Raw genomic sequence first — 53,335 nt, forward strand, 5'->3', positions numbered from 1 at the left:
CTTTATTTCGAATTAGTAAGCAAAAGCCGCCACCACCTCCGCCACCGCCTCCGGTGCGGTTCGTCAAAGATAGTAATGGAGGCAAAAGTAGAAGTAAGTAGTTCTAACAATCGGCTGCACGGCGACCGGTTTTCCGCCGCTTCGAGGCTCCAAGCCGGCGCGTGAGCCGGGCGTTAAGTGCCCACTATGAACCAGTTTGAATATAGAGTTAGCAAAGGCGGCGAATGTGCTTGGCAGATCAGTGATAGAAGAAACCATTGATGTGGTTCGTCCCGCGTATCCAAGGATCGCGAATAAGCTGAAGGCGATCATTGACAAGGCCCGATTGAAAAGCCTGAGAAGCACGAAGGTGGAGAAGAGACTGATTTGTTTCGCGTAGCACTTCAGGAAAGGGAAGTCGAGGCTATAGTAGAGGTGTTTGGTGATCTTGAGGTGGCCAATGTATCGAGCGAAGGTAAAACTATGTCATTGGCAGCCCATTACGCCGATTTGCTCGATCTATGGAGTGAGGTCACTTTATTGGGGGGAAGTCCATTCCGGCCCTCCACCGGACCGTCGCGGTGCTCCGGCAAGGCGGCTGCTTAATATTGGCGTTATGACTTCCTATCATGTAGGACAATGAAAAGGAGAAATGAATAGTGGCTAACCTGCCTTATGTGACTGCCCCAGGAAACGTGACAAAAGCACTAAATGGAATTGCTAAGGCCGCAACACCTGATCGAATTAGCCAGGACTTCGTCAAGGAGATCTTGAAGATTCCTAGTGGTTCCGGGAATCAAATGGCGGCATATCTGAAGAAAGTAGGTATGGCTGGCGCCGACGGGACACCAACGGCAATCTACCGAAAATTCAGAAACCCAGCCACACGCGGTGAAGCGGCTGCAGCAATGCTTAAGCACGGTTACGCAGAGCTCTATCGACGAAACGAGTATGTTCATGAGTTGAGCGAAGCAAAACTCAAAGGATTGATTATTGAAGTGACGGGTCAAGAACATGACTCCTCAACTGTCACTTATACAGCGAGCTGCATAAAAAACATAAAATCCTTTGCTGACTTCTCAGCTTCAGAGACGAGTGAAGAAGCTGTACAGATGAACGACTTAGAATCGCAGAATGGTCAGCCAGCGGCAAGCTACCAAGTTCAGCTGCCTCCCTCCAATAACCAAGGCATTGGTTTGAACCTTGGTTATACGATAAATCTAAACCTTCCTGCGACCTCAGATATTGCTGTTTTCAATGCAATTTTCAAGAGTCTCAAAGAGAATCTGCTGAGTGATAGTAATGAATAAGAAGGCCGTCAATCATATCAGGGCGTTCGGAATGACTGGTTGTCTGATTTCAGATGAGATACGGAGTATCGAGAACGAATATAATATCGAACTCGGACACCACGCCCGTGAGTCAACTGTCGACGAAGCTCGTTTTTACCCTCAATTTGAGCAGGCAGTTCGTGCTGAAGCAGCAAATATGTCGCAGCACTATGAGCTGTTTTACTGTCTAGAAACATCTATCAGAAAATTACTTGTCGATGTTCTATTTGACGCGGAAGGCTCAAACTGGTGGAGCTCTGAGAGAATTGCACAAAGAATTAGAGACGATGTCAAAAGTCGCGCTCAGAAAGAAGTAGATAGTGGGATTAGCCGGCGATCAGACAACGAAATTGACTATACAACGTTCGGCGAGCTGTCCGTAATTATCACTGGGAACTGGGATATATTTGGAACAATATTTAACAGCCGCAGAGCTGTCGAGCGGGTAATGGGAAGTCTGAATTTGCTGCGTGGTCCTATAGCTCATTGTTGCCCCGTCACGGAAGATGAAGTGGACCGTCTCCATCTGACCGTTAAAGATTGGTTTCGAACGATGTCTTAAAATTTATATAAAATGGGTTAATTGGAGCGCTTGCAAACTCGCGCCTATTACAGGGTCGTTAATGCCCTCGGCGCTGTCAATGATATCTTTGAGTTTAGATTTTGATTGATTTATAAAGGGCTGGCAAGCGTATCTATGAAGAAAGCAAATTATTCGGCCTCATTGATATATGGACGTCGGTAATTATTGTTAAAAATATTAGGGTAATATTGGAATTTTCTGAATGGAAGACGGTCGAATAGAAAGAAGTGTTGGGGCTGATTTTAATATCTACTTTTGCGGGAATGCTATAAAGTTTCCAGATGTTAAGTGTCCGGCGATAATTTTTTCGCCAGTGAATGATAGCTGGAATGATTTTAGATATAGGTGTAGCTACCGATATATTATTTATTTTGGAGACGGACGAAGGGAAATAGAAGGCCGCGTATTTCTCGGGTTCACGTCAGGTAATGAAAATGTCGATGATAGTGGTCAGGTATCAAATCAAGTCGAATTGCTCGAGGCGAGCGAATTACCTGATTTTTTTACACTACAGGGAGGAATGAAGAATTATAGATACTTTGTAAATGAACATGGAGCTGAAGAGGCAAACAGTCTTCTCCTAGCTTTAAACGATTTGGTTGCCTGTCGGCGCTTTCCAAAACGAACTAAACTCGTCGATGCTGCAGTAAAAACGGAAGTATTTAGTTTAGCTTTCATGAGAGACTCTGATCGTTTTTTCGCGTTCCATAATGCAGATACACTTCTTGATGGTTTGGAGGGAGAAAGCTTTTCTAGAATTTCTACTGAGCTTAAGCTTTCATATGATCTTGCAGGGTTCCCAGAAAATCACAATCTAAATTTGAGGTTTGATACTAAGAGTATCCTGCCGAAAAGAATCAGTGTGCTAATTGGACGAAATGGTCTAGGTAAAAGCCAAGCTCTCCACACAATAGCGAAGTCTTTGGTTAAAGGAGATCAGCGTTTTTCTGATCCTAACTACGGTAGGCCCATGGTGAGCCGCTTGCTTGCCATTGCTACGCCGGGGGAAACAGTCAATACTTTCCCGCCTGAGCGCAAGAACAAAAGAATTAAGTATCGACGATTAATGCTCAATAGGAGTGCGAGTGCAAAGGCCTCAAGGGGGTTCTGTGATCTCTGCGTTCAGCTTGCTCGGTCTGAGGAACTTATTGGCAATAACGACCGCTGGAAATTGTTTGAAGATAGTATACAATTTTTTTCTAATGTTAGGAATGTCGTCATACCTTTGAGAAAGGATATTTCAGTTGCGGCTGATCATGTTTTAAGAGTCAACGGTAAACTTTACGTGCCGCTTTTGAAGCTAAACCGTGGAGGAGAGCAGGCTAAATTAGAAGTACAAGGTGCTGTCGTAAGCAATGCTAACCCATCGATTTACATAGAAGGTGACATTTTTCCTCTCAGCAGTGGACAATTGTCATTTATTCAGTTTGTTGTTCAAGCATGTTTGTTCGTTGAAAATGGAACCCTCGTTCTACTAGATGAACCGGAAACACACCTTCACCCAAATTTTATATCAGAGTTTGTCCGAATCCTTGATCGATTACTAAAATCCACTGGCTCTGTTGCTGTTATTGCCACACACTCTGCGTATTTCGTTCGAGAGGTCCCTAGAACCCAAGTTCTGGTATTTAAAGGCGACGGCGATGGTCGCGTAAGTATCCAAAACCCTAGGCTTAAAACATTTGGTGCAGATGTTGGAACCATCTCTTATTTTGTTTTTGAGGATGAAATTACTAATGGGTTAGTTGAAGATATACTAGATCGATTTCCACAAAATCCTGAAGCTAGGAATTCATTGTTAAGAGAGCTAGAATCGGAGCTGTCCGCTGATGTCTTGATGTACTTGCGAAGGAAGCTGAACGTGGAGGAAGATAATGAAGAGAATTGATCCTCCTGCTGTTGATGATATTAAAGAGCTACAGCTTCTAGCTAATAATGAAGGTCTGGGGAGCTATCCAAGCTTGATGGATGAATATGTTCAGTTTCGTAGTCAATACAATTTATATAATAAAAGCGGAGGAAACCCTTGGAATATAGTTCCATTGCCGATTAGTGGCGATCTTAAGAAGGCATTAAGAACTCACTATGGCTCTCCTCCGAAAGGTCGCTTGCAATTTATAAAACAGTATCGTCGAAGTTTATCACCGACCCTTTGCCCAATGTGTGGGGGTTTCGGTAATGGTACTTTAGATCACTATCTTCCCAAAGATGACTACCCAGAGTACTCATTTTTTTCAAAAAATCTTGTTCCAGCTTGTAATTGTAATTCGTTAAGGGGGACTGCTGTTAAAGGCACAGCATCTCCTGCAAGAGTAATTCATCCATATTATGATGATTTTCTGACAGACCGATTGTATCAATCTGTGTTTGAAGGAGAGTTTTATGCACCTAGAATTTCTATAGAAGTTATAGATAAAAAGCATCCTAATATTGATATTTTAAAGTTCCATCTTGAAGAAGTAATTCAAAACGAAGCAACTCAAGGTTGGTTTGAAAAATATTGGAGTGATTTAAGTCAGCGTCCTCATGATAAGCTGGGTTTGCTTCTCCCGTTGTCCGTGCAAGATTTCAAAGGTGCTGATTTGAAAGTTGTTCTTGAGAAATACAGAAATTATATGGATAAGGACCATGATACGCCAAATAATTGGCTTTCTATATTCTATACTGGATTAATGAAAGACCATAATCGTTTAGATCAGTTGGCGGCGGTTATAAACCGCAATAGAGGATGAGCTTGTGACAGACTTGAAAATATCGAATTTCATGGCAACCTTGCCATGAGTAAGGAGCATAATGCGGATTGCTTTCAGCCGCCGCTTTGAGAACTAGTACAGATCTATTATTTAGGTTGTTTGATTTGCAGAAGGCAATCCCTTTGCCCACCAAGCTTCATCGCCCGATGCTGACAAAAGCCGCCCAAACTCGACCATCTGGGTGGCCTGAATGTCCTGCAGATAAATCCAGACATCTTCAGCTGTGACGTCCACTATTTGGGCGATTTGTTCAAGCGTCTGGCTCATCAGGGCCTGTTTGATCTAAGTGCTTCTGCCCTCCCGCACTAGGCCGTGCACATACACCTGAGGTGCGGTATTCGCTCTGCCACCCACAAAGTGATCGCCCTCGGTGGCCGCCGAAAACACAACCTGGGCAAAGAAAGAACCGGGGAGCGGCGGTTTGAGCGCTGTGGGCCGCTGTGATGGCCTCCGCGATCTGTGATTTCTGCTGCGGCGTCAGAGACAGATTCGCAACCGTGACGGTGTATGTGGGCACGGGAAACTCCTGCCATGGGTTGTACGTTTGCACTGGATATCGCCACTATGGGAGTGGGACGGGCTTGTTTTACTATAGCAACGCTTATCTGCCTGGCCACGTGCACGGGCCAGGCAGGTCGACTGAGAGACGGAACGAGGCGTAAACATACAAATCGGGGTAATCGCAGACACCCACAGCAAAATGCGCCCCGAAGCCCTGGAGGCTCTGGAAGTACTGGAGGCCATCGCTCCTCTGATTGCCATTCGTGGCAATATCGATACAGCAGGCCGTGCAGCGACGCTTCCTGATGTTCAGGATCTGGAATTTCTCGGGCACGCCTTTTACATACTTCACGATGTCAAAACCCTAGAATTCGATCCGCAAGGTCGTTACCGCGTGGTGATCGCCGGCCATTCCCATAAACCCCGTAATGAATGGGTTGGCGATGTGCTGTATTTCAATCCCGGCGGTGCCGGGCCTCGGCGTTTCAAGCTGCCGATCACGGTAGGGCGGTTGGAGGTTAGTGAACACGGCGTGGTTGGTGAGATTATCGAACTGCCGGTTTAATCCGATACCGTAACCGGGACAGACTTATTAATTCTTCTGGCTAGCAGCAATCAGATAGTTCGGTGGTCAGAGGTACCCTTCCGGATCCATCCTTTGATGCAAAACCCGAAGAATGATAACGGACTGATTGTGCGTATCTTCTTCCATCCTAAGATAAAAATTATGGGGTGAGGGTTTGCCCTTCCTTGCAAGCGGATAGATAGCGACCCCGGTCCGAATGTCTGACCTGTGTTTCAGGAGTGGTGCTAGGTTTCCGGCTTCTTCAAGTTCCCTGATCGCCCTCTCGATTTGCTCGGTATATCGTTTCAACTGCAGTGTGCCGAATTCTTCAAGGGTGGTCTCGAGAATATCGTCGAGATCCGCTAGAGCAGCGTCCGTGAGAATAACCTTCCATGGTTTCATCGTAATCAGGTATCCCGTTTTTTCCTGATGGCTCGCTCTGCACGTTCAGAAAGGTACGTAGCGAACTCGTCACCCGTGAAGGTTCTGGTTCTGCCAGTCTCCAGGTCTTCCTGGCCCGCATCGATGGCGCCTTTGAGGTCATTCATTTTCGTGACGTATCGGGACTCGGCTTCTTCGACCATTCTCAGGCCGGCTCTAAGTACCTCACTCGCATTTTGATAACGGCCCGAGGCAACCAGGTGATCGACTACCTGGGATTGATGGTCCGTGAGCACTATGTTTCTCGTCGCCATGAGAGTCATCCTGTCAGCGTTGCATTGGCATAATATGCCAATGCATGGGTTTGCTGTCTAGGGATGGGATAACGGTGGTACCGGTGGGAAACCCCAGCCAAGGGTTGTACGGTGGCACTGGATCTCGCCACTATGGGCGCGAAGCGGGCTTGTTTCACTAAAGCAGCGCTTATCTACCCGGCCACGCGCACGGTCCGCTGACGCGCGTTTCGCGTTGGTTGCGCGGTAGGCTTCAGAGGCAACAGGAGGATGACAGTGCCGATCATGGATCTGGACAGCTGGACGCTGTCACAGAGCATCGTGGTTTTCAGCGTCTGTGCGCTGGTCATTGCGATTGCGGGCACACGCATCACACGGGTGGTCGACCAGCTCGCCGACCGGACCGGGCTGGGTGAGGCAACCGCTGGAGCCGTGCTTCTGGGAGCAGCGACGTCCCTCAGTGGTTCGGTGCTCTCGGTAACAGCAGCCTATCGTGGGCACCCGGAGTTGGCTGTCAGTAATGCTCTCGGGGGCATCGCGGTACAGACCTTTTTCCTGGCTATTGCCGATATGGTCTACCGTCGTGCAAATCTGGAACACGCGGCGGCCTCGGTGCCGAACATGATGCAGAACGGGCTGCTGATCGGGCTCCTGGCACTTCTGCTTCTGGCGCCGACCTTGCCATCATTGAGCCGTCTCTGGACCGAATTCCTGGTGCTCTACGGGCTTGGTGTGGTGCTGATGTTTGCTGGCTGAATAGAGGCGTCATCCATTAGCAATGAGCTATCTGAGACTCACGAACAAAAAGCATGTGAGCCAGACAATGATCGAAACGGGCCTGGAATTTCAGGGCGATGGTACAGCCTCTGGCGGGTTATGCCTGAGATCCGAAGGGTTAACGGGAGCCACGCAGTGCTTTATCGTGTAGTTAGATGAATGCGAGGCAAACAGGGGGGATAGCGATGACGGCACCAGGCGATCAGCTTCGCGTGTTCTACGATGGCGCCTGCCCGAGCTGTGTAAAGGATCGCAGGCTCTATGAACGACTCGCGGGCAGGACCGGCGAATCGGTGGAGTGGGTGGATATCACCGGCCGTGATGAGGAGTTGAAGGAACGCGGTATAGACCCGCAAGCCGCGCTTCAGGAGCTCCATGTGGAAGATGGCCAGGGCAACATCCACCGGGAACTGGATGCCTATATCCTGTTGATGTCGCGAGTCTGGCTACTGAAACCGCTTGCCTGGCTGATTGGTTTGCCGGTAATTCGGCCAGCGCTGGCAAAGCTGTATCACAAATGGGTGAGCGAGCGGCTGGAGCGAACCGGGCGCATGCCGTTGTAACCACCGGGCCCTTACTGCAACTGGTATTTGACCGGCTGCAGCGGTTCGGGTGCCGGGTCGCCCAGGGCTTCGGCAACACTGATTTCATGAATGCGGCAGATGGCATCCAGCGGCAGGTCGTTGGTGTGTCGGCCAAAGGGAAACTCAAGCTGTTCAGACAGGCGATCCAGCCCGAAAAACGTGTAGGCCACGATGGCGGTGAACACCGGCGTAAACCAGCCTGCGACGCCTACCAGACCGAACGGGAGCAGGTAGCAGAACACATACGCCGTGCGGTGAGCCAGCAGGGTGTAGGCAAAGGGCAACGGGGTGAGGGCAATGCGTTCCGAGGCCGCCTGAATGCCCGCGAGGCCATGAAGGTGCTGGTCTAAGGCCGCGGTTGCTACAGAATCCAAATCGCCCGCCTTGTGGGCTTCGGCGAGTACGTCTCCGGCCCGGTGCAGGATGAAGGCGGCGGGGTTGCGTGTGCTCAGGGCCTGGTCAATGAGTTCGGGTGCCAGTGACCCGGGCAGATCAGACCGTACATCTTCTCCCCGCAACTGGCCGCGCAGCAGGTGAGCGTGAGCGAGGCATCGGGTCAGAAGCTCCCGGCGTCGCTCCGGGCTCAGGTAAATGGTGCCAGTCCGCGCCAGGCTGCGAAATTCGTACACCATATGCCCCCAGTGTTTTCTGGCTTCCCACCAGCGGTCGTAGGTGGCGGTGTTGCGCACGCTTAAAAAGATGGACAGGGCGATGCCCATGATCGTGAACGGCAGAAGTGTGTAGCCGACCATGCCGTCGAGGTAGTGGTGGCGCGAAACCCAGGTAACCGCGGCTGCAAACATTCCCGTAAGCAGAATGTGCGGCAGAATGTGGGGGACAACAGACCCTTTCCAGGCCAGCATCAGCCGGAGTGGCCCGGGGCGTTCGCGAACAATCACGGTTAACACTCCTGGGGTTGATGGTGGCCTTGCCTGAGGGTTGGCCGCTGTGATTCCTATGCCTTTTTACGGAGAACCCACTCGTTACATAAGGGGGTAAGCTTTTTTAAACGAGGGGGGCAGCACTCTGGCCGTTGCCTGGCATTACCCTGTGGTTTCAGGGGCAACCAGATCAGGCGGCGGATTTGTGGCAGCAGTCACTGTCGCAGGGTGATAGCAGGTAAGTGCTCGAAACTTCGAGAAACTGTTCGATAATCTGTGTCATCAAGATTCCCTCTGATGGTTTATTTGAAATGCAACCTAATAGATTGGGGCGCATTCCTATAAATAAACTTCGGAAAACCGAAACACATTGAGACCGCCTGGCGCCGGGGCTGTAAATTCCGACTGTTTTATCGACAGTCCCATGGCGGTTGAGCCTCTGACACCGACTTACTTTGATAGTAGCGGAAAGCGGTTGATGCGTGTTCGTGAGATGCGATTTTTCGTGCCGCTTGATTTCTCTTCTCCTGCCCTGATTATTTCTACCATCAGCCAATCAGAGGCCTGTTCATCATGACTGACATTCGACACCTGGTATGTCCCCATTGCCACAAAGTGAATCGCGTACCGGCCGACAAGTTGTCTTCCGGCGGCAACTGTGGCGCCTGCAAACAACCGCTTTGGCCGGATCAGGTTCTGGAGCTAACGGAGCAGAGCTTTGCTACCCATACCGGGCGCAGCGATCTGCCCGTGTTAGTGGATTTCTGGGCCAGCTGGTGTGGCCCGTGCAAAATGATGGCGCCCCAGTTCGAGCAGGCCGCGAAGGCCTGGCGCGGGAAAGTGCGTTTTGCCAAGCTGAATACGGAACAAGCCCCCGGGCCGGCCGGTCAGTTTGCGATTCGCAGCATACCGACCCTGATTCTGTTCCAGAACGGCCGGGAGGTGGCGCGCCAGAGTGGCGCCATGAATCAGGCCCAGATCAGTCAGTGGCTGCAATCGCAGGGTATTCGCTAGGAAAAACCGGGACAAAGGTGTCGTAGTATGAAGTTTCTGATCATCGGTGTTTTCGCTGCCATCGTGGCTGTCCTGATCTGGCGTAGTAAACAGAACACCGCCCCTGAAGAGCAGGCCTGTGCCATCGACATTGGCAAGCTGCTAAAAACCAATCCGGATGCCCAACCGCAGGCCATTGCCGATGTGTTCCAAAAGTACGGCATTGATCAATCTCGGTGTAAGGCTGTGGGCGCGATGGTGATGCCGCAGTTGCGAAAGCATGGCTTGAAGCCGGAAGATGCCCGGATTGTGATGGGGCAGGTGAGGGCGGCTTACCCTCTGGTTCCCTAGGCTTGATCTACTCATTTGTTGATCGGAGAACGCTATGGCTGGTGGTTGGTCACGGGATGGCGCAGTTCAGGATCAGATAGACGCGAGTGTTGACGACGAAGTGCAGCGGGCACGGAGCCAGCTTGGTGGTGGTGAGAGTGCGCGCTATTGTGAGGAGTGTGACCGGGCGATTCCTGAAGCTCGCCGCAAGGCCATTCCGGGTGTGCGGCTTTGCATTGCCTGCCAGTCCGCGCTTGAGAAGCAGCAATCGACTTCACGCGGTTTTAATCGGCGGGGCAGCAAGGATAGCCAGCTAAGGTGAGTACAATGACGGCCTCGGGCTGGCGCTCTTGGTTTGGGATTGGTTTCACTATTCGTAATTCTCACCTTGGCGTTTTCGCGAGTGTCGATAATCGAGGAGAAAATTTCACGCCCCGGCACCTCTGCACTGGAACACAGAAAAATCTGGGGTAACGATCCCTTGGGCCGATTAATGAGAAGTGGCTATGTGTTTTCGTTTCTCGTGCTTCGGTCTTCCCCCTCAAGCCGGCTCAATCGATCAGCGGCGAAAATTGGTGATATATCAACGCAATTGCCTGTTCGACTGATTTTATGGGCGGTGCTGCCTCCGGTGTTTTTGTACGTTTGCTTTACGGTATTGTTAATAGTGGGCCTGATTTTGTGAGTAGTGTTTGGCGGCGTTGTTGACGGTATTGGGGAATGGTCGGGGAGCGCATGGGCGAAATCTTGAGAGAGGCTATTCATGATTGAGGAGCAGTTGACCGATTTAGCGTTGATCGTAGGTGTTGGCTCTAATCTTTCCGTTTCTCTTTTCAGGTTGGTATCTGGGGGCTTTCGGCTAGCGAGTGCCCTCAATAGTCGATTGAATCCGGAGGGAGCCTACTCATCTCGGTTGGCGGGTTGTGGCGGACGTGACCGCTGTCGAGTTTCCCCGTGTTCTTTGACTAGGGCATCACTGTAACTGGCATCATTCCTGATCCGCCGCTGTGTGTTGGGCAAACCATTCCAGAATATCGGTGCGCTGCTTTTCACTGTGGGGATGCGCGAGTAACCCTTCGATGAGAAAGATCGCCATGGTCGCCAATGTGCCGGCCCGCTGATCGCCGATCCCGTTGGCTTTCAGTGAACGGACCACCAGGGTTTCTACAAAGCTGTGAAACTGCTCATGCCAGTCATGAATTACGGGTGACTGGTTCAGCCTGCTGTGCACTGTGGTCATAAGGGCACGGCTTTGCTCAAACTGCTGTAAAGCCCAGCCCATCTGCTCCTTGAGGGGCTTGCCTGTAACCGATGGGATCTGTTTCAGGGTGTCTGATAACAGCCGGTTGAGCACCCCGACCAGAAGTTCATCCTTGCTTGCGTAGTACCAGTAGAGGGTATTGGGCGCCACTCCCAGTGCGCGGCTTATACGGTTCATGGACGTGGCTTCGAAGCCGTCTTCCATGAACAGCCGTGCCGCTGTCTCTTCCAGTTCTTTCTTTTTTACGTCCAGGTCGATGTTGCGTTTGTTCTTGGCCAATGCGCCAGCTCCTGAGGTCTCTCGAGACATTCTTGAGCGGTATTCAAGATTGGTAGGATTGCATCTTGAACGCCATACAAGATGAGTCTACCCGGAGAGGACGATGATGGAAACACTGAGATACAGCCCCAAAGATCTTACGTGCGAGAGTGAGCGAACCGGCTTTTATTCCAGGGGTGTCTGGTGCGCAGCCACACTCCACTGGCCTGTGGGTGCCAGCCGCAAATCCACGCCAGCTATCCTGATGCTTCATGGCTGGGGTGGTATTCAGGACGCACTGACGGTTTCATTCTACGAAGAGTTCACCCGGGCCGGATATCTGGTCATGACCTTCGACTATCGGGGGTGGGGGGATAGCGCGGGGCTGCCGCGGCAGACCATTTCTGCCCGCCAGCGCATGTGGGACGCCGATGCGGCCCTGGCGTTTCTGAAGTCCCAACCGGGCGTTGATCTTGCTCGAATCGTGGTTTGGGGCTCGTCATTCGGCGGTGGCCACGCCGTAGAGCTGGCCGCTGATCACCCTGAGCTGGCGGGGGTCATCGCTCAGGTTCCTATGCTGGATGGCATGGCGGCGGTACGAGCAGTGCCACTGTTGCGTTTGATGCAGTTCGCTCTCTGCAGTCTGGTCGATATGATCAAACCAGGCCGACCTTTCTACATACCGGTTTTGAGTGAACCCGGAGCCTTTTCTTCAATGGACCGGGATGATGCGAGCAAGGCAATGAAAATTGCCGAAGACAGTATCGGGCGCAAGTACGATAATCGTGTTGCTGCCCGTTCGTTGATGACCATGGGCCCCTACCGCCCGTTCAAGCTACTGAAAAATTTGAGAGTACCGACCTTGTTGCTGGGAGCGACCGAAGATACGGTTGCCCCCTTTGTCGAGTCGTCTGTCCGCAGGGCGAATAACCCCCACATCAGGGTGGCAACGGTGAAAGCCAATCATTTTGAACCCTACTTTGAGCCCGTGTTTAGCGAAGTCATCCGCTGTGAGCTGGATTTCCTGGAGAGTTTGAAGGTAACCTGATTCAAGCTTAACCAGCTCTGTGCCGCAATAGATCGCACGGAAGCTTCTGCTCAGCGCTCATATTTCTCATCCGGGAGTCGCTTTATGGGGCTGTCGTTCAGCCTTGTACTTATTGGCTCTACCGTAAGGTGCTACGCCATGGAGTTTTTGATCATCGGACTGTTCGCCGCCATCGTCGCTTTCCTGATCTGGCGCAGCAAGCAAAACACCGACCCAAAAGAGCAAGCCTGTGCCATCGAAATCGGCAACCTTCTCAAAGCCAATCCGGATGCCCGAGCGCAGGCCGTTGCCGATGTTTTCATAAAGCACGGCATTGATCATCCCCGCATAGCCCATTTTTGAACCAGTTTCCGCGAACCCTTGCTGCTCAAGGCTTAGAGGTGGTTAACCCGAGGTTCCCAACAAAGTTATCCACAGCTTTTGTGTGTAACGTAGTTGGCAATCCCGGTTTACTTGGCAGGATGAGGGGCTGCCCCGGCAGTGCCAGAGCGACAGTCATCCTGGGAAACTTTCGTTCTGCTCAAATGGGCTTTTGTGATGTGCGGGCCAGTGATCATGGATGATCTTTTGACATCAAAGTCATGGCAGAGTTATCCAGGTAACTCACGCCAGGCTCCCCCGTGACTTCGCGCAAAAGCGCGGCAGCGATGGTGTCGGCTCTGACCGGGCGATAGCGCTTCGGGATAACGGGTGCCAGCAGGCGGCTGGCCATCAACCCCAGTTTTTCGGCGGGCCGGCTTTCTTCTCGTTCAGCGTCGATCAGCGACGGCCTTGCCAGTACCACGCGCTCAAAGCCCATCCGGGCCACGGCTGATTCCACCTCGCCCTTAGTTTGGAGATAAAAACTCCGGCTTTTCTCGTTCGCTCCGAGCGACGAATTCAGCACAAACACCCTGGCCCCCGCTGCCCTGGCCTGTTCGGCACAGGCGATCACCAGGTCGTGATCAACACGGTAGAAGGCTTGTTTTGAGCCGGCTTGTTTGAGCGTGGTGCCTAGGCAGCAGATAACGGCATCGACTGCCCACCAGTCGGCTGGCGGCAGCGGCAAATCGAACGGAGTGACCGGGTTATGGACTTGCCCCGGGGTCGCCAGCGGCCGGCGAGTGGGCGCCACGATGGTTTCAAACCAGCTATCTTTACTTGCCTGGTTCAGCACCTGGCTGCCGACGGCGCCGGTTGCGCCAAGGATCATCAGCTTCATCGGGAACTCCTTTCAGTGGGCATTACCGGGTCAACCGGGGAAATGGTATCCTCTCCCCCGAATTTATAGTTCGCAAATCAAGCCAAAGTGCCGGCACCCGGTAGGTTACCTTTAATCCGGAATCTGAGTGTTACCCATGAGAATCATTATTCGTTATTTTTTCCGCGCCCTGCGTCTTGTCCTGACGCCGTTCATGCTGCTCAGCGAAAAGCTCAGCACACCCAAGGGTGTAACTCGCAGTGCTGAACAGCAAGCCAGCGTTGACGAGGCCAGCAAAAGCCTTGCCCTTTACCAGTTCAAAGCTTGCCCATTCTGCATCAAGGTGCGTAAGGAAATCGCCCGGCTGGGGCTGAACATTGAAACCCGCGATGCCCAGCACGACCCGCAGCATCGTGCCGCGCTGGAGGCTGGCGGTGGTCAGGTCAAAGTGCCTTGCCTGAAGATTTGTCAGGAGGATGGCAGTGAGCAGTGGCTTTACGAATCTGATGACATCAAGGCCTGGCTGCAGGAGCGATTCGAGCCGGGCGTTGAAAGCCGGGCCTGAGTTCAGGTCATTTAATGAGTGCCTTTAATCATTGCAGAGAACGCTATGCCAATCGAAAAGAATCAAGTGGTCCTGTTTCACTACATCGTGAGAGATGAGCAGGGCAATGAAGTTGAAAATTCCCGTGGCGGAGAGCCGAACGCCTACCTGCATGGCCACGGCGGTATTATCCGGGGGCTGGAAGAGGCTCTGGAAGGGCGCGAGGCAGGTGATACCTTCAGTGTAACGGTGTCACCGGACCAGGCCTATGGCGCTCGCAGGCCAGACGCCATTCAGCGCGTACCGGTCAAGCATCTGATAGGTGCAAAGCACTGGAAACCGGGCATGGTCGCCCAGGTGCAAACAGAGCATGGCCGGCGCCATGTGGTCGTCGCCAAGGTCGGGCTCAAGTTCGCGGATGTGGATACCAACCACCCGATGGCCGGCAAAACCCTCACCTTTGATATCGAGATTATCGAGGTACGTGCAGCGGATGCTGACGAGATTGCCCATGGCCACGTTCATGGCCCGGGCGGGCATCATCATTAACTAAGGCTGATGGTCACGGAAACGCCGGGTCGGGTTTTACTCGGCTGCGGCGGCTTCGTTCAATAGTTCCGGCTTTTTCAGTGCCCGGCTGAACAGTTCTTTTTCTTCCGCAACGGCCAGTGCGCATTGTTCGGCCAGTTCCTCTGACAGCCCGCTGACCTTGCGTTGCAGGAAGGCGGCGACCTCTTCGGAAAGTTCGAGGATTTTGTCCCGGGCATCGGCTTCAGCTTTGGACGAAAACAGCATTTTGTCCGGGTTTTTCAGTGCCATGTCCAGTCCGTCCCTCTCGGAATAATAAAGTGCTTTTACGCCCATGGTATGCCATCGCCTCCGGGGTAATGATGGTTGGTAAGACCGTTGATAAGTGGGCAGCTTAACATAAATTCTGTATATTCATACAGTATTCTGGGCGGCGATGCCCGTGCGCGGGTGACGGCCATCGTTTTTGTTACTATGTTCGCCTTGCCCATCTCCAAACGATCTGATGCTCGACCATGACCTTGCCTTTCAAACTCCGCCCCTACCAACAGGAAGCCGTCGACGCCACGCTTGACCACTTCCGCAGATCGGATGAGTCTGCGGTCATTGTGTTGCCCACCGGCGCCGGGAAGAGTCTGGTCATTGCCGAGCTGGCCCGGCTTGCCCGGCGAAAGATTCTGGTGCTGACCCACGTAAAGGAACTGGTGGAGCAGAATCACGCCAAGTATGAGAGCTATGGTTTAACGGGCGGCATTTTCTCGGCCGGGCTGAAGCGCAAGGAAAACCGGCATCAGGTGACTTTTGCCAGTGTGCAGTCGGTCGCGGCGAACCTGGAGCAGTTCCGGGATGAATATTCGCTGGTCATTATCGATGAGTGCCATCGGGTCAGCGGTGAGGAAACCAGCCAGTATCAACGTATCATCGAGCTGCTGCGGCAGCAGAACGATTCCCTGAAAGTCCTCGGGCTTACCGCCACGCCTTATCGCCTGGCCATGGGCTGGATTTATCGCTATCACTACCGGGGCTTTGTGCGCGGCTCCGGTGAAGATCAGGACAAGCCCTTCCAGCATTGCATTTACGAGCTGCCGTTAAGCTACATGATTAATAGGGGCTATCTGACAAAGCCCGAGCTGGTTAACGCGGCGGTGGCGCAATACGATTTCTCCGCCCTCACGCAGGACCGCTTTGGCGAGTATGCCGAGAAGGACGTCAACCAGCTGCTGAGCAAGCACAAGCGGGTGACCCGCGCCATCATCGAACAGGTGGTGGACATGGCCGCTGAGCGCAAGGGCGTGATGATCTTTGCGGCGACGGTGGAGCATGCGCGGGAGATTACCGGCTATCTGCCGGAGCGTGAAACCGCCCTGGTGACCGGTGGCACCGATCTGAAAGATCGGGATTTGCTGATTCAGCAATTCAAACAGCGGCAGTTGAAGTACCTGGTAAACGTGTCTGTGCTCACGACCGGCTTTGATGCGCCCCATGTGGATTTGATCGCCATTCTTCGGCCAACCCAGTCGGTCAGCCTGTACCAGCAGATGGTGGGTCGCGGTCTTCGCCTGGACGAAGGCAAGCAGGATTGCCTGGTAATTGATTACGCCGGTAATCATGTAAACCTGCATCATCCGGAAGTGGGCGAGCCAAAACCCAATCCCGACAGTGAGCCAGTGCAGGTGTTCTGCCCCGGCTGTGGCTTTGCCAACATCTTCTGGGGCAAAACCGACCGTGATGGCCGGGTGATCGAGCATTACGGCCGCCGTTGTCAGGGGCTGCTGGAGCCTGCGGACGGGGATGGAGCGTGCGCCCAGCAGTGCGATTACCGTTTCCGCTTCAAGGAGTGCCCCCACTGCGGCGGAGAGAATGATATAGCCGCCCGTAACTGTGGGCACTGCCAGCAGGCCATTATCGACCCGGATGATCAGCTACGGGATGCCCTGAGACTCAAGGATGCCATGGTGATTCGTTGCGCCGGGATTTCATTAAGTGCTGAAGGTTCCAGGCTGCGGCTGACTTACCATGGCGAAGATGGGGAAGAGTTGAAGGAGTCGTTCGACTTCACAAAGCCGGCCCAGCGTACCGTGTTCAACAAACTTTTTGGCAGAAGGGTTGCCAATGGCCAGGCTCCGAAAACGTTCGGCAGTATGGATGAAGTGTTTGAGAGTCAGGTCTTGTTACCATCGCCTGATTTCGTGATTGCCCGCAAGCACAAGCACTACTGGCAGGTACAGGAGCGGGTGTTTGATTATCAGGGGCAGTATCGGAAAGCGAATGAGGCGTGAGGCGGTTATACTGGCCTGCGTTTAAATCTCTCAGAGATCCAAGTCGACCTTTTCAGGCTGTGTCCATGATGAAATCAATCGCCCTGTCGGTGCTGTTAGTTGTCCTTCTGGGGTTTGTCGGTGTTCAGTATTACATCACTTCCGTACCTGGCCTTGAGGCTCCGGTCACCGTTGGTGAGGTTCGGCAAGTGGAGTCGGAAAAGTCGCTGGTCGTTATTCTTGTGGACAGCGAGGGGCAGCGGTTTACCGTAGGCCTTCGGGGCGATACTGCCAAGCCGGAAGAAGCCGCACTTTTCTATATCCGGAATCCGGATGTTGTTCCCTATGTGTTCTGGCCGAGTTTCCGAAGTAATGATGAAAAGCGGGTTCTGGAACTTCTGGAAGATGTAATTGAATCTGGCGCGCCAGAGGATCCCGCTATTCGCAGCATTTACGGGGTCTTGAAGGAACGTAACTGACACTCAAGATAGTCGCCTGAACACCAGCAATTGGTTGTTTGCCGGCATGGCATGGTTCTCCGCCAGAGTGAGACCCACCGATTCCGCAAGGGCCCTCAGATCTTCCAGGTCCCGGATGCCCATGTGGGGCGCGCGGGCTTTCAGGTATTGATCAAACTGTCGGTTGCTTTCACTGGTATACCGGCCCTGATTGTTAAAAGGCCCATACAGGCAAAAGGCGCCGCCCTCGGGCAGGCGCTCGCCAATACCGCGAAACATCTGTCCGACTTCAGTCCACGCCATGATGTGGGCGGTGTTTGCGGAAAACGCCCAGGTGAAGGTTTCGACGGGCCAGGGAGCCGCACCTACGTCCAGTTCAATCACCGGCAGGATGTTGGGCAGCGCGGCTTGCTCAAGGCGGGCGCGACAACTGTCCACAGCGTCCGGATGATCGGTCGGTTGCCACTGCAGGTGAGGCATCGTCGTCGCGAAATGCACCGCGTGCTGTCCGGTGCCTGTGCCCACCTCCAGTACTTTCCCCGCCGTATTAAAGATCTCTCGGAGTTTCTCGAGGATGGGGGCTTTGTTGTTCTCACAAGCCTGGGAGTAGGGCAGGTTAGTGGTCATCGAATCCAGTTTTTCTGCGCAGGGTCTGAAAACTTTATAACACGTTGGTGTATAAGTCAGTATCTCAGCAATTATTTCCTGTTTCAGTTATACTGCGCTTGCGAACCCGGCGAATATGCCAAGACTTAACGTGGATAATATAATGAGCAAGAAAGCCGTAAAATCGACTTTGACTTCCGCCGAGATTGAGGCGCAGACAGCGGCCTTTTTGAAGTCTGGCGGGCGTGTTGAACATGTGGGAAAAGGTAAGAGTGGGCAGCTGACCACTGCTGGCCCTAAGCAGATTAACCTGAAGAGCAATTGATGATCCGGCAATAACCCGAGCAAGCCGTAACGTTACTGTTTTCCGGGTAGGATCAATAAAAAAGGCAGCCGAGGCTGCCTTTTTTCATTACGTATATTATCTGTTAATTACAGACCAATAACGTTCTCTGCCTGCGGGCCTTTCTGGCCGTCGGTCACTGTGAATTCAACTTCCTGGCCTTCGGCCAGAGTCTTGAATCCGCCACCCTGAATAGAGCTGTAGTGAACGAATACGTCTGCACCGCCTTCACGAGTAATAAAGCCAAAACCTTTTGCTTCGTTGAAGAACTTAACGTTGCCTTTAATAGTAGACATAATAATTATCCTGATTTTAATCAATAAGTTGCTGCCGATAGATCGTTGTGACCCTTGGTCAGCGGTATGCGGGAAATAAAAAACTGGCAGGATCAAAAACAGGACAAGAGGTTTTGCAACACAAAAGGTCTGATTCGTGAAATGCTTTGCTAAATCTTTCCAACAAGAGAGACAGTACGCTAATTAATGGGCATTAGATAGGAAATTTTTTAAAAACGAGTAAGTAGTTATATCCGGGGGTGTTCAGAGCACCCCCGGCAGAACTCAGCTTACGGCGCTGGTGCCCATAAGCTTTGCAGCTGTCCCAGCAACGACGAGCCCACTCCCTGGTTACCCAGGAATCCCATCACAATCGGCACAAACTGCTGGATCATGCCTGCGTCCATGCCAAGGGCCGAGAATGCGGTCTGAACACCGTCCATAGAAGTCACGTTGGACAGCAGGCTTTCACCCAGCCCGCCACCGCCGCCCAGCAGGCTGGACAGGCCGGAAGCTTCGCTGGTCAGACTGCTCATGGCGTCTGTACCCAGCTGATTCTGTGCAAGCTGCAACAGGGCTCCGGTGCCGCCAACGGCCTGGGTCTTGGTTACACCAAGGTCATTCTGGAGCTGGCCCACCAATTGCTGGGCTTCGCCAGTGACTTCCGTTGTGGACGAAAGTGCTTGTGTGCCGGTGGCGAGAGCATCGTTCAGGCTGAAGGCACTAGCGGCTGGGGCCAGCAGGTAGATGCTTGAAACAAGAAGAAACTGTTTGAGAATTGCGCTCATAAGGGTGTCCTGATGGTGGGTGGGCAATAGCATGATGCTAACCAATATGGGGGCGACTACAACTTAATAAAAGTTCGGGAAACCGAGACAGCCCCGTTTTTGTCGGCCTGCTGATTTCTGCTTCTGCCTATATCACCAATGCAGCAAGCATGCTAAAACGTCGTCGGCCAGCCGTCGCCAGCACTCCTGGTGGCACCGGGCACTTTTCCATTTCTCAGGATGTCAGCATGTCAGACAAATTTTTCTACAAGGGCCGGCAGGACGCACGTCAGCATCACACTACATATGGCGGCTTCAAAACCAAGGCCAGTCAGAAAAGTGGCAGCAAGAAGTACCCGTTAACACTGGTTGTCACCAGTGAGGCGCGGAAGCAAGAAGTTGAAGCCCTGGTGGCCGAGGCTGGTCTTTTTGCGAATATCACGGTGGATGCCCGTGACGGCGCAGTTGAGTCCATCGCTGAGCTGACCGTACTCTTGAACAAGGTTGAAACCATTACCACAACGAAAGCACCGTCCAGGAATGATCCCTGCAGTTGTGGCAGTGGCAAAAAATTCAAAAAGTGCTGTGGCTGATAGCGGCCACTAATCAAAGCAGCCGGGAAGCGTTCGATACGCCGCTTGTCGCCGGTTCTTTGATATTATGTGCGCCTTCCACAACTGACAGAACAGGAGCTCACCATGGCGGAATCATCTCTAAAAGAACAGCTTGGCAACGCTGTAAAAGATGCCATGCGCAACAAGGAGAAGGACCGGCTTGTTACACTGCGCATGGCCCAGGCGGCGGTGAAGCAGATCGAGATTGACGAGCGCCGTGAGCTTGGCGACGACGACGTTCTGAAAGTGCTGGATAAAATGCTCAAGCAGCGCCGTGATGCGGCCAGCCAGTATGAGGAAGCGGGTCGTGGTGAGCTGGCGGACAAAGAACGGGCAGAAATGGCCATTATTGAAGAGTTCATGCCCGCTGCTCTCAGCGAAGAAGAGCTTGAAAGTTTGATTCGTGCGGCCATCAGCTCCACTGGTGCCAAGGGCATGCAGGACATGGGCAATGTAATGAACGAGTTGCGCCCCCAGGTAACCGGTCGGGTGGATATGGGACAGCTGAGCAAGATGGTGCGGGCTGCGCTGGCCGGTTAAGGCTTGGTTATTGCCGAATTTGTGTTTAGCATTGCAGCTTCACGGGTACTGCAACGGTACCCGTGAGGTCAGAAAATTATGGACACTCTCCGTCACGGATTGAAGGAGCAAAGGAATGAGTAAGAATGTGGTTTTGTTGGGCGACCTGGGCACAGACCATGAAGGGTTTCCGCCCACCCCGGTGATTGCCGGTTCCCCCGATGTTCTGGTTGATGGTAAGCCTGTCGCCCGTGTGGGCGATCCCCTGGCACCGCACTCCAAGCCCAAGCATCCGCCTCATCCCCGCGCCGTAGCGGCGGGTTCTGCTACTGTGCTGATTAATGGTATCCCGGCGGCCGTCACCGGCAGCGCCGTGTCTTGCGGTGGTGTAACCATCGGCAGCGGCAGCGTGGTGATCGGGAGTTAACTCCCGGGTAAGCAGGGCTGCCTCGGCAGAATTCATGATAGGCTTCGGTTTTAGCACCGCCGTTTCAGGCGGTGGCGTTATTTTATGGAGCCTTCATGAGCGATAACCCCTTGGCGCAGATTCTCGAGATGGACGGCGAGGAGCGATACGATTACTTCCTGGATGCCGTTGTTGAAGAGCGGGAAATCTGGATTCTGGTCAATGCTGATAACCAGTTTCTGAAAATTGTTTCCGACGAAGAGGGCGTGGCTTACCTGCCGGTCTGGCCTGGTTCAGAATTTGCTGCTGACTACGCCAAAGACTCCGGCGATCTCTCTCCCAAAGCGGTTTCCTTGCCGGATTTCTTCCGGAAGTGGGTAACCGGCCTGAGTCGCGATGGCCTGGACGTGGGCGTCTTCCCCGGTGGGCAGGGCGAGCTGTGGATTACCTCCCCGGATGAGCTCAAGCGGGACCTGCAAGAACTCATGGCGTTCTGATCACCTCCCTGAATCTCCGGAGATCACTATGGATGATGCCTGGCTCACAGCCTTGCCGAAAGCAGAGCTGCACCTGCACCTTGAGGGTGCCCTTGAACCGGAACTGATGTTTGCACTTGCCCGGCGCAACAATATTGAACTGCCGTGGGCCGATGTAGAGGCACTGCGGCAGGCTTATTCTTTCAACAACCTTCAGGAATTCCTGGACCTGTATTATCAGGGTGCGAACGTTCTGCGCACGGAGCAGGATTTCTATGACCTTACCTGGGCCTATCTGCAGAAATGCCATGCCCAGGGCGTGGTGCACGTTGAGCCTTTCTTTGATCCGCAAACCCATACCGAACGTGGTATTCCCTTCGAAGCCGCCATCACAGGCATCAGCACCGCACTGCGTGACGGCCGTGCACAGCTGGGAATAGCCGGTGGGCTGATTCTGAGCTTTCTTCGCCATCTGTCGGAAGAGGAAGCCTTTCAGACCTTGCAGCAGGCCATGCCTTTTCGGGATCAGTTCTTTGCCGTAGGGCTGGACAGCTCCGAGAAGGGGCATCCGCCCAGCAAGTTCGAGCGGGTGTTTGCCAAGGCCCGGGCCGAGGGCTTTCTGGCGGTTGCCCATGCCGGCGAGGAAGGGCCGCCGGAGTATATCTGGCAGGCTCTGGACCTGCTCAAGGTCAACCGGATTGACCACGGCGTTCGTGCGGCCGAAGATCCCGACTTGCTCGACAGGCTGGCGGACGAGCAGGTTCCGTTAACGGTTTGCCCGCTGTCTAACATAAAGTTGTGCGTGTTTCCGGATATGGCGCAGCACAACATTCTTGAGCTGCTGGAATGCGGTTTGAATGTGACCGTGAACTCGGATGACCCGGCGTATTTCGGTGGCTATGTGCTGGAGAACTTCACCGCGCTGCGGGACAGCCTGGGTATGACAGAAGACCAGGCCCGGCGGCTCGCCCTCAACAGCATGAATGCCCGGCTGGTTTAACAGCGACAGGTTAAGGAAACTAAAATGATTGTATGTGGCGTTGAACTGACCGGCAGCGATGCGGTGGTGTGTTTGCTGAATCTCGACCGCGGGCAATTCAGCCTGCCGGAGTGTAAGGTTCGCAAGCTGTCGCTGCGCAAAAACCATACTCGCGAAGACCTGAAACAGTTTCAGGTTGAATTCGCGGGCCTGATGGCTGAACACGAGGTTGGTTGTGTGGCAATCAAGGAACGGATGCCCAAGGGCAAGTTCGCCGGCGGGGCCATCAGCTTCAAGCTGGAGGCGACCATTCAACTGATGGCCGGAAACGAGCCGGAAGTCCGGTTGCTGCCGTCTTCCCTGATTAAATCCACACTGGCTTCGAACCCGTTACCCATTCCGTTTGCTGAAACCGGCTTGAAGGCCTTTCAGGAAACCGCCTTTGTCGCCGCCTATGTCGGGCATATGACCAAGTAGCCGGCAATCATTCGGAAAGTAGTCTCTGGAGGTGGCATGGCAAAACTACCCACCCAAGCCCGGCAAAGGGCAACGCTAAAGAGGCTCGAGACATTCAGCCGCTTTATGGATAGCAGCATTATGGGTAGCGACTTTCCATTTTGTGAGTATGGCGGCTACACTTCCGGCTTTCCGTGGGCATAAGGACTCCACCGATGGTATCGTTCCGTGCTGCTTTGTATTTCCTGGTTCTATGGATGGTGAGCATTGTCGTGCATGCAATGCCAACGTTGGACATTGCCCAGGCCGAGGTACGTTTGACGGATTTCACCGTAGAGTACTTTACGGATGACTCCCGGTCGCTGGACTTTTCGTCGGTGCGCCAACAACCCTTCCAGCCAACAACCAGTACAACCACATTAGGAACAAAGGCGACGGTAACCTGGTACCGGGTTGCGGTATTCAACGCCGCAGAGCAGGAGCGTGAGCTCTTCCTGCACCTCCCCAAGGCGTATCATGTGCGTGCTATTGATATCTATGAAGAGCGCTCGCATACACTGACTGACCGCGCCTCGATAGACCTCAACAATGCCTCCGATGCTCCCCTGATGTATCAGGGTACCGTTGTTTACCCTTTTCGAGTGCCGTCAGGAGAAACCACGGTGCTCTATGTTCGTAGTCATGTCTATTCACACCAGTGGTTTTCTCTGGAGATATTCGATGACGAGCATTCCCGTCGGGCTCTGGTAGGCGGTCATCTGGATATTGCCCTGTTGGTCGGAATGATGATTGCTCTGGTGTTTTATAACGGCCTTTTGTACTTCGCTACCAGCAAGAAAGAGAACATTCTCTATTCGCTGTACCTTATCTCGGGGTTGGTGTGGATCGCCTTATCGTACGGCTTGATTGCCAAATCCTTCTCCGCATACGGCGATTCAGTCTTCATATTGAATCTGTCGCTGATCACCATGCCGGTTTTTCTGCTGCTATTTATGATGGCCATATTCGAGACCCGGCAGCACTACCCTACGGAGCACCGTTTCCTGCAGGTTATGTTGGCGTTGCTGGCTGTTACCTTTGCCTATGGGATTTTTGATATTTCGGCAGCGTTGAAGCCCGCCAGCAGTCTGGCAGCATTGATGATGGTGGTAACTTTCTCGGTCAGTATTTCACTGTTTCGCAAAGGCCATCCGTTGGTGAAATTCTTTCTCGTTGGCCACACGTTCTTCGTGGTTTTCAACGGCTTTGCGGTGCTTTACTACAAGGGGTTGATTGAACCGGGTTATATCAGCAGTCATGGCGTTGGTATAGGCATTGTGCTGGAGGCGCTCACGCTGGCGTTTATTATTTCGTACCGGATAAAGATTTTGGAGGATGTTCGATCCAGGCAAGATGAACTGAAGAAGCAGGCAGCTACTGACCCGTTGACGCGACTCTATAATCGCCGCTACTTCCTGGCCGAAGCGGGGTATCTGCTAGAGAAAGCAAAGTCGACTGGGGAGCCGTTGTCGGTGATTGCTGTCGATGTCGACTTCTTCAAAGCCGTTAACGATACTCATGGTCACAGTATAGGGGATCAGGTGCTGACGAAGATTTCGGCTATTTTTAAGAAGCACAGTCGGTCCCGTGATCTGGTGGCGCGTTTTGGTGGTGAGGAATTTGTGCTTCTTCTACCTGATGCCGACCTCGCGGAAGCTCGACGTTGCGCTGAGAGGATACGTGAAGCGGTTGCGGGCGAGACCGTCGTCGTTGAAGGTGGTGAGGTGATTCAGGTCACCGTAAGTTTGGGAATTGCAGAAGTGAATGCGCTGGTGGAATCGGTCGAATGCGCCGTAGATCGAGCAGATAAAGCACTTTACAAGGCTAAGGAGCAAGGTAGAAATCGGGTCTGTTGCTATCAGTCCGATGCCCTGACAATAACAACATAAAAAATAGGAAAGTGACTATGGACCGGTACGATTTCATTATTGAAGGCGGCCGCTATTTCGACGGCACTGGAGCGCCTTCTGCCATTCGTAACCTGGCAATCAAAGGGGGCCATATCGCCAAGGTTACTGCTGCCCCTATTCCTCATGCCGAAGCCGAGCGCGTAATTGATGCCACCGGCAAGTGGGTAACCCCCGGTTTTCTGGACACCCATACCCATTACGATGCCGAATTGCTGGTCAGCCCGAGCCTGTCGGAATCTGTTCGCCATGGCGTGACCACCGTGCTGGTGGGCAGCTGCTCATTGAGCATGATCTGCAGTGATTACGAGGACGCATCGGACATCTTCACCCGCGTAGAAACCGTTCCCCGGGAGCGGATACTACCCATTCTGAAGGCCCATAAAACCTGGTCTACCCCTAAACAATGGGTGGAGCACATCAAGCAGGTGCCTCTGGGCCCGAATGTGGTCAGCTTTCTGGGCCATAGCGATTTGAGGGTGGGGGTGATGGGGTTGAGCCGGGCGACGGACCTTGCGGTCCAGCCCAGCGAGGAAGAAATGCAAGCCATGGAGCGGTTGCTTCAAGAAGCGCTGGATGAAGGCTTCCTCGGGCTTTCAACCATGTGCCTGAAATGGGACAAGGTGGACGGCGACCGGGAATGGTCGAAAAGCCTGCCCAGTACCTACGCCAAGTGGAAAGAGGTGGCACGGCTGAACAAGCTGGTGCGGCAGTACAATCGGGTGCATCAGGGAGCGCCGAACGCCGCCACCCCCTTGCAGATTCTGCAGTATGTGCGTGAATGCCTGGGTTGGCTGCGCCGGCCCCTGAAAACCACCCTGATCAGCCAGATGGACCTCAAGGGCAGCGCATACCTCACCAATCTCACCCGGCTGACTTCGTTCTTTGCCAACGCCTTACGTGGTGATTTCCGCTGGCAGGTGCTGCCTACGCCATTCACTGTGTATGCAGACGGTATTGATGTGGTGTTCTTTGAAGAGTTTGGCGCCGGCGAGATGGCTTTGGACCTGAAAGACGCGGTTGAGCGCAATCAGCTTTTGAAGGATGAAGCGTACCGGCGTAAGTTCCGTAAGTTCTACGGCGAAAAGCTGAGCCCCCGGGTGTGGCAGCGGGATTTTGGTGACGCCATGATCATCGATTGCCCTGATCAGTCCCTGATCGGCAAAAACTTCGAGGAAGTCGCCAGAGCCCGCGGTGTTCATGTGGTGGATCTGTTCCTCGACCTGGTGGTGGAGTTCGGCAAGAAAATCCGCTGGTACACCACCGTGGGAAATCATCGGAAGCATGTGCTCAAGCGCATCGTCAAAGACCCGCGGTCATTGATTACTTTCAGCGATGCCGGTGCCCACATCCGCAATATGGCGTTCTACAACCTGCCGCTACGCATGCTCAAGCTGGTGCACGAGTCCATTGAAGAAGGCGACCCGGTGATGACCCTGGAGCAGGCCGTGCATCGGCTGACCGGTGATCAGGCTGACTGGTTTGGTATCGACGCGGGCAAAATCCGGGAGGGAGACAGGGCCGATGTGGTGGTGCTCGACCCTTCAGGGTTTGACCAGAACCTGGAACAGGTGCACTGGGGCGAGATGGAGAACTTTGGTTTGCAGCGGCTGGTTAACCGTAACCCGGGCATTGTGAAAACTGTGCTGATCAACGGCAAGCTGGCGCTGGACGACGAGCAACTGGTGCCGGAGTTCGGCCGGGAAATGGGCTACGGCCGGTTTATTCCTGCGCGTTAAGGCTTTCCATATCGTAACCGCCAAGGCCTGTCGTGTCGGCTAACATGTAATGTCTGTTTGAAACATGTTCAACCGAGTACGACAGGTTCCGGCTATGGCCAAAAGGTCTTTCATTCGTAAATCCCTCCGCCTTCTAGCCATGGCATTCGGGGCTGTTGTGGCCCTGGTTTTTCTGACCATCCTTTTGTTCCGGTTTGTGAACCCGCCTACCTCCGCCTTTATGCTGGCTTATCAACTTGGCACTGCGCCAGAGCCGCTTCGGCAGGAATGGGTGCTCATGGCGGAGATGTCACCCTGGATGCCGCTGGCCGTGGTAGCCAGTGAAGACCAGCGCTTCCCCTATCATGCCGGGGTGGATTTCGAGGCCATCCGCAAGGCGGTATCCGAGTACAAGGCCGGAGAGGGCTTGCGGGGCGCCAGCACCATTACCCAGCAAACCGCCAAGAACCTGTTTCTCTGGAATGGTCGCAGCTTTGTTCGCAAGGCGCTTGAAGCCGTGCTGGCACTGGGGATTGATGGCCTGTGGCCAAAGGAACGGGTGCTGGAGGTTTACCTGAATATTGCGGAATTCGGGCCCGGAATCTACGGAGTAGAGGCCGCCAGCGAGATCTACTTCGGCAAACCTGCCCGCAAATTATCCCAGACCCAGGCTGCCCGTTTGGCCGCCGTGCTACCCAATCCAAAAGTGTTGAGCGTAACGGCACCCACAGCTTATGTGCAGGAACGGGTGGTCTGGATTCAGCAGCAGATGAACCAGCTCTCCGGGCTCAAATATCTTGAACAGCTGTAATGCGTCAATCGGTATGGGTCGGCAATACAAACCGCTCAAGTACCGTATACACCGAGCCACTTGCACCGGGTGTGCTTTCGAACAGCACGAAGTCCTTGACCGGCATGGTGCCGAATGAAGTGTTCCTGTGGCCCCCAAGCAGTGACGCCACCGAACCGGTCGGTGGGCGGAATCGACTGATTGTTATGTGAGGTTTGAAGCTTGGGTTTTTTAGCGTAAACCCGTTGTTGGTGAGTCGGTTTGCGAGGTTTTGTTGGAACTCCCGAAGTTGGTCTTCCGGCGATACTCCAGCCCAGAGAATTTTCGGGCTCTCCGGGGAACCGAAGCAACCCAGTCCCTGCACATTGAGTTCAAAGGGGGCACGGGTAACGCCTCTTGCCAGGTCGCAGGCCAGAGCCACCTGCGGCTCTTCGACCTGGCCGAGGAATGCCAGGGTCAGGTGCAGTTGTCCACGGCTTTGCCAGCGAGCCCCGGCTACCTGTGTTTTCATCTGCAGGAGGCTCGCCTTGACGGCCTCGGGTATCTCCAGTCCGAAAAACAGCCTTGGCATAACGCGTTTCCGCCTTCAAAGGCTCAAGTCAGTTTCATATTTCATCATATCCCTCTTGATCAGCAATTTCCCGTCCCGGACAGACGCCAGCACGGGTTGCTGTCCCATCAAAACTTCATAGGGGGTTTGTCCCTGCTGCACGATACACCGGGCCGGTAGTCCTTCTTCAATGCCGTAGTCCTGAAGGTCCAGCGCGGCGGCGCCGTTATCGGTGATGAGCTCCAGCGATTTTTCGATCTGGCTCATGCCCAACATATGGCAGGCGTGCAGGCCGACGTCCAGGGTGCGCAGCATGTTGCCATTGCCGATGGGATACCAAGGGTCGCGAATGGAGTCCTGGCCGAAGGCGACTTTCAGGCCGGCGTCCAGTAGTTCCGGTACGCGGGTCAGGCCGCGGCGCTTAGGGTAGCCATCGAAACGGCCTTGCAGGTGCAGGCTTTCGGTGGGCATGGATAGGAACCGAAGGCCGGATTTTTTCAGCAAGCGGAACAGCCGGCTGCAGTAGGCATCGTTGTAAGAGCCCATGGCACAGGTGTGGCTGGCGGTTACCCGGGATCCATAATCCAGGCGCAGGGCTTCAGCGGCAAGCACTTCCAGGAACCGGGATTCCGGGTCGTCAATTTCATCGCAATGGACATCCACCAGCCGGTCGTTCTTGTGGGCCAGCTCCATCAGCCAGCGCACAGACTCGGCGCCGTAATCCCGGGTGAACTCGAAGTGGGGGATGCCGCCTACCACATCGGCACCCAGGCGCACCGCCTCTTCCATCAGCTCGCGGCCATTCTTGAAGGACAGGATGCCTTCCTGTGGAAAAGCGACAATTTGCAGATCCACCAATCCGGCGGTCTGTTCTCGCACTTCCAGCATGGCCTTGAGGGCCGTCAGGCTTGGGTCGGTTACATCCACATGGGTGCGCACGTACTGGATACCGTGGGTGGCAAACAGCTTAAGGGTTTCGGTGGCCCGTTTGATCACATCTTCATGGGACAGCATGGCTTTGCGCTCGGCCCAGCACTCAATGCCTTCAAACAGAGTGCCGCTCTGGTTCCAGCGGGGTTCACCGGCGGTCATGGCAGCATCCAGGTGGATGTGGGGTTCGACAAAGGCCGGCGTAACCAGGTTGCCGGCGGCATCCAGTTCGTTGTCCCCAGCGGCGGCGGGCCCTGGCATCGGGAGAATGTTGGTGAAACGCCCGCCGGCAATGGTGAGTTTGTACAGTCCATCCTTGCGCGGAAGGCGGGCGTTTATGATTGCGTTCAGTTGTTCGGTCATTTTATCTCCTGGTGTTGGCGCACCTGCGATTCAGGGTTAAACAGCAGGTGGGCCATGAGCAGTGCTTTGAAATTGTCTGAGCTGTCGGCGTCACTGGCCAGGCCATCGGATAGTTGGTTCATCCGGTTGCGAACGGTGTTCCGGTGGCAGCTGAGGGTTTCTGCCATGGCGCTCTGATTGCCGCGACAGCTGACCCAGGCCTCTAACAGGTCTGCTGAACCAGCGAGAAGTTCGGTATCAACGTTTCCACCGTTTGTGTGCTCAGCCCGGACAATCGCCCTGCCGATGATTTCAGTCACTTCGACCATGGGCAGGGAATAGGGCTGTTCAAACAATGGAAGTGCCAGATCGTCGGCCAGTTGGCACAGACTGTTCGGTAACTGGCCAATGTACGCATCTCCTGTGAGAACGACCAGCCCGGCGATGTTGCAAGCTTTGCCTTCGTACAGACATTCGGCCAGGTTCTGGGGGCTGCGATGCCGGCTGATGCCGGTGACAAACACCAGTTCACCACCTTTGACCCAGTCCTTGAAGGAGCGGTTTTCAGCGAGGTAGGGCCAGCGTACCGGATTGCCGGCGGCGGCATCGCCACCCCGGATCCGGATGGTGCTCAGCCCCGGGAGCTTGGGTACATCGATGCACTGTAGGGCCATTTATGCGGTTCCCATCACCATGGCCCGGCGTTCCAGCACCGCCTGGGAAACCACTAGCACCACGCTGTAGCTGAATGCGGCCACCAACACACCGACAATCGGCGCAATCCAGGGCGAGGTGTAGGCTGCTGCGGAGCCAATCGCGTAAGCGGCAAGGCCGGGTACGTTGAACGCGGGCAGTGTTGTTGTGGCCAGGTTCGGGTACTGGCGTTTATAGCCGACAAAGTAGCTGGCCATGATCACGCCGCCGATGGGCGGGATAAAGGTGCCCAGCAGGACAAGAAATGGAATCAGCCACTGGTACATGCCCATGACCGCCAGGACGGTGCCGATGCCGGCCCCGACAATGGTGACCAGTTTGCGGCGGCGGGTACGGACCAGGTTGCAGCCTGCGACAGCAAAGTTATAGACGGTGTTGTCCTGGGTGGTCCAGAGGTTCAGGAACAGCATCAGAATGCCCAGTGTTGCCAGCCCCTGCGCGACCATGATATCGACAATGTCGGCCTGTTGATAAACCAGGGCACCGAAGGCGCCGATCAGGGTCATCAGGCCGTTGCCCAGGAAAAACGCCAGTAGCGTGGCGATGACGGCAGTCTTTCCGGATTTGGCGAAGCGGGTCCAGTTGGTGGCCTGTGTACCGCCACTGACAAAGGTGCCGAACACCAGGGTAATAGCCGCCGCAACCGTCATCTCACTGGATGGAGTGATCGCCAGTAAACCGGCCAGCCCGCCGGCATCCGAGGTGGCCATGGTCATGCTGACGGCTACCAGAATAATCATGGCGGGCACGGCCACCCGGGACAGCCACTCAAGGCCGCGATAGCCGATAAAGGCCGTGACGCAGAAACCGAACCCGAACAGGACCATCAGCGGGGTGGTCAGGCTCTCCGGCATGCCGGTCAGTTTCACTAACAGTATGGCCATGGTGGCGGTGCCCCAGGCGTACCAGCCAATCTGGGTGAAGCCAAGGATGATATCCGACAGCTTGCTGCCCATTTCTCCAAAGGTGAAGCGGCTCATAAGGGCGGTGTTGAGACCACTCCTGGCTGCAATGTAGCCCAGTACAGCGGCATAGATTCCCAGTAGCAGGTTACCTGCTGCGAGTACCATCAGCATGGTGGAAAAATCAAAGGCCACACCAACGGTGCCGCCGGCCCACATGGTAGCGGTGAAAAAGGTGAAGCCCAGCAGTACCAGCCCCATGGACCAGACGCTTTTGCGTTGATCCATGGGCACCGGGCTTAGGGGGTAGTCCTGCTCTTGCGGGGTCGCCTGAGTAGTCATGGTGATTTCTCCGTATCGTTAGTCATCACGACAAGCGGTCGCAACCTTCATGCCATTTCTGGATCCGGGCAGGTAAAAGCGTGCAAGCTCCGGGTACTCATTGTGCACATTGCACAATTTCTTGGGTTGCGGAGCCCCGGGACTGCGGTTTATGCATGGAATTGGTGCGGGATCACCGAGCCCTATCCAAATTGGTGCAGGGTTGAATTCTAGAACAACCCGATCTGCGGCGTAGTTAGCTCTACCGGCAGTGCTTCCAGCTCTGGAAGCTTCTCCCGCAGCAATTCGGTCCACAACGCAGCCAGCTCCACCGCATGGCCGTTGTCGGGCATGTGCATGAATACATAGGGCTGAATGCCAGCCTCCATCCAGGCAGCCACGCGATCTACCCAGGGCGCAAGAAAGGTTCGGTTGGTTTCCAGGTCGGGGTGGCCGATGTAGCGAATCACCGGCGCCGCGTCGCTGGGCAGGATGTGCACCGGAACGCGGGGCTTCTTGCGCTGGGCATCGATGGTTGATTCACAGTCGGGCGTTGCCGAGAACAACGCCCGGCTATCAAGAACCACCCTTGCCAGCTTTCGGGCCCGCAAACCCTGGTTCAATGCCCGTTCTTCGTCACCCTTGGCGAAAAATGCCGGGTGGCGGACTTCTACAGTCCAGTGAAGAAACTCGGGTGCGGTATCCAGGAAATGCCAGAGCTGGTCTAGCCGCTGAGGGCCAAAGCCGGCGGGTAGCTGCAGCAACATGGGGCCCAGCACATCGTTTAGCGGCACAATCAGCGATAGAAAAGTATCCAGCTCATCGCCCACGCCGGTGAGAAAGCGTTCGTGGGTGATGGCTCGGGGCAGTTTGAACAGGAAGCGGAAGCTGTCCGGCACCTGCTGCCGCCATTGCAGACACTGATCCCGGCTGGGGCTGGCGTAGAAGGTGGTGTTGCCCTCAACGGTGTTGAACACCCGGGCATAGCGCGCCAGGGGAGTGCCGCCGGGTGGCAGCTGGTTGTTCCAGTTCGGATCTTGCCACTGGGGACAACCGAGGTAGTAGGGCAGTGCCATCTTTTTTCGCTGCTCTGCTGTGGATAAATTGATCACTCAGGCACCGGGGTGATCAGGTTGATCAAATAACCTACGCATACCGCCAGCCCTTGGGGTTACACGGTTTACACCGCCTATCCTTTCGTTCCTAACAAAGTTATCCACAGAGTTTGTGGGTAACTGGGGATATCAAAGTTGAACTTTTCCCCTGAGCGCCTTGGTTTTGCCTTTTTTGGTTTTGCTGTCCACACGCCGACGTTGAGAGCCCTTGGTTGGCTTGGTGGGGCGGCGGGCTTTCTGTTGCTTTACCGCTTCCTGAATCAGCTCTTTCAGGCGCTGAAGGGCATCATCCTTGTTCAGCTCCAGGGTGCGGAAAGACTGCGCCTTGATCACGATGATGCCGTCTTTGCTGATTCGCTGGTCAGACAACGCCATCAGCCGTTCCTTGTAGAACGGCGGCAGGCTGGAGTTCTGGATATCGAACCGGAGGTGAACGGCAGAGGCAACCTTGTTGACGTTCTGCCCGCCCGCGCCCTGGGCGCGTATCTGGGTGATCTCGATTTCCCAGTCTGCCAGTTCAACGGCGTTGGAGATTTTCAGCATGGGCTTCCTCAGCGTCGAAAAAAGCGGGGGTTACGTTCGATAAAGGCATCAATCCAGCGCTCCAGGAACGAGGCCTGGTTCGGATTTTTCAGGTAACGCCAGCCCAGGGTCGAAATGATCAGGGCACCAATGGCATCCACAATCAGGTCCCACATGGTATCGGTCAGCCCGGATGGATCCCCCAGCATCGGCTTTTGCATGTTCATCCCGAATAATGAATCCATGGTGAATTCGAAGATCTCCCACAGGGCCCCAATGCCCAGAGCAAACATGAAGGCAAAGAGGGCAACAAAGCCCGGCTTCAGGTGCATCTGGAGCTTCTCGGTTTCGTTCATGATATGCACCAGCAAAAAACCGAGGATGCCTAGCAGGAAGCCCGAAGTGGTGTGCAGGGCCATGTCCCACCACCAGAAGCGGGTGTAGTAGTCGCGAATTTCGCCCAGAAACAGGGACGCGAAGACAAACCCGATGGCAGCCAGTTGCAGTTCCGGTGGAATGTGGATGCGGAAACGCCGTTCAAACAACACCGGGAAAAAGGTAATGGCAATGATCATGCTGGTCAGAAAGGCGGTAAACCAACGTTGGCCGAGCACCGCAAACACGGCTTCGGTCAGGAGTATCAGTTGCAGGGCGATGGTAATTCGCTGGTGAGTAATTCGAATGCGCATGCACAAGAGGTTCCTGATTTCGTTACGCTTACCCTATCACATCACGTCAGTTTCCAGGCTACCGGCAGCGGCGCGTGCCGGTAGCCGTGGCCCCGATTGGTGTAGGATAACGGCTATAACCTGAAGCAAGAGACGTTTTACCATGTTGAAGACATTTCTGATGACATTGCTGGCCGCCAGCGCGGCCTTGCTGGCTGGCTGCTCAGGCCCGGAATCTCCGCAGGAAGTTTCTGGAGCCTTCTGGCAGGCGGTTCTTGAAGGCGATGCGGGCGATGCCAGCGACTACTCCACACTGGTCGACGAGGCTGCGTTCGACAGCTTTGGCCAGAACTGGCAGAACGTGCAGGTAGCCTGGGGCCGGGTTGTCATTGATGAGCAGGTTGCCCGGGTAACCACTACCCTGAGCGGGCTAGAGGGGCGTGATGAGGCGGTTGAAACCGTCACCTACCTGGTGCGCAAGGGGGATGAATGGCTGGTGGACTACTACCGCACCGGCGACGCCCTGGAAGACGGCCCGGTGTGGGGCAGCCTGGTTGGCGAGCTGGAAAAGCTGGGCGAGGATCTTAAAGCCCGCTGGGCACAGCAATCCGATGAGCTGGCACAGGAACTTCAGCTGATGGGGCAGGAGCTTCAGCAGCAGGCCACACAGATGAGCAGTGAATTCTCGGGCCTGGCAGCAGAGTATGGTGAGCAGCTGGGACAACAAATGGAAGCCTGGTCCCGGTCATTGCGAGAGGCGCTGAAAGCCAATCCTTCGGCCTCTTCGAAAGACCGGCGCACGCTGAATGAGGCCGTTATCCAGCTTGAAGCGCAGCAGCAAAAACTGGAAGACGCGGACCTTCAGGCATTGGCCGAAAGCACCGTTGTGGCCGCAAAGACCCAGTTGCAGCTGGGTGAGTTAGGTGAGGAATTTGCCGCCTACAAAGCCGAGTGGCAGCAGCGCCTGGCCGAAATAGAATCGGAAATAGAACAGTTTATGCAACAGCTGAAGGAAGGTTAGGAACCTTTTTTGCTGGCATCCGTGATTATTCAGTACACCATCCAGTAACACCGGTCATTTTACAGTCACATTGCCCCGGCCCCCGCCGTTAGCGGTTGTAGCTGGGGTATCCTTAGCCTGTTAACAAAGTTATCCACAGATTATGTGCGTAACATTTGTGGCAAGGCCGCTTGATTTTCCCCCGGGTAACCCAGATTCTCACGGAAGAAGCTGACAAGAGGAATGCGTATGTCCGTCGAAACCAAACTTGTGGTGTGTCCCCACTGCCATAAGGCAAACCGGGTGCCTGTTGATAAACTTGCCGCCGGTGGCAACTGCGGTGCCATGAGTGAAGCCCAGATCAGCCAGTGGCTGCAAGGGCAGGCGGGATGAGGTTTCCTGCCGTAACGGTTGTACTGGTGGCTGGTGCGTTGCTGTATGTGCTGTGGGATCAGATGCAGGACGAGCCAGCCCCTGAGGACCCGGCCAGGTACACCAACCTGGCTGCCAGCCCGGCCAAGCGCAGTGACGTGGTGGACTGGGCTGTTACACAGATTCCGGAAGTCTGCGCCCAGGCAACCGGGGGTAGCGGAGAACGGTTTGATGACTGCGTGGAGCGGGCGGAGTCCCGTACCTCCACCTGCCGAAGGGCGATTTACGATAACTTTCCGGACAACGTGACATCAGAAGCAGTTTTCCGGGATGTTTCGATTACCATGATGAATTGCCTGGTTCCGGAGTCGGGCCGGGTTCAGCCCTGATTTTTTCAGTAGACAAGGAATCGTCGTTTGGAATTCATTTTTATTATCCTTGTGGCCGGCGCGGCCCTGCTGGTGCCTGTCGGTTCGCTGCTGGGCTTTCTGGCGTTTCGCCAGCGTGACCGGCACGCCTCCCGTGTTGAAGCGCTGAGCCGTGAAGTCGCAACTCTTAGGCAGGAGCTTGCCGCCCTCAAGAGCGGGAATGCTTTCGGAGAATTTGCGCAAGCAACGGCAGACCTGGCACCCGAGCAGGCGCCTGCGGCTGCGCCCGTTTATCCTGCACAAGCAGAATCTCAGGTTGTTCCGGAAGAAAATCCTCCCCAGGCTACTCCTACACCGCCGCCGCAACCCCGGCAACTTTCCCTTGAAACCCGGCTGATCAACGCCCTGAAAGCAAACTGGATGGTTTGGCTGGGTGGCCTGAGTGTAAGCCTGGCCGGAATTTTCATGGTCAGCCATTCCATCAGCGCAGGCCTGATTGGCCCGGTTCAGCAATTTGCGCTGGCTCTGTTGAGTGGCCTGGCACTGCATGCCGGTGCGGAATATCTGCGCCGGCGCCATACGGGCACCGACCAGGTGTTCGCAGCTCTGGCCGGTGGTGGCAGTATTACCCTTTATGCAGCCTTGCTGGCGGGTGTCCGCCATTATGAGCTTATCGGCCCCGTTACCGGGTTGATACTGCTGGCAGTCGTCTCTCTGGCGACCATGGCGCTGGCTTTGATACACGGCCCGTTACTGGCCGTGATGGGGCTGTTTGGCGCCTATGTGGTGCCTTTGCTGGTGGGTGGCGAAGGCGGCAGCGTCCTGTTCGTGCTGAGCTACAGCTTTCTGATTACCCTAAGCTCCATGTTGTTGATGCGGCGCGTTTACCGTGACTGGCTCTGGTATGGCACGCTGCTGGGCGCTCTGGGATGGTGGTTATTGGCGGGTATGGGCTCGGCCGCAATGCTGGCGACTGCGGGCTACCTTTCGGCGTTGTTTGTGCTGTTTTCCATGTGGCTCGGTGACGTCAGTCTTTCCGGAGAGCGTCGTCGTGAAGCATTGATTGCCCTGCTGGCAGCCTGGGCTGTGTCCATTTACCAGCAACCGGCTTCAGAGCCGCTGTTTCTGGCCTGGCTGTTTATGCTGCCGGTGGCCATTCTGGCGCCCGCCGGTCGCGGGGTACTCTGGTATCTGCCCTGGGCGACGGTATTGGTAACGGTCGCGGGTTGGCTCGGGTTTGCGGCAAAAGGCTCCGGGGCGATTTTGCTGCTTACCCTCGCCGAAGAGCAGCACGGAATATTCCTCACTTACTTGATGCTGGCCGCCGTCATTACCCTGATGTCCGGGCTCTGGCAGTGGCGACAGCAATTGCAGCTCAGGCGCTGGGCCTCACTGGTGATGCTGGCACCGGTTATCTGGTTGCTGCTGGGTTGGTTGTTGTTGGTGCCGGCAGGCGAAGCGTCTGGCGCCTGGGCCCTGGTTTCCTTGTTCGCTGGTGGTGTTTATGGCGCTCTGGCCTGGCGGCTGGAGCAGCGCAGTGAGTGGCGTGCCGGGTTGGTCTGGGCCCTGCTGGCAGCACACGCCAGTTACTCTCTGGCGGTGGTCATGTGGCTGCAGGAAGCCTCGCTTACCTTGGCGCTGGCAGCGCAGTTTGTCAGCCTGGTGTGGCTGGCCCGCCGATATCAGGCATCGGAGCTGTACTGGCTGTTAAAACTGGTGCTGGCCGTTGTGGTGGCTCGGCTGACCTTTAATCCCTGGCTGGACAACTATCAGGCGGCCAGCCACTGGACGCTGCTGACCTACGTCGGTGCTGCCGGCTTTGCGGTAGCGGCAACCTGGCTGGCCGGGCGCAGCGGTGCTATTCGCCCGTGGCTGGAGGGTGCGTCGTTGCACCTGGTTGTTTTGTTTATGGGGGTGGCCCTGCGTTTTGCGCTGTACGACGGTGACATCTTTGTTCGGGACTACAGCCTGACCGAGGCAGCTATCAATACGCTGCTCTGGGGCTCTGTGAGTGTGGTCTATGTGATTCGCGCCCGAGCCAGCGAGACTCTGGCCTGGCTGTATCGGCTGTTTGCGTGGATTTTGCTGGCCATGGCCGGGTTAAGTTACCTGGTGGCGGTTGTGGCTCATAATCCCTGGTGGACCAGCTGGGTGATTGGCGAAACGCCTGTCTTCAACCTGCTGTTACTGGCCTATGGCGCACCGGTGCTGCTGGCACTGGTGGTTAGCCGTTATCGGGAACTGGTACCCCGGCATTGGGCGCTTGCGGTGGCCGGTGCGGCGTTCCTGTTATTTACCGCCCTGGAAATCCGCCAGCTCTGGCAGGGCAGTGCCATGGCCCTCCAGCACGGCATGGGCGAAGGTGAGCTCTACACTTACTCGGTGGTGGGCATGCTGTATGCGGTGGTGGCCATTCTGTGGTCTGCCCGCAACCATAGTCTGGTATTGCACAAGGTTGGCATGGCACTACTGGGCGTGGTGATTGCCAAAATCTTCCTTGTGGATATGTCTGGCTTGCAGGGGCTCTGGCGGGTTGCTGCCTTTATGGGGCTCGGATTGGCCTTGCTGGGCCTGGCGTGGGTTTACCGCAGAAGCCGTAAGCTATAAAGTTAACAAACACTCACTTAAATAAAACGCAGTACATGAGGATATCCAGGTGACAGAACTCGTAACTTACGAACTGAACAATGGCATTGCCACCATCACCCTGAACAACGGCAAGGCCAATGCCCTGAGCCACGAGGTTTTTGAGGGGCTGAATGCTGCCCTCGACCAGGCCGAACAGGACAAAGCCATTGTGATCCTGACCGGTCAGCCCGGTATGTTCTCCGGCGGTTATGACCTGAAACAAATGCAGCAGGGCCCGAAAGAGGCCATGGCTCTGGTGAAAGTGGGTTCAACCCTGACTCGCCGCTTGTCTGCCTTCCCGCGGCCGGTGATTGCGGCCTGTAGCGGCCACGCGATTGCCAAGGGTGCGTTTATCCTGCTGTCTGTGGATTACCGGATTGGGGTGGAAGGCAGCTTCAAGCTGGGCCTGAATGAAGTGGCCATCGGCATGACCATGCATCACGCCGGTATCGAGATTGCCCGCCATCGCATGCCTGCGCCGTACTTCTACCGTTCTGTGGTGAATGCCGAGATCTTTAACCCGGAAGGCGCCATTGCGGCCGGCTTCCTGGACGAGGCGGTCGCCCCGGAACAGCTGATGGAGCGTGCGCTTGCCGTGGCTACCCAGATGAAACAGCTGAACATGACTGCCCACAAGCAGACCAAGCTGAAAGTGAAAGCCGATTACCTGGCGCTGCTGGATCGCTGCATTGAGCAGGATTTCGCTCACTTTGACCTGATGGGCTGATAGTTAGCTTCCATCCTTGCTGAACTGGCTGACCGGGCGGAACCGGAACAGCCAGGCCAGCAGCAGATCCGGCAGGGTCTGGATTCGAGTGTTGTAGATCATGGCGCTGTCGGTGTAGCTGTTGCGCAGCAGTGCCAGGTAGCTCTCGGTATCCGCCATGATCGCCATAAAGCGCCCAACCACTTCGTGATTTTTCATCTCCGGATAATCTTCAATCCTGGCTTTGAGCACCTGCGTTGCGGCCTGTTCACGGGCAAGCGTTCGCTCCACATTCGCGGCGGACTCCATGCTGGCGGGCGGCTCGGCCCGTAGTGAGACAATGCGGGCCATCAGTTGTTTTTCATGGGCCATGGCGGCCTTTACCGTATTCTCCAGCATCGGCCACAGGTCATGGCGTTGCTGCAAAATGGTGTCGATGTTGGCCCTGGCCCGGTTTACCCGGTTCTTCAGGAACACCATGTCGTTGTAATGCAGCACGCCCAGATAAAGGCACAGCACCAGCGGCACCATGAGGGCGGACAGCAGCAGGTTGTCCGGGCTGAACCGGCCATCGGCGGCGAGCAATGAGGTGGCGGTGAACAGAAACAGGCCCAGGCTGGCTGCGATGCTGACAAAACTGCGGGCGCCGCGGTTAAGAACAATGTCATCTTCATCTTTACTACTGATCAGAAACGGCGTCTCGCTGTCCTGCTGGACACTAAGGCGGTCTGGGCGCTGGTTATCCAGGCCGGCAAAGCCAAGGCAATACACCTTCACATCCGGAGCCAGCAGGCGCACGGTATAGCGGCGATCGCCTCGGTTGTGGGTGTGGGTTTTCGGATAGTCGATGGTGGCGCCCTCCGGGTACACCCGGACGCGGCCGTGGTCATCTTCTAACCAGAAGGGAACCTGTTCCTTGCGGGATTCAATGGTTTTCCATTTTTCGTCTTTGTCGGACCCGGACCTTTCCTCGACTTTGTAGTAAAAGGCGACGCAGTTTTCGTTTTTCAGCGGGTCGGTCAGCAGCGGATACTGTTCGTCGGCCCGGATTTGCCCCTTAAGCTCCGATAACCCAAAGCTCAGACCGGCGGCGCTGCTGGTAGGCACCGCCTCGATCAGTCGCTTGAGTTTCACACCTTTAATGGCCAGGTACATCAGAAACAGCGCAAGCAGCCCCGCGCCGGCGGTCAGCACCATGACCGGTATGGAGTACTCAAGCCGAGCCGGCTGCTTTTTCTCCACAGCGGCAGCGGCGAGCGCTGCGGTTTGATCGCCCAGTTCCGGTGCCGGCAGGCGTTCTTCCACTATCGTGCGGAACATCCAGCGGTCCAGCCAGCCGCTGGTGCTCAGGCGGATCAGTTGTTCCAGGGCGGCAATGTCGGCCTGTACCAGTGGTGAGGCAGAACCCTCCCGAAGCTGCTGGTAGCGGCTCTCATACAAGGTGGCGATGGCAGACCACTCCTGGTTCAGGCGGCTGACACCTAACCAGGCGAGGCTGCCGGATACCCCAATCGTCACCATCAGAATGTAGACCCAAAGCCGGTGGATTTTCAGGGCGGTGAGCGCCAGGGCCAGCCCCAGAGCCAGCAGGCCAGTCGCTATGGATATCCGGACGCCGGCGGAGAACAGCCTTTCGCCACCGTTGGTTTCCAGTTTTCCAGTGGAGATGAGGGCGGGCAGGGAGAAGCCGGACAGCCCGTCAAACCTGACTTCCCGGTGCTCACGGTTGAAATGCCCAACCACATAGGCAGTATCACCGGGGCGCAGGGCCCACTCCGAATAGATCAGGTCGCCGTCCTGTCGGTTAAACGTGCGCCGGAGGTTCCAGTCCACACCTGGCTGGTTGGTTTCCGGGTTAACGGTGGCAGCTCCAGTTGCATCTTTGACCTGGAAGCGCTCACCCCACTGGTCGGATTCCAGGGTTCGCAGCCGGGTATCGCCGTCGGAGTCCCGATAACGTTCCTGCAGCCGATACCGGTAGAACACGGCGGGCGCGCCGGAATAGGGGGCAGGGCGAGCGCCAGGGGCATCGGTTACCGTGGCTTCCATCAGGTAGGGCCCTTCTGCCAGTGCCGCCAGTGGGGTGGCTGGCAGTCTCTGCATCTGGCGGGTTTCGGTCATTTGTTCCAGCCCCTGATTCATCAGGTGCCAGCTTCCGGCCAGGCAGGCAATGGCGATGAGTGTGGTGATAATGCGCCCGGGAGTACTCGCCAGTGCCATGTGGATAAACGTCCTTTTGTTGTTGGCTGGAAAAAAGTGCAGTATACCTGATCAAATTAACCGCATGGCCCGCAAACTCAGGCGCACAGCAGCCTGGCGCGGGGTGTCCTTACCTTGCTAACAAAGTTATCCACAGTTTTTGTGGGTAAACCAGAAGGAACTGAGCCAGATGACTGACAAACCGGCCAAGCCTGTTTCTGCTTCTGCCATCGAGAAGCATGTGTATAAAGTTTTCCCCAACGACATGAATGCCTATAACACGGTGTTCGGTGGCATGATCATGGCCAAGTGTGACCGCCTGGCGCTGGTGGTAGCGGAGCGGCATTCCGCCCATGTGTGTGTAACCGCAGCGGTCGATTCCATTCACTTCCGGGCACCGGCGAAGGGCAACGACACCCTGTTGTTCAGCCTGTCGCTGAATCGCAGCTGGGGGTCTTCCATGGAAATCGGCGCCAAGGTGGAGGCGGAAAACAGTTATACCGGGGAAACACGCCATATCCTGTCGGCGTTTTTCACTTTTGTGGCGCTGGATGAGCAGGGGAAACCGGTGGATGTGCCGGCGGCGATGCCGGAAACCCCTGAGCAACAAAGGCGCTTTGATAACGCTGAAATCCGTCGGGCAGGGCGATTGAAAACCCGGGAGGAGTTATCCCGGGCAAACAGGTAAGATTAACGCGGTAGCAACTATCGCTTCCGGGCGCGAGTCGTGGTATATCAGCGCCCACCAAGATCAACTTTTTCGGAATCAGGTGTTATGCCAAAAGCGAGCGAGATTAAAAAGAACCAGGCCGTTGAATACGAAGGACGGGTGTATTTCGTTAAGGACATTGAACGCTCTGTACCCCAGGGCCGTGCCGGCGGCAGCCTGTACCGCATGCGGATGTACGATGTGGTTACCAACCAGAAGCTGGACGAGACCTTCAAGGACTCCGACATGCTGAACCTTGCGGACCTGGTGCGTCGTCCGGTCACGTTTTCCTACGCCGATGGCGACGAGTACGTGTTCATGGATAACGAAGACTTCACCCAGTACATGCTGAACAAGAGCACCATCGAAGACGAGCTGCTGTTTATCACCGAAGATACTCAGGGTGTGATGGCGATTCTGGTCAGCGATACGCCGGTGGCCATTGACCTGCCGCCCACGGTGGAGCTGACCATCGAAGAAACCGACCCGTCTGTGAAGGGTGGTTCTGCCACCGCGCGTACCAAGCCGGCTCACCTGACCACCGGACTGGTTGTTCAGGTGCCAGAGCACATCTCCACCGGCGACCGCATCAAGGTTAACGTGGAAGAGCGCAAGTTCCTCAGCCGCGCCTGATGTGTCTGATCCGCTCCGTCAGCCGACGGAGCGGATCTCGCTGCCGCTCAGGTGGCGATACCCGCCAACAGGAAGCTCCGGGTCCAGTACCAGGCTTCCCATGCTTTCCCGGTGCAGTGACGTTACCCGATTGCCCATTGCGTGGAACATCCGCTTTACCTGGTGATACCGCCCTTCAAAAATGGTGATCCTCGCCTCGTGATCGTTCAGCGGTTCCAGCTGTGCAGGAGAGGTTGTCAATTGCTCGTACTCGAACCAGATACCCTCGGCAAAGCGTAAGGCTGTCTCCGGGCTGATGGGGTCAGCTGTTGTTACCCGGTACACTTTTGGAATCTTCACGGCAGGTTCTGTCAGCCGGCGAGACCAGGTGCCGTCATTGCTCAGAATCAGCAACCCGGTGCTGGCCCGGTCCAGGCGCCCACCAATGTGCAGGTGCGGGCGTAACTCCGGCTCAATCAATTCCATAACGGTGGGGTGCTGGTCGTCCTGGGTGGCACTCAGGTAGCCGGCGGGTTTGTGCAGCATCAGGTAATAGGCCGGTTCGGCCTGCTGGATAATGTCCTTGTCGATCTTCACTTCCCGGAATCGGGAGATGTCTTCGTTGCCGTCCCGACAGACCGAACCATCCACCCTTACCCGCCCGGCTGCCAGTAACTGACTGGCCATGCGGCGGCTGATACCGTTCTGGTTGCTGACGATACGGGCAAGCTTCATTCGGCGGGTGGGGCAAGTCGGCTGAGATTGTTGACCAGCTTGCGCCAGCCAATCGGCAGGCGCGCTTCCAGCGTATTCAGCCGGGCTTTTTCTGCCGGCAGCGGTTCAATGGCCTGCTTGTGGCCGTAGATCACCCAGTTGTTGGTTTTGCTTTTGAATACCAGTAACAGGGGAAACTGGCGCCGGAGTTCCCGCAGCAGTTTGCCATCCGGTTCTGGCATACGGTGATAGTTCAGCACCAGCCAGCCCCGGGCCGACAGCGCCCGACTGCAGGCCTTGATGAACTGGCGCTGGCTTTGGGCAGGGCTCATGCGGTCTGCGCTGTACAGGTCGGTCAGGATCATATCGGTACTGGCTTCCGGTAAGTTATCCACCGCCACGCGGGCATCGGCAATGTGGATATCAAGCCGGTCAGACTCGGGCAGGGAGAACCACTCCCTGGCAATGTCTGCCACCTTGCGGCGCAATTCATAAACCTCGATGGACGCTTCCGGCAGCAGGGTGAACAGGCCATGGGCCAGCGCGCCACCACCCAGCCCCAGGACGGTCACTTTAGATGGAGTGGTGAAGGCGAGGGGTAAAAGCATGGCGCGGTTGTATTCGTGTACCGGAACCTGGGGCGCCGTGCGCAGAATCTTGCTTTGCTCGAACACCGAATCAAAGCTCAGGATTCGGTGTTTTCGGTCGTCAATCACCAGGATGTTGCCGTAGTTATCCCGAGCCACATGGACAATATCGCCCTTGATTTCCGGGCTTTTAAGAATGGTGCCCATCAGTTTTTGGCGTAGCGCTGGTGCAGTATGCCAACGCGTTCAACATAGGCCTTGGTTTCCGCATAGGGGGGAATGCCGTTGTAGCGCCCGACGGCACCCGGGCCGGCATTGTAGGCGGCCGTAGCCAGGCGGATATCGCCACCAAAACGTTTGAGCATTTGGGCCAGGTAATCGACGCCGCCACGAATGTTGTCCTGTATGGCAAACGGGTCGTTCACGCCCAGCTCATCGGCCGTGCCAGGCATCAACTGCATCAGCCCCTGTGCGCCCACGGGAGAAACCGCTTTGGGATTAAATGCCGACTCGGCATGGATGACCGCCCGAACCAGGGCCGGGTCTACATCGTATTCCCGCGCGGCGGTCAGGATTTCATCCCGGTAGGGTGTCAGGAACAGGGGAGTCTTGTGCCAGTCCACCCTGGAACCGGGGTCGCAGGCATAGCAATGGAACCGGATAACCTCCACCTCGGCGTTACCCGGGCGCTGGCTGCTGTAGGCCACCACGCCATGTTCGTCGGTGTAGCGATAAACCGTTTCGGTTTTGGTAGAGGCCCGGGGCTGTGCCTTGCTCTTCACGTTGGTGTATTCCACCCGGCCATCCGGATGGACAATGCGCTGAATGCTGTCGGCCTTGGCGTTGCTGACCAACGCCATCGCCAGGAACAGGCCAGTGATGAGGGCTCGTGCCGGTGTGTTCAGGAAATAGTTACGCATTGCTCGCCTGGGGATAAACAGCCTACCAACGAATTTACCGGGATTGGCTGTGGGAATGTACCGGTAATTGTAGGATTTTAGTGCCGTGATGATACGGAATGTTGATGGGTTCACAAGAGGCTTTCGGTAACTCGGCGATGCTCTTGTGCAGACAGTAGGCTACACTGCTAGGAATATGACAACACGGGAGTATTCCATGCCGTTCTCGCCAAAGCACCTTGCTGAACTGAACCTTCTGCTGCAGTTCCCTTCAACCTCCACTCAGGAAGGTATCAAGGTTCATGCCCATTCCGCTGCGCCGGAGACCGTCAAGGCAGCTGAAACGCTGTTTGCCAAAGGTCTGATCAGCCAGATGGACGGAGGCTACCTTACCCCCATGGGGTGCGAGGCGGTTGAGCTTACCCAGAAGCTCCAGGCGATGATTGCCGAGCCCTGACACCAACCTGTTTGAAACAGTAGCGCTGCACCCGGCCAAAACGGTCGGGTGGGGTGCTTTGTTATTCGTGTAGCGGCAGCCGAAACCTATGCCACCGATCTACTACTCCCTGTTTGTGCCCGCGCTGTTCGTCTGGTTGTGGAGCACCGGTTTTATTGGCGCCAAGTACGGCTTGCCTTATGCAGAGCCATTTACCCTGCTGCTGATTCGTATGCTGTTGACGCTCATACCGTTAACCGTTCTGGCACTGGTGATGAAATCACGCTGGCCGGGTTGGCGCGGAGCGGGGCACCTGGCGGTGACCGGGTTGCTGGTGCAGGGAACCTATTTGGGCGGCGTGTTCTATGCCATTGACCAGGGCATGCCGTCTGGGCTGGTATCGTTGATCGTTGGCTTGCAGCCCCTGGTCACGGCCCTGGCGGCGGTCTTGTTGCTTCGGGAAACCGTGGCGGGCCGTCAGTGGTCAGGGTTGGTTATGGGATTGGTGGGGGTGGCCCTGGTGCTGGCTGAGAAGCTCGGGGATGGCTCGAACGGAGCGGGTTTCTCACCGGTTACCTTGCTTTGGGCGGGGCTGTCCCTGGTTGGTATTTCGCTGGGAACGGTTTATCAGAAGCGTTTCGGAACCGGGGTAGACCTGATCTCCGGCACCATGATCCAGTACACCGCCGCCGCTGCCTTGTTTGCCCTGGGTGCTTTTACCCTGGAAACCCGCGAAATCCAGTGGTCACTGCAGTTCAGCCTTGCCCTGGGCTGGCTGGTCTTCGGGTTGTCGGTAAGTGCAATCCTGATTCTGATGTGGCTGATTCGCAGAGGGGCTGCTTCCCAGGTGGCGAGTCTGTTCTACCTGGTGCCGCCGGTGACGGCGCTGGAAGCCTTCATTCTGTTTGATGAACGGCTGGGGCCAATGGCGATAGCCGGTGGCGTGGTCGCAGTAGCCGGGGTGGCCCTCGTTGTGACCGGAGGGCCACGACCGGTGAAAACCTAGACCTTGGGGCCTTTACCGCGAAGCATGTTGAATAACAGGGACACGACCAACAGCACAAGGAAGATGAAAAACAGTATCTTCGCAAATCCTGCCGCAGTTCCCGCAATGCCTCCGAACCCGAGAACTCCCGCGATAATCGCAATAACAAGACAAACTATAGCCCAGTAGAGCATCTCCTATCCTCCGTTTCAGGGGTGCCCTTTAAAAGTGGCACAGTCCTTCAGGAAGCGCAATTGAGAAGCAGTTACCGTTGAGTAATGGTTTGGCAGGAGTTCTACTTGCCAGCTACGATACTGGCCACCAGTCGCCCCGCCAGCGCTACCAGAATGGCTCCGAACACCCGCTCGAACCAGACCGCCCGTTTCTTCAGCATATCCAGCCACTTCGGGTTGGAAAACAGCCAGGCCACAATCAGGTACCAGCCGGTATCGATAACCAGTGCGGTAGCTGCATAGCCAAACTTCGCCATCAGGCTGGTATCCACCCCGACCACCTGGCTGAACAGCGCCAGGAAAAACACCGCAATCTTGGGGTTGAAGAAGGCAATCAAGAAGCCGTCCCGGGCGGCGCTGCGGGTGCTGGGCGCTTCGGGCAGGGCCTGATCGCTTTGAGCCTTGGCGGTGAGTCCTTTAAACCCGAGCCATGCCAGGTACAGCGCCCCGGCCCATTGCAGAATGGTGAACGCTGTTGGCGATGCGGTAATCACCGCCGCCAGGCCGAGAATGCTCAGAAACGCGTAGATGCCCACGCCAAGACCATGGGACAGCGCCGCGACAACGCCATTCCGGCGCCCGCCGGTCATGGTCTGTTTCAGCACCAGGGCCAGGGAGGGGCCGGGCGACATGGCGCCAAGCACGCAGATGGTTACAACAGCTAACCAGGTGGTCAGGGTCATGGGGTTTCTCTGTTCAGTCGGTTTTTCGGGTGGGGTAAACAGACCGTGACAGGGTGGGCTCGCAACCGATCACCTGCCGTGCCTGTTTGTGGGCGTGAAGGTACCAGCGCTGGCCGCCATTGGTAAAGGTATTGCTGGCAACCGGGAAATCCCGGGTTTGCACGGTGCTGGGTATCGGGGTGCCATCGGCATGGCGGTACACGCAGGAGGTTCCGATGGTCATGGCCTGCCGCACGGGCAGGGTAATAAAGCCGTCATCACTGACTTGCGGGGGCTCGTCGTTGATGCTGATAACCTTCAGGCAGGGGCCGAAGTGGATGCGGTTCTGGTCGCCCACTTTTTCTTCCAGGCAATGATGGGCCTTCAGCAATACCGCGTCATCGGCAATATCGCCTTTTGGCCCGGGAAGGCTCTGGCAAGCTGCCAGGGCCGCACTTAGCAGCAGTGTGACGGCTGCGCGTTTCATCAATGGCTCCTTGGTGTCAGTTGCAGGTTGCCTTGCCAGTCGGAACGAAGGGCCTGCAGTAACTGGCGGTCGCGCCCGTAGATATCCTCCCGGAACTGGTAGGTTCCGGCGCGATCAACCCAGACGGTCCAGTACTGCAGGTGAACCGGCACCGGGTTCCGGAGGATGGCGTTGATCGGCTCGCTCGATTGCAGGGCTTCCTGAATGGCCCGATGGTCCCAGTCGCTGTTGCCCTCGAGCAACTTATTCGCCAGCTCAAACGGCCGCTCCACCCGGATGCAGCCGGAACTCAGGGTACGATCCATGCGGCTGAACAGGTATTGGCCCGGGGTGTCGTGCAGGTACACATCATACTGGTTCGGGAACATGAATTTCACCTGGCCGACGGCGTTCTGCGGTCCGGGCTGCTGCACCAGTTGATAGGGGAAGTTGTTTTTGGTCAGGCTATCCCAGTCGATGGTAGCGGGATCAATCTCGACACGGTTGGCGCCCCAGCCTTGATATACCTTGAAGCCGAGCCGGTCCAGGTAGCCGGGATCTCGGCGGATCACTGGCAGCTGGTCTTCGATCATCAGCCGGCGCGGAACCGTCCAGGTGGGGTTGAAGACCAGGTAGCGGATACGGTCACTGAACACCGGTGTCTGCCGGTAGGGCTGGCCGACGATCACCCGCTGGCGCATGGTTTCCTGGCCGTTTTCCACCATGATCAGCTCATAACCGGCAATGTTTACCAAGATGTAGGTATCGCCCAGCGAATCCGGCAGCCAGCGCCATCGCTCCAGGTTGGCGTCGATCTGTTGTAGCCGTTCCAGGGGCATCTGATTGATGGCGGCCAGGGTTTTGCGGCCGATGATGCCGTCAGGGTCTAGTCCGTGGCGGGCCTGGAAGGCTGGAATCACGGCGAGCAGGTCATCACTGTACAGCTGGTCGGCAAAGCCGGTATCGAATGCTTCTGAGCTGTCGTTGTCCCGGGCTGGCAGGTCGCCGAGCAGCCTCAGCCGCTCACGGACCTCAATCATTCTGGAGTCTGTATCCCCGGGCCGGATGGCCGGGCCGGAGTCGATCACCGGCCAGGGCTGCCCCAGAAGGTAAGAGACTTCTTTGCGGAGCGCCACCAGTTTGCGGTAGGCCGGCGCTTCCGGTTTCAGGCCTTGCAGGGTTTTGTCGATGCTGTGGTCCAGTATGGCGGCCGCCAGTACTTCATGCATTTTCCTTTGCTGTTCGGAAGGTTGCCAGCGGGCGGAGCGGGTTTCCTGGTCAAGCTTGCCATCATGCAGGTGTGTGGCAAGCAGCAGGAAGGCGTCAGACAATACCAGGTCGAGATCAGCCTGCAGGTCCTCACCATTGTGGTCCAGCGGCTGCGACGCAAAGTCCGCCAGGCTGTCGTAATGGTAGTCGCCAGGGTTCAGGCCTTCATTGGAGACTTCGCGGATGGCTTGCAGCAGTTCCTCCCGTGCCGGGAAAGAGCGCCATGCCGGTTCGTAGTTTCGGGCTTCATAGAACTGCACGAGCGCGTCCCGGGAGTGCAGGTGAGCGCCAAGAACCACCACCGGCTCACCGGCCTGCAAGGCCTCGACCCGGTTGATAATACTATCGTCGCTGTGGGAATTTCCGGCCAGCGCCAGTAACATCAAACCCAACAGACAGCTCTGCCAGAATCTGCGACGGTTGGCATCCTGCATCTGTCTCCCCTCCGTGTCATCATTAGCTTTTAGCCCAACCGTTCTAACCTGCATGCCGGAGCCCGCTTTTACCCATGTCTGACCTGACTGTAGTTCAGTATATCCTGATTGCATTGATCTTTGTCTGGAGCGGGTTTGTCCGGTCAGGGCTGGGTTTCGGTGGTGCCGTGTTGTCCCTGCCGTTCCTTTTACTGGTTCTTGATGAACCTTTGGTGTTTTTGCCGTTGATTTCGATACACCTGCTGGTGTTCTCCTCCCTCACCATCTGGCTCAACAACCGGAAAGGCGCGAAGGACCGGCAGGCCGGTGGCACGGGCACCGTAGACTGGCGTTATCTGGGGCGCCTGCTGGCGATCATGATTGTGCCCAAACTGATCGGGGTATTCGGGCTGATTACCCTGCCGGGCTATGTGATGAGCTCGATCATTTTCGTGATTGTTGCGTTGTATTCACTGTCATACATTGCCAACCGTCCGTTCCGCAGTGGCAGCAAGACGGTCGATACCATTTTCCTGATGCTGGGGGGCTACATCAGTGGCACTTCACTGATTGGTGCTCCGCTGATTATCGCGGTGGCGGCGCAGCACCTACCCAAGGAGAAGCTCAGGGATACCTTGTTTGCCCTGTGGTTTATCCTGGTACTGATCAAGCTGTCGGCATTTATCTGGGCGGGTGTCGACCTGCAACTGATCCATCATCTGTGGCTGCTGCCGGCGGCGGCCGTGGGACATGTGATCGGGCTCTATGTGCACGGCCGCATGCTCCAGGCCGAAGGTTCGTTGTTTTTCCGGGTGCTGGGTGTAGTGCTGCTGGTGGTCAGCACCATCGGGATGGTTTCTGTCTGGCGTTAGGCGTAATCTGTCAGGAAGGCATCTAATTCAGGGAGGATAACGCGATGAACGCGACCGATCCCGACTTTGCAGCCCTGCGTCGCGCCATGGTGAAGTTACAGGTTTCCGGGCGAGGCATTCGTGATGGCCGGGTACTGGAAGCCATGGCCAGGGTACCGAAGGCTGGCCCTGAGGGCGCTTCAGGTACCCAGCATTCCCGCATAGGCTGTGTAGAAAAAGGCGCAGGAGCCCAGCAGGATCAGGCCCCAGGCTGGAGCGGTCATGGCAGAACGTGTCGGCTTGTTCATAGCTACCTCCCTTGGCAATGCTATTTGTACGCTGACGTTTTCACTGTAGACCATGATTGACAAATGTCACAAACTAAATTGTTCAGATAACGACCAGGCAACCACGTCCGGCAGTACCGGCCAACCCGGGCGTTGAACACCGGATTGGCGATGGCGGCGAGGTTCAGGTGAAAAGTCCCGGGCAGATGGTGGGTTACTTCAAGAATGAGTAGAAAACCCGGGAAGATATTACCGAAGACGGCTTCCTGAAAACCGGTTTAATGCGTGGCCGGTGCCAATCAGCCGCAACCCTGCCTGATGGTTCTGCTGTCAGAAGAAGCCCGTGATGAGCTGGGTCGGGGGCGGATCGCAGATTTCTACAACCGCAAGATGGACGAGTGGTTTGCCCGGAATGCCAAGGTGATCCGGGAATTCTGAAGTTCTTCGAGGCAAACAAAAACCCCGGCATGGAATCCATGCCGGGGTTTTTTGATTCAGGCTGCCGGGCTTATACGCCGCCCTGTACCTGGGGCATATCCTGGGCTGCGGCAACTGCTTTGCGGTTGGCAATGCGCAGTTTGCGGCCGATAAACTGCATCACCTGTTTTGTCGCGGCGCGGGTATACTGGCGGCGCATCTCCACTCCATTGTGGAGGATGCTTGATGGCTGCGGGCGAACGCTCGCGGTGTACTTCTGAATCATGGCGCCTTCCTCCTTCATCGGGTGGCTGGAATCGTTAACTTGCAAACAATTCTAGGGGTTCTTATTTGCAGTTTGAATACGGTAAACTCCGTACTCACGTTGCAAATATGCAGTAACTATGGACTGGGATTATCTTCGATATATACGGGCTCTGGCAATAGCCGGAACCTTCGCAAAAGCCGGTGAATTGCTGGGTGTTCACCAAACCACTGTTTTACGGCGACTTGACCAGATGGAAGAGTCCCTGGGGGTTCAGTTTTTCGAGCGCAACCGGGACGGATTGCAGCTGACACCAGTCGGGGAAATGGCCTTTCGGGAAGCGGAAAGGCTGGCAACCGATATGGAAAACCTCGAACGCAAACTGGTGGGCCAGGACGGTGCGCCTGTGGGCAAGGTCCGGATTGCCGCCGAAGACGCCATGATGAACGAGCTGCTGAGCCCGATCCTGGCGGAACTGGTGCGGGAGTATCCGGACATCGAACTGGAAGTGCTTACCGACAACGATGTTGCCAACCTGAGCCACCGGGAAGCCGACCTGACGCTTCGCCCGGAAAACAAACCCCAGGCTACCCTTGAGGGCGAGCGCATTGCCGCGATTGATTCGGCGGTTTATGGCGCTGCGAAATACTGCCGGCGCAATCGAGATATGGACATCGAAAACCAGCCGGAAGCCTGCACCTGGATTCTTCCGGATGAGTCTTTCAGCCACCTGGCAACGGGCCGGTGGTACCGAAAGCATCTCAAGAACGTAAACTCGGTCATTCGCTGCAACAGCCTGCAGGCAATGGCTGCCCTGGCCAGGGCCGGTGCCGGGCTGGCGGTTCTGCCTTGCTACCTTGGCGAGCCGGCAAAGGAATTGCGCCGGCTGTCAGACCCCCTGGACGGTGAAAGTGTCGACCTCTGGTTGCACGTCAACCAGGACACCCAGCAAATGGCCCGGGTGCGGATTGTGATGGAGTTTCTGGCCGAACGCCTGCAGGCACTGGAGTCTGCCGTCGAGTTCAGCGCAACTCTCTGAACTCAGTCTTCAGCGGAACAGAAGGGCCAGAACTGATACCACCGCCAGCACTGGAACTCGGCTTCGCAGGTTTGCAGCTGGTTGTGGTACCGAAAGGCCCGGTTCTGAACCCTCTGCGCGAGGGACTTGATGGCCGGTTTCTGGTCGAAGGATCGCCGGGCATAGCCGCCGCGGCCCTCGTGGTAGGCAAGATACAGCTGCGCGGGCGCGGTCAGGGCGATGCCCAGGTGCCGGTGGCTCAGCTGGTTGTACCAGCCCACGAAATCCAGCGCATATTCCATGTCTGTGCGAACGGTTCGCCAGCTGCCGTCTGTGGCAATCAGGTATTCACCCCAGGCTGGGTCCAGGGCCTGGGCATAGCCCAGCGCGGTGGTGGGTCGTTTCCACGGAATCAGCCCCCAGAGCCGGGTGCGGGGAGGGCGGGCGTGGCTGCGAAAGGATGATTCGTAATAGACAAACGCCAGCTGGGTAGCCACAGGCGTGCCCCATTTCTCCTGTGAGGCCCGGGCGTAGTCATACCAGACGGTATGTTCGCGGAAGATCTCGCAGATGTTGTCCGTGTTGGCCGGCGGGTCGGGCGCCAGCAGGCTGAAACGCAGCGTTGCCCAGATGCCGATGACCAGGCCGAGCAGGGGCAGGCCGTACCAGCTCACCCGTGAGCGCCACACATTAAAACGCTTGTTGCGGTTTTTTCGGGGTTTTCTGGTCTTTTTCCGGCTCATCCCTACCAAACTGTCATCTCCGAAGCCCCACGGACACTTGCCCGGGCGCCTGTTGCCGTGTCATAAACAGGGCGATTCGATCATCAGGATAATAGAGAAATGCGACTGAACTCCCTAGTTAAACCTCTTTTAATCACCGGCTTTATGCTTGCGGGCACGGCCCAGGCTGCGCCTGATGCCAGGGAGGTTCTGGAAGCATCTCCGGTAGATGACATTGTGGCCCAGTACCCGGAGATGATGAGCCGGGGTATTCAGGACGGCCTGAAACAGAGTGGCCAGGTGCCGCCCATGGTGGCAGACAGCATCGGGTTTCTGGTCAGCAACAGTTTTCGTGCAGCCGATATAGAGCAAAGGGTTGTCGCCAACCTGGAAGCTGCCCTGACACCGGAGCAGCTGGAAGAGGTGCACGGCTGGTACCAGACACCGGTGGCAGGCAAGATCGCCGAGGCGGAAATCGCCGCGTCCGCACCGGCAGCCTGGCCGGAGATTCGCAGCCGGGCGGAAGATCTGAACAAACGCTACCAGGGTACGGCCCGGGAGAAGCTGTTTGACCGCTTCGATGCGGCGTCACGGGCCACCGAGAGTGCAGTGGATACGACCATCGCCGTTCAGCTCGGGTTGGGTACCGCCATGGCAGCCCTGAGCCGGGATTCGGTGCACCACGAAAAAATGCGCGAACGGCTGGAAAGCCAGCGCCCGGCTTTGCGGGGCATGGTGGGCCAGCAAGTCTACGATGGCTATCTGTTCACCTATCGCGACATCAGTAACCAGGAAATGAACCTGTATCTGGATTTTCTTGAAAGCGAGGCGGGCAGGAGTTTCACCCGAGTGGTCACGAACAGTGTTCAGCAAGCCGTTATCGAACCGGTTGAAAGCATCGGAGCCCGGCTGGCGGCGTTTGGGAACTTCGGCGGGGAGTAGGGCGTTTACGTTTTAACCGGAACAGTGCCGCCTGCGCGATGCACAGGCGGCCGGCAAACCTTAGCTGCGGGAAGTCACTTCCAGCAGGTGGTAGCCAAACTGGGTTTTGATGGGGCCGATCACGGTGTTC

Annotated in this window: 66 protein-coding genes and 1 pseudogene (1 of these 67 cut by a window edge); 39 read left to right on the plus strand and 28 right to left on the minus strand. The window is 55.9% G+C overall.

Translation table 11 applies throughout. The features are described from left to right. The first annotated feature begins 638 nt into the window (after positions 1-638). The 4 genes from Q668_RS01860 to Q668_RS17050 all read left to right on the plus strand — a co-directional run bounded on the left by Q668_RS01860 (position 639) and on the right by Q668_RS17050 (position 4,625). Positions 639-1,289 (plus strand): DUF5343 domain-containing protein, encoded by a 651-nt coding sequence (locus Q668_RS01860; RefSeq protein ID WP_022987888.1) that lies wholly within the window; start codon positions 639-641, stop codon positions 1,287-1,289. Then, the gene (locus Q668_RS01865) at positions 1,282-1,872 is read left to right on the plus strand and encodes a Swt1 family HEPN domain-containing protein (protein ID WP_022987889.1); all 591 of its coding nucleotides are present in this window, start codon (positions 1,282-1,284) and stop codon (positions 1,870-1,872) included. Before Q668_RS01860 ends, Q668_RS01865 begins: the two co-directional genes overlap by 8 nt. 223 nt (positions 1,873-2,095) lie before the next feature. Further along, positions 2,096-3,781: an AAA family ATPase gene (locus Q668_RS16735; protein WP_081697542.1), complete on the plus strand. Its 1,686-nt coding sequence runs from the start codon at positions 2,096-2,098 to the stop codon at positions 3,779-3,781. Next, entirely contained in the window at positions 3,768-4,625 is an 858-nt protein-coding gene (locus tag Q668_RS17050) for a hypothetical protein (RefSeq protein ID WP_152521756.1), read from the plus strand. The genes Q668_RS16735 and Q668_RS17050 overlap by 14 nt, the downstream gene beginning before the upstream one ends. A gap of 111 nt (positions 4,626-4,736) precedes the next feature. Here Q668_RS17050 and Q668_RS17385 read toward each other — a convergent pair whose 3' ends face one another. Further along, positions 4,737-4,913 carry a hypothetical protein gene (locus Q668_RS17385; protein WP_022987892.1) on the minus strand — a complete coding sequence of 59 codons (177 nt, stop codon included), beginning with the start codon at positions 4,911-4,913 and terminating at the stop codon, positions 4,737-4,739. Between the two features lie 397 nt (positions 4,914-5,310). On the opposite strand from Q668_RS17385, the gene Q668_RS01880 reads away from it, so the two are divergent. Further along, entirely contained in the window at positions 5,311-5,712 is a 402-nt protein-coding gene (locus Q668_RS01880) for a metallophosphoesterase family protein (protein ID WP_036218912.1), read from the plus strand. Positions 5,713-5,778: 66 nt separating this feature from the next. Here Q668_RS01880 and Q668_RS01885 read toward each other — a convergent pair whose 3' ends face one another. Together Q668_RS01885 and Q668_RS01890 are read right to left on the minus strand one after the other, a co-directional pair. Continuing rightward, complete coding sequence (locus tag Q668_RS01885; RefSeq protein WP_022987894.1) at positions 5,779-6,114, minus strand: type II toxin-antitoxin system RelE/ParE family toxin; 336 nt, start codon at positions 6,112-6,114, stop codon at positions 5,779-5,781. A gap of 5 nt (positions 6,115-6,119) precedes the next feature. Further along, on the minus strand, positions 6,120-6,407 hold the full coding sequence (locus tag Q668_RS01890; RefSeq protein ID WP_022987895.1) for a type II toxin-antitoxin system ParD family antitoxin: 288 nt from the start codon (positions 6,405-6,407) through the stop codon (positions 6,120-6,122). Positions 6,408-6,671: 264 nt separating this feature from the next. Between Q668_RS01890 and Q668_RS01895 the strand changes: the two genes are divergently transcribed. Beyond that, positions 6,672-7,142, plus strand: coding sequence for a hypothetical protein (locus Q668_RS01895; RefSeq protein ID WP_227498257.1), 471 nt, complete (start codon positions 6,672-6,674; stop codon positions 7,140-7,142). Between the two features lie 206 nt (positions 7,143-7,348). After that, positions 7,349-7,726, plus strand: coding sequence for a thiol-disulfide oxidoreductase DCC family protein (locus tag Q668_RS01900; protein WP_022987897.1), 378 nt, complete (start codon positions 7,349-7,351; stop codon positions 7,724-7,726). Between the two features lie 11 nt (positions 7,727-7,737). Here the strand turns inward: Q668_RS01900 and Q668_RS01905 are convergent, their stop codons facing one another. Next, positions 7,738-8,646, minus strand: coding sequence for a bestrophin family protein (locus Q668_RS01905; protein WP_022987898.1), 909 nt, complete (start codon positions 8,644-8,646; stop codon positions 7,738-7,740). 555 nt (positions 8,647-9,201) lie between these two features. Between Q668_RS01905 and trxC the strand changes: the two genes are divergently transcribed. The 3 genes from trxC to Q668_RS16740 are packed head-to-tail and all read left to right on the plus strand — an operon-like array spanning position 9,202 to position 10,273. Beyond that, the gene (trxC, locus tag Q668_RS01910; protein ID WP_022987899.1) at positions 9,202-9,642 is read left to right on the plus strand and encodes a thioredoxin TrxC; all 441 of its coding nucleotides are present in this window, start codon (positions 9,202-9,204) and stop codon (positions 9,640-9,642) included. A gap of 27 nt (positions 9,643-9,669) precedes the next feature. After that, on the plus strand, positions 9,670-9,972 hold the full coding sequence (locus Q668_RS01915; RefSeq protein ID WP_022987900.1) for a hypothetical protein: 303 nt from the start codon (positions 9,670-9,672) through the stop codon (positions 9,970-9,972). A gap of 34 nt (positions 9,973-10,006) precedes the next feature. Then, positions 10,007-10,273, plus strand: a complete 267-nt coding sequence (locus Q668_RS16740; protein WP_022987901.1) for a DksA/TraR family C4-type zinc finger protein — start codon at positions 10,007-10,009, stop codon at positions 10,271-10,273. A 666-nt stretch (positions 10,274-10,939) separates the two neighbouring features. Here the strand turns inward: Q668_RS16740 and Q668_RS01925 are convergent. Continuing rightward, complete coding sequence (locus Q668_RS01925; RefSeq protein WP_022987902.1) at positions 10,940-11,491, minus strand: TetR/AcrR family transcriptional regulator; 552 nt, start codon at positions 11,489-11,491, stop codon at positions 10,940-10,942. A gap of 103 nt (positions 11,492-11,594) precedes the next feature. Between Q668_RS01925 and Q668_RS01930 the strand changes: the two genes are divergently transcribed. Then, on the plus strand, positions 11,595-12,518 hold the full coding sequence (locus Q668_RS01930) for an alpha/beta hydrolase (protein WP_022987903.1): 924 nt from the start codon (positions 11,595-11,597) through the stop codon (positions 12,516-12,518). A gap of 138 nt (positions 12,519-12,656) precedes the next feature. Next, the gene (locus Q668_RS01935; protein WP_022987904.1) at positions 12,657-12,860 is read left to right on the plus strand and encodes a hypothetical protein; all 204 of its coding nucleotides are present in this window, start codon (positions 12,657-12,659) and stop codon (positions 12,858-12,860) included. Positions 12,861-13,071: 211 nt separating this feature from the next. On the opposite strand, the gene Q668_RS01940 is transcribed toward Q668_RS01935, so the two are convergent. After that, positions 13,072-13,719, minus strand: a complete 648-nt coding sequence (locus Q668_RS01940; RefSeq protein WP_022987905.1) for an NAD(P)H-binding protein — start codon at positions 13,717-13,719, stop codon at positions 13,072-13,074. A gap of 136 nt (positions 13,720-13,855) precedes the next feature. Between Q668_RS01940 and Q668_RS01945 the strand changes: the two genes are divergently transcribed. Together Q668_RS01945 and Q668_RS01950 are read left to right on the plus strand one after the other, a co-directional pair. Continuing rightward, positions 13,856-14,263, plus strand: coding sequence for a glutaredoxin family protein (locus tag Q668_RS01945; protein ID WP_022987906.1), 408 nt, complete (start codon positions 13,856-13,858; stop codon positions 14,261-14,263). Between the two features lie 45 nt (positions 14,264-14,308). Then, the gene (locus Q668_RS01950; RefSeq protein ID WP_022987907.1) at positions 14,309-14,791 is read left to right on the plus strand and encodes an FKBP-type peptidyl-prolyl cis-trans isomerase; all 483 of its coding nucleotides are present in this window, start codon (positions 14,309-14,311) and stop codon (positions 14,789-14,791) included. 36 nt (positions 14,792-14,827) lie between these two features. On the opposite strand, the gene Q668_RS01955 is transcribed toward Q668_RS01950, so the two are convergent. Then, complete coding sequence (locus tag Q668_RS01955) at positions 14,828-15,106, minus strand: YebG family protein (RefSeq protein ID WP_022987908.1); 279 nt, start codon at positions 15,104-15,106, stop codon at positions 14,828-14,830. A gap of 179 nt (positions 15,107-15,285) precedes the next feature. Between Q668_RS01955 and Q668_RS01960 the strand changes: the two genes are divergently transcribed. Together Q668_RS01960 and Q668_RS01965 are read left to right on the plus strand one after the other, a co-directional pair. After that, on the plus strand, positions 15,286-17,049 hold the full coding sequence (locus Q668_RS01960) for a DEAD/DEAH box helicase (protein ID WP_022987909.1): 1,764 nt from the start codon (positions 15,286-15,288) through the stop codon (positions 17,047-17,049). A 65-nt stretch (positions 17,050-17,114) separates the two neighbouring features. Then, complete coding sequence (locus Q668_RS01965) at positions 17,115-17,507, plus strand: hypothetical protein (RefSeq protein WP_022987910.1); 393 nt, start codon at positions 17,115-17,117, stop codon at positions 17,505-17,507. Between the two features lie 3 nt (positions 17,508-17,510). Here Q668_RS01965 and Q668_RS01970 read toward each other — a convergent pair whose 3' ends face one another. Next, a complete protein-coding gene (locus tag Q668_RS01970) occupies positions 17,511-18,113 on the minus strand; it encodes a DUF938 domain-containing protein (protein ID WP_022987911.1) in 603 nt (200 codons plus the stop codon). Positions 18,114-18,255: 142 nt separating this feature from the next. Here Q668_RS01970 and Q668_RS17255 point away from each other — a divergent pair, with 142 nt between their 5' ends. Next, a complete protein-coding gene (locus Q668_RS17255; protein WP_022987912.1) occupies positions 18,256-18,417 on the plus strand; it encodes a hypothetical protein in 162 nt (53 codons plus the stop codon). 107 nt (positions 18,418-18,524) lie between these two features. Here the strand turns inward: Q668_RS17255 and Q668_RS01980 are convergent, their stop codons facing one another. After that, positions 18,525-18,731, minus strand: coding sequence for a cold-shock protein (locus tag Q668_RS01980; protein WP_022987913.1), 207 nt, complete (start codon positions 18,729-18,731; stop codon positions 18,525-18,527). A 269-nt stretch (positions 18,732-19,000) separates the two neighbouring features. Further along, positions 19,001-19,498 carry a DUF2780 domain-containing protein gene (locus tag Q668_RS01985; RefSeq protein ID WP_022987914.1) on the minus strand — a complete coding sequence of 166 codons (498 nt, stop codon included), beginning with the start codon at positions 19,496-19,498 and terminating at the stop codon, positions 19,001-19,003. Positions 19,499-19,725: 227 nt separating this feature from the next. Here Q668_RS01985 and Q668_RS01990 point away from each other — a divergent pair, with 227 nt between their 5' ends. The 9 genes from Q668_RS01990 (at position 19,726) to mtgA (ending at position 27,402) form a co-directional block, all read left to right on the plus strand. Further along, positions 19,726-20,070 (plus strand): PBPRA1643 family SWIM/SEC-C metal-binding motif protein, encoded by a 345-nt coding sequence (locus Q668_RS01990; RefSeq protein ID WP_022987915.1) that lies wholly within the window; start codon positions 19,726-19,728, stop codon positions 20,068-20,070. Positions 20,071-20,175: 105 nt separating this feature from the next. Further along, positions 20,176-20,631 carry a GatB/YqeY domain-containing protein gene (locus tag Q668_RS01995; protein WP_022987916.1) on the plus strand — a complete coding sequence of 152 codons (456 nt, stop codon included), beginning with the start codon at positions 20,176-20,178 and terminating at the stop codon, positions 20,629-20,631. Between the two features lie 115 nt (positions 20,632-20,746). After that, complete coding sequence (locus Q668_RS02000; RefSeq protein ID WP_022987917.1) at positions 20,747-21,037, plus strand: type VI secretion system PAAR protein; 291 nt, start codon at positions 20,747-20,749, stop codon at positions 21,035-21,037. A gap of 95 nt (positions 21,038-21,132) precedes the next feature. Next, complete coding sequence (locus tag Q668_RS02005) at positions 21,133-21,513, plus strand: DUF2750 domain-containing protein (RefSeq protein WP_022987918.1); 381 nt, start codon at positions 21,133-21,135, stop codon at positions 21,511-21,513. A gap of 28 nt (positions 21,514-21,541) precedes the next feature. After that, on the plus strand, positions 21,542-22,492 hold the full coding sequence (locus Q668_RS02010; protein ID WP_022987919.1) for an adenosine deaminase: 951 nt from the start codon (positions 21,542-21,544) through the stop codon (positions 22,490-22,492). Between the two features lie 24 nt (positions 22,493-22,516). Beyond that, on the plus strand, positions 22,517-22,948 hold the full coding sequence (locus tag Q668_RS02015; protein ID WP_022987920.1) for a DUF3010 family protein: 432 nt from the start codon (positions 22,517-22,519) through the stop codon (positions 22,946-22,948). Positions 22,949-23,142: 194 nt separating this feature from the next. Beyond that, positions 23,143-24,855: a diguanylate cyclase gene (locus Q668_RS02020; RefSeq protein WP_022987921.1), complete on the plus strand. Its 1,713-nt coding sequence runs from the start codon at positions 23,143-23,145 to the stop codon at positions 24,853-24,855. 17 nt (positions 24,856-24,872) lie between these two features. Beyond that, positions 24,873-26,612 carry an N-acyl-D-amino-acid deacylase family protein gene (locus Q668_RS02025; RefSeq protein WP_022987922.1) on the plus strand — a complete coding sequence of 580 codons (1,740 nt, stop codon included), beginning with the start codon at positions 24,873-24,875 and terminating at the stop codon, positions 26,610-26,612. Positions 26,613-26,706: 94 nt separating this feature from the next. After that, positions 26,707-27,402 carry a monofunctional biosynthetic peptidoglycan transglycosylase gene (mtgA, locus tag Q668_RS02030; protein WP_022987923.1) on the plus strand — a complete coding sequence of 232 codons (696 nt, stop codon included), beginning with the start codon at positions 26,707-26,709 and terminating at the stop codon, positions 27,400-27,402. A 4-nt stretch (positions 27,403-27,406) separates the two neighbouring features. Here the strand turns inward: mtgA and thpR are convergent, their stop codons facing one another. From thpR to Q668_RS02065, 7 genes are all read right to left on the minus strand, one after another. Beyond that, positions 27,407-27,952: an RNA 2',3'-cyclic phosphodiesterase gene (thpR, locus tag Q668_RS02035; protein ID WP_022987924.1), complete on the minus strand. Its 546-nt coding sequence runs from the start codon at positions 27,950-27,952 to the stop codon at positions 27,407-27,409. A 15-nt stretch (positions 27,953-27,967) separates the two neighbouring features. After that, complete coding sequence (gene codA, locus Q668_RS02040; protein ID WP_022987925.1) at positions 27,968-29,224, minus strand: cytosine deaminase; 1,257 nt, start codon at positions 29,222-29,224, stop codon at positions 27,968-27,970. Beyond that, positions 29,221-29,877: a PucR family transcriptional regulator gene (locus Q668_RS02045; RefSeq protein WP_022987926.1), complete on the minus strand. Its 657-nt coding sequence runs from the start codon at positions 29,875-29,877 to the stop codon at positions 29,221-29,223. The genes codA and Q668_RS02045 overlap by 4 nt, the downstream gene beginning before the upstream one ends. Beyond that, a complete protein-coding gene (gene codB, locus Q668_RS02050) occupies positions 29,878-31,161 on the minus strand; it encodes a cytosine permease (protein ID WP_036218919.1) in 1,284 nt (427 codons plus the stop codon). A 209-nt stretch (positions 31,162-31,370) separates the two neighbouring features. Next, a complete protein-coding gene (locus tag Q668_RS02055) occupies positions 31,371-32,216 on the minus strand; it encodes a DUF72 domain-containing protein (protein WP_022987928.1) in 846 nt (281 codons plus the stop codon). Positions 32,217-32,384: 168 nt separating this feature from the next. Then, positions 32,385-32,798 carry an alternative ribosome rescue aminoacyl-tRNA hydrolase ArfB gene (gene arfB / locus Q668_RS02060; protein WP_022987929.1) on the minus strand — a complete coding sequence of 138 codons (414 nt, stop codon included), beginning with the start codon at positions 32,796-32,798 and terminating at the stop codon, positions 32,385-32,387. A gap of 8 nt (positions 32,799-32,806) precedes the next feature. Beyond that, the gene (locus tag Q668_RS02065) at positions 32,807-33,466 is read right to left on the minus strand and encodes a hypothetical protein (protein ID WP_022987930.1); all 660 of its coding nucleotides are present in this window, start codon (positions 33,464-33,466) and stop codon (positions 32,807-32,809) included. A 142-nt stretch (positions 33,467-33,608) separates the two neighbouring features. Between Q668_RS02065 and Q668_RS02070 the strand changes: the two genes are divergently transcribed. The 5 genes from Q668_RS02070 to Q668_RS02085 all read left to right on the plus strand — a co-directional run bounded on the left by Q668_RS02070 (position 33,609) and on the right by Q668_RS02085 (position 38,540). Beyond that, positions 33,609-34,466 carry a hypothetical protein gene (locus tag Q668_RS02070; RefSeq protein WP_022987931.1) on the plus strand — a complete coding sequence of 286 codons (858 nt, stop codon included), beginning with the start codon at positions 33,609-33,611 and terminating at the stop codon, positions 34,464-34,466. A gap of 228 nt (positions 34,467-34,694) precedes the next feature. Continuing rightward, on the plus strand, positions 34,695-34,838 hold the full coding sequence (locus tag Q668_RS17180) for a hypothetical protein (protein ID WP_022987932.1): 144 nt from the start codon (positions 34,695-34,697) through the stop codon (positions 34,836-34,838). Then, entirely contained in the window at positions 34,835-35,206 is a 372-nt protein-coding gene (locus Q668_RS02075; RefSeq protein WP_022987933.1) for a hypothetical protein, read from the plus strand. The genes Q668_RS17180 and Q668_RS02075 overlap by 4 nt, the downstream gene beginning before the upstream one ends. Positions 35,207-35,233: 27 nt before the next feature. Then, the gene (locus Q668_RS02080; RefSeq protein WP_022987934.1) at positions 35,234-37,792 is read left to right on the plus strand and encodes a DUF2339 domain-containing protein; all 2,559 of its coding nucleotides are present in this window, start codon (positions 35,234-35,236) and stop codon (positions 37,790-37,792) included. Between the two features lie 49 nt (positions 37,793-37,841). Continuing rightward, positions 37,842-38,540: a crotonase/enoyl-CoA hydratase family protein gene (locus Q668_RS02085; protein ID WP_022987935.1), complete on the plus strand. Its 699-nt coding sequence runs from the start codon at positions 37,842-37,844 to the stop codon at positions 38,538-38,540. 3 nt (positions 38,541-38,543) lie between these two features. Here the strand turns inward: Q668_RS02085 and Q668_RS02090 are convergent, their stop codons facing one another. Beyond that, on the minus strand, positions 38,544-40,739 hold the full coding sequence (locus Q668_RS02090; protein WP_022987936.1) for a LemA family protein: 2,196 nt from the start codon (positions 40,737-40,739) through the stop codon (positions 38,544-38,546). A 169-nt stretch (positions 40,740-40,908) separates the two neighbouring features. On the opposite strand from Q668_RS02090, the gene Q668_RS02095 reads away from it, so the two are divergent. Both Q668_RS02095 and yeiP read left to right on the plus strand, forming a co-directional pair. Further along, positions 40,909-41,406 carry an acyl-CoA thioesterase gene (locus Q668_RS02095; RefSeq protein ID WP_022987937.1) on the plus strand — a complete coding sequence of 166 codons (498 nt, stop codon included), beginning with the start codon at positions 40,909-40,911 and terminating at the stop codon, positions 41,404-41,406. A gap of 87 nt (positions 41,407-41,493) precedes the next feature. Continuing rightward, positions 41,494-42,060 carry an elongation factor P-like protein YeiP gene (yeiP, locus tag Q668_RS02100; RefSeq protein WP_022987938.1) on the plus strand — a complete coding sequence of 189 codons (567 nt, stop codon included), beginning with the start codon at positions 41,494-41,496 and terminating at the stop codon, positions 42,058-42,060. 18 nt (positions 42,061-42,078) lie between these two features. On the opposite strand, the gene Q668_RS02105 is transcribed toward yeiP, so the two are convergent. Genes Q668_RS02105 through Q668_RS02115 form a run of 3 tightly spaced genes read right to left on the minus strand, consistent with a single transcriptional unit; the run spans position 42,079 to position 44,260 of the window. Next, positions 42,079-42,774 carry a pseudouridine synthase gene (locus Q668_RS02105; protein ID WP_022987939.1) on the minus strand — a complete coding sequence of 232 codons (696 nt, stop codon included), beginning with the start codon at positions 42,772-42,774 and terminating at the stop codon, positions 42,079-42,081. Further along, on the minus strand, positions 42,771-43,547 hold the full coding sequence (locus tag Q668_RS02110; protein WP_022987940.1) for a spermidine synthase: 777 nt from the start codon (positions 43,545-43,547) through the stop codon (positions 42,771-42,773). Before Q668_RS02110 ends, Q668_RS02105 begins: the two co-directional genes overlap by 4 nt. Further along, a complete protein-coding gene (locus Q668_RS02115; protein WP_022987941.1) occupies positions 43,547-44,260 on the minus strand; it encodes a lytic transglycosylase domain-containing protein in 714 nt (237 codons plus the stop codon). Before Q668_RS02115 ends, Q668_RS02110 begins: the two co-directional genes overlap by 1 nt. 196 nt (positions 44,261-44,456) lie before the next feature. Between Q668_RS02115 and Q668_RS02120 the strand changes: the two genes are divergently transcribed. Together Q668_RS02120 and Q668_RS02125 are read left to right on the plus strand one after the other, a co-directional pair. After that, entirely contained in the window at positions 44,457-44,696 is a 240-nt protein-coding gene (locus Q668_RS02120) for a TIGR02647 family protein (RefSeq protein WP_022987942.1), read from the plus strand. An 88-nt stretch (positions 44,697-44,784) separates the two neighbouring features. After that, on the plus strand, positions 44,785-45,681 hold the full coding sequence (locus Q668_RS02125; RefSeq protein ID WP_022987943.1) for a DMT family transporter: 897 nt from the start codon (positions 44,785-44,787) through the stop codon (positions 45,679-45,681). Here Q668_RS02125 and Q668_RS16745 read toward each other — a convergent pair. From Q668_RS16745 to Q668_RS02145, 4 genes are all read right to left on the minus strand, one after another. Then, a complete protein-coding gene (locus Q668_RS16745) occupies positions 45,678-45,854 on the minus strand; it encodes a DUF1328 domain-containing protein (RefSeq protein ID WP_022987944.1) in 177 nt (58 codons plus the stop codon). The genes Q668_RS02125 and Q668_RS16745 overlap by 4 nt on opposite strands. A 101-nt stretch (positions 45,855-45,955) precedes the next feature. Beyond that, positions 45,956-46,576: a LysE family translocator gene (locus Q668_RS02135; RefSeq protein ID WP_022987945.1), complete on the minus strand. Its 621-nt coding sequence runs from the start codon at positions 46,574-46,576 to the stop codon at positions 45,956-45,958. Between the two features lie 13 nt (positions 46,577-46,589). After that, complete coding sequence (locus Q668_RS02140; protein WP_022987946.1) at positions 46,590-47,042, minus strand: hypothetical protein; 453 nt, start codon at positions 47,040-47,042, stop codon at positions 46,590-46,592. Beyond that, positions 47,042-48,724 carry a L,D-transpeptidase family protein gene (locus tag Q668_RS02145; RefSeq protein ID WP_022987947.1) on the minus strand — a complete coding sequence of 561 codons (1,683 nt, stop codon included), beginning with the start codon at positions 48,722-48,724 and terminating at the stop codon, positions 47,042-47,044. The genes Q668_RS02140 and Q668_RS02145 overlap by 1 nt, the downstream gene beginning before the upstream one ends. Positions 48,725-48,798: 74 nt before the next feature. Here Q668_RS02145 and Q668_RS02150 point away from each other — a divergent pair, with 74 nt between their 5' ends. Beyond that, complete coding sequence (locus tag Q668_RS02150) at positions 48,799-49,575, plus strand: TSUP family transporter (RefSeq protein WP_022987948.1); 777 nt, start codon at positions 48,799-48,801, stop codon at positions 49,573-49,575. Between the two features lie 406 nt (positions 49,576-49,981). Next, a pseudogene (locus Q668_RS17640) lies at positions 49,982-50,279 on the plus strand (AMP-binding acetyl-CoA synthetase); the annotation flags it as partial. 70 nt (positions 50,280-50,349) lie between these two features. On the opposite strand, the gene Q668_RS02155 reads toward Q668_RS17640, so the two are convergent. After that, on the minus strand, positions 50,350-50,544 hold the full coding sequence (locus tag Q668_RS02155; RefSeq protein WP_022987951.1) for a hypothetical protein: 195 nt from the start codon (positions 50,542-50,544) through the stop codon (positions 50,350-50,352). A gap of 118 nt (positions 50,545-50,662) precedes the next feature. On the opposite strand from Q668_RS02155, the gene Q668_RS02160 reads away from it, so the two are divergent. Next, the gene (locus Q668_RS02160) at positions 50,663-51,562 is read left to right on the plus strand and encodes a LysR family transcriptional regulator (RefSeq protein WP_036218924.1); all 900 of its coding nucleotides are present in this window, start codon (positions 50,663-50,665) and stop codon (positions 51,560-51,562) included. Positions 51,563-51,564: 2 nt separating this feature from the next. On the opposite strand, the gene Q668_RS02165 is transcribed toward Q668_RS02160, so the two are convergent. Continuing rightward, on the minus strand, positions 51,565-52,284 hold the full coding sequence (locus tag Q668_RS02165) for a hypothetical protein (RefSeq protein WP_022987953.1): 720 nt from the start codon (positions 52,282-52,284) through the stop codon (positions 51,565-51,567). Between the two features lie 99 nt (positions 52,285-52,383). Between Q668_RS02165 and Q668_RS02170 the strand changes: the two genes are divergently transcribed. Then, complete coding sequence (locus tag Q668_RS02170) at positions 52,384-53,205, plus strand: DUF2059 domain-containing protein (RefSeq protein ID WP_022987954.1); 822 nt, start codon at positions 52,384-52,386, stop codon at positions 53,203-53,205. A 60-nt stretch (positions 53,206-53,265) separates the two neighbouring features. Here the strand turns inward: Q668_RS02170 and Q668_RS02175 are convergent, their stop codons facing one another. Then, on the minus strand, positions 53,266-53,335 hold the 3' portion of the coding sequence (locus tag Q668_RS02175) for a peptidylprolyl isomerase (protein ID WP_022987955.1). Its footprint extends 209 nt past the window's final position; the window shows 70 of its 279 coding nt (coding positions 210-279); the start codon falls outside the window, past its right edge; it ends in the stop codon at positions 53,266-53,268.

Source organism: Marinobacter sp. ES-1 (genome assembly GCF_000475255.1).
Classification (GTDB): domain Bacteria; phylum Pseudomonadota; class Gammaproteobacteria; order Pseudomonadales; family Oleiphilaceae; genus Marinobacter; species Marinobacter vinifirmus.

Coding starts and splice junctions, on each gene's coding strand:
- Q668_RS01865 (WP_022987889.1), top strand. CDS start 1,282: ATGAATAAGAAGGCCGTCAATCATATCAGGGCGTTCGGAATGACTGGT.
- Q668_RS16735 (WP_081697542.1), top strand. CDS start 2,096: ATGGAAGACGGTCGAATAGAAAGAAGTGTTGGGGCTGATTTTAATATC.
- Q668_RS17050 (WP_152521756.1), top strand. CDS start 3,768: ATGAAGAGAATTGATCCTCCTGCTGTTGATGATATTAAAGAGCTACAG.
- Q668_RS17385 (WP_022987892.1), bottom strand. CDS start 4,913: ATGAGCCAGACGCTTGAACAAATCGCCCAAATAGTGGACGTCACAGCT.
- Q668_RS01885 (WP_022987894.1), bottom strand. CDS start 6,114: ATGAAACCATGGAAGGTTATTCTCACGGACGCTGCTCTAGCGGATCTC.
- Q668_RS01890 (WP_022987895.1), bottom strand. CDS start 6,407: ATGGCGACGAGAAACATAGTGCTCACGGACCATCAATCCCAGGTAGTC.
- Q668_RS01895 (WP_227498257.1), top strand. CDS start 6,672: ATGGATCTGGACAGCTGGACGCTGTCACAGAGCATCGTGGTTTTCAGC.
- Q668_RS01900 (WP_022987897.1), top strand. CDS start 7,349: ATGACGGCACCAGGCGATCAGCTTCGCGTGTTCTACGATGGCGCCTGC.
- trxC (WP_022987899.1), top strand. CDS start 9,202: ATGACTGACATTCGACACCTGGTATGTCCCCATTGCCACAAAGTGAAT.
- Q668_RS01915 (WP_022987900.1), top strand. CDS start 9,670: ATGAAGTTTCTGATCATCGGTGTTTTCGCTGCCATCGTGGCTGTCCTG.
- Q668_RS16740 (WP_022987901.1), top strand. CDS start 10,007: ATGGCTGGTGGTTGGTCACGGGATGGCGCAGTTCAGGATCAGATAGAC.
- Q668_RS01930 (WP_022987903.1), top strand. CDS start 11,595: ATGATGGAAACACTGAGATACAGCCCCAAAGATCTTACGTGCGAGAGT.
- Q668_RS01935 (WP_022987904.1), top strand. CDS start 12,657: ATGGAGTTTTTGATCATCGGACTGTTCGCCGCCATCGTCGCTTTCCTG.
- Q668_RS01940 (WP_022987905.1), bottom strand. CDS start 13,719: ATGAAGCTGATGATCCTTGGCGCAACCGGCGCCGTCGGCAGCCAGGTG.
- Q668_RS01945 (WP_022987906.1), top strand. CDS start 13,856: ATGAGAATCATTATTCGTTATTTTTTCCGCGCCCTGCGTCTTGTCCTG.
- Q668_RS01950 (WP_022987907.1), top strand. CDS start 14,309: ATGCCAATCGAAAAGAATCAAGTGGTCCTGTTTCACTACATCGTGAGA.
- Q668_RS01955 (WP_022987908.1), bottom strand. CDS start 15,106: ATGGGCGTAAAAGCACTTTATTATTCCGAGAGGGACGGACTGGACATG.
- Q668_RS01960 (WP_022987909.1), top strand. CDS start 15,286: ATGACCTTGCCTTTCAAACTCCGCCCCTACCAACAGGAAGCCGTCGAC.
- Q668_RS01965 (WP_022987910.1), top strand. CDS start 17,115: ATGATGAAATCAATCGCCCTGTCGGTGCTGTTAGTTGTCCTTCTGGGG.
- Q668_RS01970 (WP_022987911.1), bottom strand. CDS start 18,113: ATGACCACTAACCTGCCCTACTCCCAGGCTTGTGAGAACAACAAAGCC.
- Q668_RS17255 (WP_022987912.1), top strand. CDS start 18,256: ATGAGCAAGAAAGCCGTAAAATCGACTTTGACTTCCGCCGAGATTGAG.
- Q668_RS01980 (WP_022987913.1), bottom strand. CDS start 18,731: ATGTCTACTATTAAAGGCAACGTTAAGTTCTTCAACGAAGCAAAAGGT.
- Q668_RS01985 (WP_022987914.1), bottom strand. CDS start 19,498: ATGAGCGCAATTCTCAAACAGTTTCTTCTTGTTTCAAGCATCTACCTG.
- Q668_RS01990 (WP_022987915.1), top strand. CDS start 19,726: ATGTCAGACAAATTTTTCTACAAGGGCCGGCAGGACGCACGTCAGCAT.
- Q668_RS01995 (WP_022987916.1), top strand. CDS start 20,176: ATGGCGGAATCATCTCTAAAAGAACAGCTTGGCAACGCTGTAAAAGAT.
- Q668_RS02000 (WP_022987917.1), top strand. CDS start 20,747: ATGAGTAAGAATGTGGTTTTGTTGGGCGACCTGGGCACAGACCATGAA.
- Q668_RS02005 (WP_022987918.1), top strand. CDS start 21,133: ATGAGCGATAACCCCTTGGCGCAGATTCTCGAGATGGACGGCGAGGAG.
- Q668_RS02010 (WP_022987919.1), top strand. CDS start 21,542: ATGGATGATGCCTGGCTCACAGCCTTGCCGAAAGCAGAGCTGCACCTG.
- Q668_RS02015 (WP_022987920.1), top strand. CDS start 22,517: ATGATTGTATGTGGCGTTGAACTGACCGGCAGCGATGCGGTGGTGTGT.
- Q668_RS02020 (WP_022987921.1), top strand. CDS start 23,143: ATGGTATCGTTCCGTGCTGCTTTGTATTTCCTGGTTCTATGGATGGTG.
- Q668_RS02025 (WP_022987922.1), top strand. CDS start 24,873: ATGGACCGGTACGATTTCATTATTGAAGGCGGCCGCTATTTCGACGGC.
- mtgA (WP_022987923.1), top strand. CDS start 26,707: ATGGCCAAAAGGTCTTTCATTCGTAAATCCCTCCGCCTTCTAGCCATG.
- thpR (WP_022987924.1), bottom strand. CDS start 27,952: ATGCCAAGGCTGTTTTTCGGACTGGAGATACCCGAGGCCGTCAAGGCG.
- codA (WP_022987925.1), bottom strand. CDS start 29,224: ATGACCGAACAACTGAACGCAATCATAAACGCCCGCCTTCCGCGCAAG.
- Q668_RS02045 (WP_022987926.1), bottom strand. CDS start 29,877: ATGGCCCTACAGTGCATCGATGTACCCAAGCTCCCGGGGCTGAGCACC.
- codB (WP_036218919.1), bottom strand. CDS start 31,161: ATGACTACTCAGGCGACCCCGCAAGAGCAGGACTACCCCCTAAGCCCG.
- Q668_RS02055 (WP_022987928.1), bottom strand. CDS start 32,216: ATGGCACTGCCCTACTACCTCGGTTGTCCCCAGTGGCAAGATCCGAAC.
- arfB (WP_022987929.1), bottom strand. CDS start 32,798: ATGCTGAAAATCTCCAACGCCGTTGAACTGGCAGACTGGGAAATCGAG.
- Q668_RS02065 (WP_022987930.1), bottom strand. CDS start 33,466: ATGCGCATTCGAATTACTCACCAGCGAATTACCATCGCCCTGCAACTG.
- Q668_RS02070 (WP_022987931.1), top strand. CDS start 33,609: ATGTTGAAGACATTTCTGATGACATTGCTGGCCGCCAGCGCGGCCTTG.
- Q668_RS17180 (WP_022987932.1), top strand. CDS start 34,695: ATGTCCGTCGAAACCAAACTTGTGGTGTGTCCCCACTGCCATAAGGCA.
- Q668_RS02075 (WP_022987933.1), top strand. CDS start 34,835: ATGAGGTTTCCTGCCGTAACGGTTGTACTGGTGGCTGGTGCGTTGCTG.
- Q668_RS02090 (WP_022987936.1), bottom strand. CDS start 40,739: ATGGCACTGGCGAGTACTCCCGGGCGCATTATCACCACACTCATCGCC.
- Q668_RS02095 (WP_022987937.1), top strand. CDS start 40,909: ATGACTGACAAACCGGCCAAGCCTGTTTCTGCTTCTGCCATCGAGAAG.
- yeiP (WP_022987938.1), top strand. CDS start 41,494: ATGCCAAAAGCGAGCGAGATTAAAAAGAACCAGGCCGTTGAATACGAA.
- Q668_RS02105 (WP_022987939.1), bottom strand. CDS start 42,774: ATGAAGCTTGCCCGTATCGTCAGCAACCAGAACGGTATCAGCCGCCGC.
- Q668_RS02110 (WP_022987940.1), bottom strand. CDS start 43,547: ATGGGCACCATTCTTAAAAGCCCGGAAATCAAGGGCGATATTGTCCAT.
- Q668_RS02115 (WP_022987941.1), bottom strand. CDS start 44,260: ATGCGTAACTATTTCCTGAACACACCGGCACGAGCCCTCATCACTGGC.
- Q668_RS02120 (WP_022987942.1), top strand. CDS start 44,457: ATGCCGTTCTCGCCAAAGCACCTTGCTGAACTGAACCTTCTGCTGCAG.
- Q668_RS02125 (WP_022987943.1), top strand. CDS start 44,785: ATGCCACCGATCTACTACTCCCTGTTTGTGCCCGCGCTGTTCGTCTGG.
- Q668_RS16745 (WP_022987944.1), bottom strand. CDS start 45,854: ATGCTCTACTGGGCTATAGTTTGTCTTGTTATTGCGATTATCGCGGGA.
- Q668_RS02135 (WP_022987945.1), bottom strand. CDS start 46,576: ATGACCCTGACCACCTGGTTAGCTGTTGTAACCATCTGCGTGCTTGGC.
- Q668_RS02140 (WP_022987946.1), bottom strand. CDS start 47,042: ATGAAACGCGCAGCCGTCACACTGCTGCTAAGTGCGGCCCTGGCAGCT.
- Q668_RS02145 (WP_022987947.1), bottom strand. CDS start 48,724: ATGCAGGATGCCAACCGTCGCAGATTCTGGCAGAGCTGTCTGTTGGGT.
- Q668_RS02150 (WP_022987948.1), top strand. CDS start 48,799: ATGTCTGACCTGACTGTAGTTCAGTATATCCTGATTGCATTGATCTTT.
- Q668_RS02155 (WP_022987951.1), bottom strand. CDS start 50,544: ATGATTCAGAAGTACACCGCGAGCGTTCGCCCGCAGCCATCAAGCATC.
- Q668_RS02160 (WP_036218924.1), top strand. CDS start 50,663: ATGGACTGGGATTATCTTCGATATATACGGGCTCTGGCAATAGCCGGA.
- Q668_RS02165 (WP_022987953.1), bottom strand. CDS start 52,284: ATGAGCCGGAAAAAGACCAGAAAACCCCGAAAAAACCGCAACAAGCGT.
- Q668_RS02170 (WP_022987954.1), top strand. CDS start 52,384: ATGCGACTGAACTCCCTAGTTAAACCTCTTTTAATCACCGGCTTTATG.